Source organism: Collinsella sp. AM17-1, assembly GCF_003470665.1.
Lineage (GTDB): Bacteria > Actinomycetota > Coriobacteriia > Coriobacteriales > Coriobacteriaceae > Collinsella.
The window spans coordinates 1-50,000 of record NZ_QRJZ01000016.1; the positions used below are offsets into that span (position 1 = coordinate 1).

46 protein-coding genes, 1 other RNA gene and 1 riboswitch are annotated in these 50,000 nt (G+C 59.8%); of the genes, 10 read left to right on the forward strand and 37 right to left on the reverse strand.

Annotated features, from left to right (window positions below; all coding sequences use genetic code 11):
• Window positions 1–165: 165 nt before the first annotated feature.
• Window positions 166–527: RNase P RNA component class A (rnpB, locus tag DW195_RS07595), an RNA gene on the reverse strand.
• Between the two features lie 325 nt (window positions 528–852).
• Window positions 853–2,019: a 30S ribosomal protein S1 gene (rpsA, locus tag DW195_RS07600; RefSeq protein ID WP_022095232.1), complete on the reverse strand. Its 1,167-nt coding sequence runs from the start codon at window positions 2,017–2,019 to the stop codon at window positions 853–855.
• A 315-nt stretch (window positions 2,020–2,334) separates the two neighbouring features.
• On the opposite strand from rpsA, the gene DW195_RS07605 reads away from it, so the two are divergent.
• Window positions 2,335–3,093 (forward strand): HAD family hydrolase, encoded by a 759-nt coding sequence (locus tag DW195_RS07605; RefSeq protein ID WP_118206365.1) that lies wholly within the window; start codon window positions 2,335–2,337, stop codon window positions 3,091–3,093.
• Here the strand turns inward: DW195_RS07605 and DW195_RS07610 are convergent.
• Window positions 3,090–4,409 (reverse strand): serine dehydratase subunit alpha family protein, encoded by a 1,320-nt coding sequence (locus DW195_RS07610; protein WP_118206366.1) that lies wholly within the window; start codon window positions 4,407–4,409, stop codon window positions 3,090–3,092. The two genes, DW195_RS07605 and DW195_RS07610, sit on opposite strands and share 4 nt — an antisense overlap.
• A 269-nt stretch (window positions 4,410–4,678) precedes the next feature.
• Here DW195_RS07610 and rpiB point away from each other — a divergent pair, with 269 nt between their 5' ends.
• Complete coding sequence (rpiB, locus tag DW195_RS07615; protein ID WP_035138007.1) at window positions 4,679–5,146, forward strand: ribose 5-phosphate isomerase B; 468 nt, start codon at window positions 4,679–4,681, stop codon at window positions 5,144–5,146.
• Between the two features lie 180 nt (window positions 5,147–5,326).
• Here rpiB and ndk read toward each other — a convergent pair whose 3' ends face one another.
• From ndk to DW195_RS07630, 4 genes are all read right to left on the reverse strand, one after another.
• On the reverse strand, window positions 5,327–5,731 hold the full coding sequence (gene ndk / locus DW195_RS07620; protein ID WP_055251725.1) for a nucleoside-diphosphate kinase: 405 nt from the start codon (window positions 5,729–5,731) through the stop codon (window positions 5,327–5,329).
• Window positions 5,732–6,108: 377 nt separating this feature from the next.
• Window positions 6,109–7,539, reverse strand: coding sequence for an argininosuccinate lyase (gene argH / locus DW195_RS07625; RefSeq protein WP_117655127.1), 1,431 nt, complete (start codon window positions 7,537–7,539; stop codon window positions 6,109–6,111).
• Between the two features lie 118 nt (window positions 7,540–7,657).
• Window positions 7,658–7,828, reverse strand: a complete 171-nt coding sequence (locus DW195_RS10430; protein WP_158567923.1) for a hypothetical protein — start codon at window positions 7,826–7,828, stop codon at window positions 7,658–7,660.
• Window positions 7,829–8,061: 233 nt separating this feature from the next.
• Entirely contained in the window at window positions 8,062–9,288 is a 1,227-nt protein-coding gene (locus DW195_RS07630) for an argininosuccinate synthase (protein WP_118206367.1), read from the reverse strand.
• 553 nt (window positions 9,289–9,841) lie between these two features.
• Here DW195_RS07630 and DW195_RS07635 point away from each other — a divergent pair.
• Entirely contained in the window at window positions 9,842–10,669 is an 828-nt protein-coding gene (locus DW195_RS07635; protein ID WP_118206368.1) for a Cof-type HAD-IIB family hydrolase, read from the forward strand.
• Between the two features lie 343 nt (window positions 10,670–11,012).
• Here DW195_RS07635 and polA read toward each other — a convergent pair whose 3' ends face one another.
• Complete coding sequence (polA, locus tag DW195_RS07640; protein WP_118206369.1) at window positions 11,013–13,763, reverse strand: DNA polymerase I; 2,751 nt, start codon at window positions 13,761–13,763, stop codon at window positions 11,013–11,015.
• A gap of 166 nt (window positions 13,764–13,929) precedes the next feature.
• On the opposite strand from polA, the gene DW195_RS07645 reads away from it, so the two are divergent.
• Complete coding sequence (locus DW195_RS07645) at window positions 13,930–15,327, forward strand: aminopeptidase (RefSeq protein ID WP_118206370.1); 1,398 nt, start codon at window positions 13,930–13,932, stop codon at window positions 15,325–15,327.
• 105 nt (window positions 15,328–15,432) lie between these two features.
• Entirely contained in the window at window positions 15,433–16,242 is an 810-nt protein-coding gene (locus DW195_RS07650) for a YaaA family protein (protein ID WP_118206371.1), read from the forward strand.
• A 136-nt stretch (window positions 16,243–16,378) separates the two neighbouring features.
• On the opposite strand, the gene DW195_RS07655 is transcribed toward DW195_RS07650, so the two are convergent.
• Window positions 16,379–16,900 carry a hypothetical protein gene (locus DW195_RS07655; RefSeq protein WP_118206372.1) on the reverse strand — a complete coding sequence of 174 codons (522 nt, stop codon included), beginning with the start codon at window positions 16,898–16,900 and terminating at the stop codon, window positions 16,379–16,381.
• A 63-nt stretch (window positions 16,901–16,963) separates the two neighbouring features.
• Window positions 16,964–17,079, forward strand: a riboswitch (TPP riboswitch).
• Here DW195_RS07655 and thiC point away from each other — a divergent pair.
• Complete coding sequence (gene thiC / locus DW195_RS07660; protein WP_118206373.1) at window positions 17,072–18,406, forward strand: phosphomethylpyrimidine synthase ThiC; 1,335 nt, start codon at window positions 17,072–17,074, stop codon at window positions 18,404–18,406. (Overlaps the previous riboswitch by 8 nt.)
• A 179-nt stretch (window positions 18,407–18,585) precedes the next feature.
• Entirely contained in the window at window positions 18,586–19,416 is an 831-nt protein-coding gene (gene thiD, locus DW195_RS07665; RefSeq protein WP_118206374.1) for a bifunctional hydroxymethylpyrimidine kinase/phosphomethylpyrimidine kinase, read from the forward strand.
• Between the two features lie 64 nt (window positions 19,417–19,480).
• Here the strand turns inward: thiD and DW195_RS07670 are convergent, their stop codons facing one another.
• From DW195_RS07670 to DW195_RS07690, 5 genes are all read right to left on the reverse strand, one after another.
• Window positions 19,481–20,086 (reverse strand): pentapeptide repeat-containing protein, encoded by a 606-nt coding sequence (locus DW195_RS07670; RefSeq protein ID WP_233540840.1) that lies wholly within the window; start codon window positions 20,084–20,086, stop codon window positions 19,481–19,483.
• Window positions 20,087–20,171: 85 nt separating this feature from the next.
• Window positions 20,172–20,831 (reverse strand): SGNH/GDSL hydrolase family protein, encoded by a 660-nt coding sequence (locus tag DW195_RS07675; RefSeq protein WP_158567924.1) that lies wholly within the window; start codon window positions 20,829–20,831, stop codon window positions 20,172–20,174.
• Window positions 20,832–20,906: 75 nt separating this feature from the next.
• Window positions 20,907–22,037, reverse strand: coding sequence for a TIGR02452 family protein (locus DW195_RS07680; protein ID WP_118206377.1), 1,131 nt, complete (start codon window positions 22,035–22,037; stop codon window positions 20,907–20,909).
• 137 nt (window positions 22,038–22,174) lie between these two features.
• Complete coding sequence (locus tag DW195_RS07685; protein WP_118206378.1) at window positions 22,175–22,870, reverse strand: Bax inhibitor-1 family protein; 696 nt, start codon at window positions 22,868–22,870, stop codon at window positions 22,175–22,177.
• Between the two features lie 83 nt (window positions 22,871–22,953).
• Entirely contained in the window at window positions 22,954–23,292 is a 339-nt protein-coding gene (locus DW195_RS07690) for a hypothetical protein (protein ID WP_128620010.1), read from the reverse strand.
• A gap of 250 nt (window positions 23,293–23,542) precedes the next feature.
• Here DW195_RS07690 and DW195_RS07695 point away from each other — a divergent pair, with 250 nt between their 5' ends.
• The 3 genes from DW195_RS07695 (at window position 23,543) to DW195_RS07705 (ending at window position 26,090) form a co-directional block, all read left to right on the forward strand.
• Entirely contained in the window at window positions 23,543–24,592 is a 1,050-nt protein-coding gene (locus DW195_RS07695) for an inorganic phosphate transporter (protein WP_117655139.1), read from the forward strand.
• A gap of 67 nt (window positions 24,593–24,659) precedes the next feature.
• Complete coding sequence (locus tag DW195_RS07700) at window positions 24,660–25,283, forward strand: DUF47 domain-containing protein (RefSeq protein ID WP_118206380.1); 624 nt, start codon at window positions 24,660–24,662, stop codon at window positions 25,281–25,283.
• Window positions 25,284–25,559: 276 nt separating this feature from the next.
• Window positions 25,560–26,090 (forward strand): nitroreductase family protein, encoded by a 531-nt coding sequence (locus DW195_RS07705; RefSeq protein WP_118206381.1) that lies wholly within the window; start codon window positions 25,560–25,562, stop codon window positions 26,088–26,090.
• A gap of 165 nt (window positions 26,091–26,255) precedes the next feature.
• On the opposite strand, the gene DW195_RS07710 is transcribed toward DW195_RS07705, so the two are convergent.
• The 23 genes from DW195_RS07710 to DW195_RS07820 all read right to left on the reverse strand — a co-directional run bounded on the left by DW195_RS07710 (window position 26,256) and on the right by DW195_RS07820 (window position 49,872).
• Window positions 26,256–26,930: a DivIVA domain-containing protein gene (locus tag DW195_RS07710; RefSeq protein ID WP_006234242.1), complete on the reverse strand. Its 675-nt coding sequence runs from the start codon at window positions 26,928–26,930 to the stop codon at window positions 26,256–26,258.
• A 61-nt stretch (window positions 26,931–26,991) separates the two neighbouring features.
• The gene (locus DW195_RS07715; RefSeq protein WP_040358293.1) at window positions 26,992–27,279 is read right to left on the reverse strand and encodes a YggT family protein; all 288 of its coding nucleotides are present in this window, start codon (window positions 27,277–27,279) and stop codon (window positions 26,992–26,994) included.
• Window positions 27,280–27,294: 15 nt separating this feature from the next.
• Entirely contained in the window at window positions 27,295–28,017 is a 723-nt protein-coding gene (locus DW195_RS07720; RefSeq protein WP_006234245.1) for a cell division protein SepF, read from the reverse strand.
• 60 nt (window positions 28,018–28,077) lie between these two features.
• Entirely contained in the window at window positions 28,078–28,815 is a 738-nt protein-coding gene (locus tag DW195_RS07725) for a YggS family pyridoxal phosphate-dependent enzyme (RefSeq protein WP_118206382.1), read from the reverse strand.
• 119 nt (window positions 28,816–28,934) lie between these two features.
• The gene (locus tag DW195_RS07730) at window positions 28,935–29,792 is read right to left on the reverse strand and encodes a PhoU domain-containing protein (protein WP_118206383.1); all 858 of its coding nucleotides are present in this window, start codon (window positions 29,790–29,792) and stop codon (window positions 28,935–28,937) included.
• Between the two features lie 92 nt (window positions 29,793–29,884).
• Window positions 29,885–30,688 (reverse strand): phosphate ABC transporter ATP-binding protein PstB, encoded by an 804-nt coding sequence (gene pstB / locus DW195_RS07735; protein WP_089571588.1) that lies wholly within the window; start codon window positions 30,686–30,688, stop codon window positions 29,885–29,887.
• A gap of 12 nt (window positions 30,689–30,700) precedes the next feature.
• Window positions 30,701–31,606 (reverse strand): phosphate ABC transporter permease PstA, encoded by a 906-nt coding sequence (gene pstA / locus DW195_RS07740; protein ID WP_055251684.1) that lies wholly within the window; start codon window positions 31,604–31,606, stop codon window positions 30,701–30,703.
• A gap of 3 nt (window positions 31,607–31,609) precedes the next feature.
• On the reverse strand, window positions 31,610–32,536 hold the full coding sequence (gene pstC, locus DW195_RS07745; protein WP_117564650.1) for a phosphate ABC transporter permease subunit PstC: 927 nt from the start codon (window positions 32,534–32,536) through the stop codon (window positions 31,610–31,612).
• A 1-nt stretch (window position 32,537) separates the two neighbouring features.
• The gene (locus DW195_RS07750; RefSeq protein WP_117564651.1) at window positions 32,538–33,374 is read right to left on the reverse strand and encodes a phosphate ABC transporter substrate-binding protein; all 837 of its coding nucleotides are present in this window, start codon (window positions 33,372–33,374) and stop codon (window positions 32,538–32,540) included.
• A complete protein-coding gene (locus DW195_RS07755; RefSeq protein ID WP_118206384.1) occupies window positions 33,371–34,171 on the reverse strand; it encodes a polyphenol oxidase family protein in 801 nt (266 codons plus the stop codon). The genes DW195_RS07750 and DW195_RS07755 overlap by 4 nt, the downstream gene beginning before the upstream one ends.
• A gap of 210 nt (window positions 34,172–34,381) precedes the next feature.
• Window positions 34,382–35,536 carry a cell division protein FtsZ gene (ftsZ, locus tag DW195_RS07760; RefSeq protein WP_055251674.1) on the reverse strand — a complete coding sequence of 385 codons (1,155 nt, stop codon included), beginning with the start codon at window positions 35,534–35,536 and terminating at the stop codon, window positions 34,382–34,384.
• 199 nt (window positions 35,537–35,735) lie between these two features.
• On the reverse strand, window positions 35,736–36,731 hold the full coding sequence (locus DW195_RS07765; RefSeq protein ID WP_233540842.1) for a cell division protein FtsQ/DivIB: 996 nt from the start codon (window positions 36,729–36,731) through the stop codon (window positions 35,736–35,738).
• A gap of 217 nt (window positions 36,732–36,948) precedes the next feature.
• Window positions 36,949–37,860: a UDP-N-acetylmuramate dehydrogenase gene (murB, locus tag DW195_RS07770; RefSeq protein WP_006234257.1), complete on the reverse strand. Its 912-nt coding sequence runs from the start codon at window positions 37,858–37,860 to the stop codon at window positions 36,949–36,951.
• 5 nt (window positions 37,861–37,865) lie between these two features.
• Window positions 37,866–39,284 carry a UDP-N-acetylmuramate--L-alanine ligase gene (gene murC, locus DW195_RS07775; protein ID WP_118206386.1) on the reverse strand — a complete coding sequence of 473 codons (1,419 nt, stop codon included), beginning with the start codon at window positions 39,282–39,284 and terminating at the stop codon, window positions 37,866–37,868.
• Between the two features lie 97 nt (window positions 39,285–39,381).
• Window positions 39,382–40,497 (reverse strand): undecaprenyldiphospho-muramoylpentapeptide beta-N-acetylglucosaminyltransferase, encoded by a 1,116-nt coding sequence (gene murG / locus DW195_RS07780; protein ID WP_118206387.1) that lies wholly within the window; start codon window positions 40,495–40,497, stop codon window positions 39,382–39,384.
• Entirely contained in the window at window positions 40,487–42,007 is a 1,521-nt protein-coding gene (gene ftsW / locus DW195_RS07785; RefSeq protein WP_147356500.1) for a putative lipid II flippase FtsW, read from the reverse strand. The genes murG and ftsW overlap by 11 nt, the downstream gene beginning before the upstream one ends.
• 9 nt (window positions 42,008–42,016) lie before the next feature.
• Window positions 42,017–43,423: a UDP-N-acetylmuramoyl-L-alanine--D-glutamate ligase gene (gene murD / locus DW195_RS07790; protein ID WP_118206389.1), complete on the reverse strand. Its 1,407-nt coding sequence runs from the start codon at window positions 43,421–43,423 to the stop codon at window positions 42,017–42,019.
• A gap of 9 nt (window positions 43,424–43,432) precedes the next feature.
• On the reverse strand, window positions 43,433–44,452 hold the full coding sequence (gene mraY / locus DW195_RS07795; RefSeq protein ID WP_006234262.1) for a phospho-N-acetylmuramoyl-pentapeptide-transferase: 1,020 nt from the start codon (window positions 44,450–44,452) through the stop codon (window positions 43,433–43,435).
• A gap of 3 nt (window positions 44,453–44,455) precedes the next feature.
• Window positions 44,456–45,880, reverse strand: coding sequence for a UDP-N-acetylmuramoyl-tripeptide--D-alanyl-D-alanine ligase (murF, locus tag DW195_RS07800; RefSeq protein ID WP_118206390.1), 1,425 nt, complete (start codon window positions 45,878–45,880; stop codon window positions 44,456–44,458).
• Between the two features lie 127 nt (window positions 45,881–46,007).
• Window positions 46,008–47,708 (reverse strand): peptidoglycan D,D-transpeptidase FtsI family protein, encoded by a 1,701-nt coding sequence (locus tag DW195_RS07805; RefSeq protein ID WP_370215134.1) that lies wholly within the window; start codon window positions 47,706–47,708, stop codon window positions 46,008–46,010.
• 182 nt (window positions 47,709–47,890) lie between these two features.
• Window positions 47,891–48,361, reverse strand: coding sequence for a hypothetical protein (locus tag DW195_RS07810; protein ID WP_117584230.1), 471 nt, complete (start codon window positions 48,359–48,361; stop codon window positions 47,891–47,893).
• Window positions 48,362–48,451: 90 nt separating this feature from the next.
• On the reverse strand, window positions 48,452–49,417 hold the full coding sequence (gene rsmH / locus DW195_RS07815; RefSeq protein ID WP_117584231.1) for a 16S rRNA (cytosine(1402)-N(4))-methyltransferase RsmH: 966 nt from the start codon (window positions 49,415–49,417) through the stop codon (window positions 48,452–48,454).
• Window positions 49,418–49,437: 20 nt separating this feature from the next.
• A complete protein-coding gene (locus DW195_RS07820; RefSeq protein WP_006234269.1) occupies window positions 49,438–49,872 on the reverse strand; it encodes a division/cell wall cluster transcriptional repressor MraZ in 435 nt (144 codons plus the stop codon).
• Window positions 49,873–50,000: the final 128 nt, after the last annotated feature.

Genomic DNA, 50,000 nt, shown 5'->3' on the forward strand with positions numbered 1-50,000 from the left:
CGGTCGGCGGGGCCATTGTGGCCCTTGACAGTGGATTGGGTCATATGAGCGAGACGGCGCCAGCTGAGTCGATTTGGCCCGAAAGAGGAGGGAGCACGCCTTATGGCGGCGACCGACGAATGAGCGCCAAATCGGCCAGCTGACGCCGTCGCAGCGTCAACAAGAAAGCTGAGTGGGCCTATAAGCCGGGTTCTGTCGTGAACGGTCATTTATCTTGTCTGCACGTTACCGTGCAGCTCCACGCACGCTACCCGAACGCGGACCGGGCCGGCCCATAGCGTTCCTATTCGCGCTTGCTCCGGATGGGGCTTGCCAAGCCGCCGTGTTGCCACGACGCTGGTGGTCTCTTACACCACCGTTTCAGCTTTTCCCTTTACGCCTTGCGGCGCAGGTGGGAGTCTTCTTTTCTGCGGCGCTTTCCGTCGGATCACTCCGCCCGGCCGTTAGCCGGCATCCCGCCCTCTGGAGCCCGGACTTTCCTCACGCGTGCTGCAAGCAGCACATCGCGCGACCGTCTGGCCCACTCAGCAATGCAAGAGTGTAGCACACCGTTGCCGCAGGCAATGGCACAACACAAGCGTTCGACACGATAAACCAAGAACCACGCTATGCAGTACAATAGGGGCGTCGATGGGCAACGTCGTCAGTCGAGACGCGACCGCGCTCCGCACCCCTCCGTCTACTCGGTGCGTTCCCGCCTCCTCCCCGAGGCGGGATGTCGGCATATTTTATGCACCGACAACCAAATAGCAAACAGATAGCCCGGCATCATCGTGCACCACAGCTGCAAATGCAAAAAGGGACCCGTCCATTGCGGACGGATCCCTTAAAACAAGTGATCGTCAAACCGATTTACTCGGCGTCGGTCTCCTCGTCCTTCTTCTCGGAAGGCAGCGGGGTGACCTCAATCTCGACGCCCAGAGTCTCAGCAGCGGACTTCATGGACAGGGAGATACGACGACGGTCGAGGTCGATCTCCATGACCTTGACCTGAACCTTGTCGCCCACGTGGGTGACCTGAGAAGGCTGATCGACGTGCTTGTTGGCCATCTCGGAGATGTGCACCAGGCCCTCGATGCCCTCGCCCAGGTCGACGAAAGCGCCGAACGGGACAAGCTTGGTCACAGTGCCCTCGACGATAGCACCGACGGGGTACTTCTTGACCAGTGCGCGCCACGGATCCTCGGTGGTCTGCTTGAGACCCAGGGAGATACGCTCGCGGTTGAGATCGACGTCGAGAACCTCGACCTCGACCTCCTGGCCGACCTTGACAACCTCGGAAGGATGGTTGACGTGGTTCCAGGAGAGCTCGGAGATGTGGATGAGGCCGTCGATACCGCCGAGGTCGACGAAGGCGCCGAAGTCGACGATGGAGGAAACAGTGCCCTGGAGACGCATGCCAGACTTGAGCTTGGACAGGATCTCGGAGCGCTCGGCCTTACGGGACTCCTCGAGCACGACGCGACGGGAGAGGACGACGTTGTTGCGGTTGCGGTCCATCTCGATGACGCGGGCCTCGATGCGGGTACCCATGTAGGAGGTAAGGTCCTTGACGCGACGGAGGTCGACGAGGGAAGCGGGCAGGAAGCCACGCAGGCCGATGTCGAGGATCAGGCCGCCCTTGACAACCTCGATAACCTCGCCCTCGACGTTCTCGCCGGAGTTGAACTTCTCCTCGATGCGGTTCCAAGCACGCTCGTACTCGGCACGCTTCTTGGACAGGACCAGACGACCGTCCTTGTCCTCCTTCTGGAGAACGAGGGCCTCGATGGGATCACCGAGTGCAACGATGTCTGCAGGGTTAGCGTCCTTGCGGATGGACAGCTCGCGGACCGGGATAACGCCCTCGGACTTGAATCCGATGTCAACGAGCACCTCGTCATGCTCGATCTTAACGACAGTGCCGTTAACGAGATCGCCCTCATCAAAGTCGGTAATCGTACCGTCGATGAGGTTGTTCATCTCCTCCTCGTTGACATCGTCAAGAGAGAAAATGGACGAGTTCTGAATCTCACTCAAAGGTGGACCCCTTTCGAACTACGGGGCCCCGATTGCTAGGACCTACAGAAGGGTGCGACAAGCACACAACGTTTAGGAACACTCGGGAGCCGACAGATACTAATGTGACGCTTATGCAATCACGTTCGTATAGGTTACGGGGAAATCATTTCGATTTCAAGCGTGAACTGCGATTTTTTACTCGTATGGAGACTTTTTCGCAATCTTGTTGACGACCGTCTCCATAAGTTGACGATAGGCAGTTAGGCATACGGCTTTGGGGTAAAGTATTCGGAGCCAACGATTCTGGAACGATTTTTCGAGAAAGGTGCCCGCGTGCTCAAAGCAGTCGTTTTCGATATGGACGAAACGCTTCTTAGCATCAACCTCAACGCGTTCATCCTTCGATATTTTAAGGATGTCTCTTCGATGCTCGCGGATATCGGGCGCCGCAGCCGCGGTGGCACGATGGCACGCCTCGGCACCATCCTGGTCGACCTCAACGCCAATCGCCGCAGCAGCACGGACAATCGCACCAATCTTGAGTTTTACCAAGAAGAGGTCGAGCGCCGATGCGGCATTTGCCTCTCGGACCCACTTATCTACGAGGCGTTTACCTACTACGACCGCGAAGTTCTTCCGTACAAGAATGACGAACTCATCAACGCCCATGCTATGCCGGGCGCACACGCCGCACTTCAGGCCGTGCAGGACGCGGGGCTGCGCTGCGCGCTCTTTACCAACCCCAGCTTTCCGCAGGGGGCCATCGAATGCCGCATGGGTTGGGGCGACCTGGCCGACGCCCCCTTTGAGCTCGTGACGCACATGGGAAACGCCACCCGCTGCAAGCCCGATGCCACCTACTATCTAGAGCAACTTCAGGTGATGGGGCTCGAACCGCACGAGGTCCTTATGGTGGGCAACGATCCCAAACGCGACTTCCCTAGCCCCGCCTGCGGCATTCAGACTGCCTATGTAGGCCAGAGCAAGCCCAACCGAGTCACCTGGCGCGGAACCATGGAAGGCTTCGCCCGCGACTTTAACGCCGTAGTAGAAGCCTTCTACGAACACCAAGTAGCCGACGAACTGTCCTAGCACACTTGGGTTTTGCCGATCATGATGTTGAGGATCTCGACGTCGGTGTCCTTCATGCCCACGCGCCCCACATAGCCCATGCTGGCGATGGTCTCCTCGACGGTATCCTGAATCAGGCCCTCACCGGCGCGGAAACCGCGACCCTGCATGGCCATATCGTGACCCAGAATCGCCGCATCAACGGCAGCGGAAATCTTGGCGGCGCAGCTCGCCTTGGCGCCATCGCACACGATGCCGCCCACATTGCCGAGCGTATTGGAGACCGTCGCACCGATTTGCTCGCGCGTGCCACCGCACAGCCAGGTAATCGCAGCGCCGGCGCCGCACGCGGCACAAATAGCACCGCAAAACGCCGAGAGCGCACCAATATAGCTCTTGATATGCACAGCGATAAGATCGGACAGCATCACGGCGCGCACCAGGCGATCGTGGTCGCAGCGCAGATACTCGGCATACTCCATAACGGGCAGCGCGCAGGTAATGCCCTGATTGCCCGAGCCGCACACAATGGCGACCGGCAGCGCGCAGCCGTTCATGCGGGCGTCGGACCCGGCGGCTGCACGGGCGCGGGCACGGCAGGCGACGTCATCGGCACGTGCACCCAGCAGCGTACGGCCCACCTCGGCGCCCCAAGCGTGCGCCAGGCCCTCGGCACTGATTGCGCCATTCAGCTCAATCTGACGCTCAACGGCAGCGCGGGCGCCCTCAATGTCACCGTCCTCGATAAAGTCGATGATGGAATCAATGGACATGGGCGTATCGGCGTTATCTGCCGCACGCTCGGCCACCACGCGCTCGGCGCAGGCGGCGCACTCCCCCGCCGACTTGCCGCATACCGGAATACCATCGAGCGTATGGCACGTGACATTAGTGTGGTGATCGGTAATCTCGACGACCGCGGTATGGCCCCCGGCCGTCGCAGTCACCTTGATGTAGAGGTTGGGCACACCCTCGACAAGCGACACATCGCAGTAGCCGGCGTCGGCGAGGAGCTCGGCCACACGAGCGCGGTCTTCATCGTTAACGCTCTCGAGCACCTCGAGCGCGCTCTTAGCGTCGCCGCCCACGGCACCCAGCACGGCCGCGGCTTCAATACCGTGCATACCGCCCGAGTTGGGCACGGTCACGCTCTTAACGTTCTTGATAATGTTGCCCGAGCAGGCAACATCCATATGATCGGGTTCGCAACCGAGCGTCTGGCTCGCCAGCGCCGCTGCATAGGCAACGGCAATGGGCTCGGTGCAGCCGAGTGCACAGACAAGCTCGCGGTTCAAAACATCGCAAAATGCGGCATCACGGATGGAATCGGTAGGCATAGGTATCTCCTGCTTGCATAACGGGCTGGACTCTCAAAAAAGTTGGCTCCTTTATTTGATAACAATGCATCAAAAACCGCAACCACGGTTCCGGCGGACGGCGCTCAAGCACAAATTGGCGGCATTATTCATGAGAGGCCGGCCTTGTTGCCTGCTAAAGCGTTTGACCAAAAAACGCCCGAGTGTTTAGGCAAAAGTCGCGCTATCATGCAGTCGAACGCGGTAAAACCTTTAGCAATTCCGCCGCACGGACCAGAGAGGAACCACTCATGAAGATTGGTATCGGTAACGACCACGCCGCCGTCGAGCTCAAGAACATCATTTCCGAGCACCTGAAGGAGCGCGGATGCGAGGTCGTGAACTTTGGCACCGACACCTCCGAGAGCTTTGATTACCCCATCGCCGGCTACAAGGTGGGCAAGGCAGTTGCCAACGGCGACGTCGACCTGGGCATCCTGATCTGCGGCACCGGCGTCGGAATCAGCCTGGCCGCCAACAAGGTCGAGGGCGTTCGTGCCGTCGTGTGCTCCGAGCCCTTCAGCGCCAAGCTCTCGCGCATGCACAACAACACCAACGTGCTCGCCTTTGGCGCCCGCGTCGTGGGCTCCGAGCTCGCCAAGATGATCGTCGACGAGTGGCTCGACGCCGAGTTTGAGGGCGGCCGTCACGAGCGTCGCGTTAACCTCCTCAACGAGATCGACCACACGCGCGGCCTTAAGATCGTCGACGAGGCCTAAAGATTCACAAAGCCATACGACGCTAACGCCAGCCCCCGCCCGGAAGAAACATCCGGACGGGGGCTCTTTAGTAGATTTGTAGGGGTTTACCAAAAGTCTACTGGAATAAAAAGGGCGCCGCGGATGAAGTTCCGCGGCGCCCAAGCCACACGCTAACAGCTTTAAGGAGTCAAAGCTGGTTTAGCCAAAAAAGCGCTTGATCTCGATCTCGGCGTTCTCCAGGCAGTCGGAGCCGTGGATCACGTTGGCGTTGACATCGACAGCAAAGTCGCCTCGAATGGTGCCGGGGGCAGCATCAAGCGGGTTGGTGGCGCCCATAAGGGTGCGCATCTTGGAGACAGCGGAGAGGCCGGAAACGACCATCTTGACGACCGGACCGCTCGTCATAAAGTCGCAGAGACCGCCAAAGAAGGGCTTGTCGGCCAGATGGGCGTAGTGCTCCTCGACGGTAGCGCGCTCGAGCGTGGTCATCTCCATACGCTCGATAACAAGGCCGCTGCGCTCAATGCGAGCAACGATCTCGCCGATCTTGCGATCGCGCACGGCGTCGGGCTTAATCATGATGAAGGTCTTCTCGATAGCCATAAGGTAGCCTTTCAAGTAGGTTCGCGCGTGCCCAAGTCCCATTCCGGCACCCGCCTGGACTGCATCGTAACAGAGTTCTAGCTGCAGTTAAACAAAAAGCCGTTTATTGAAGCGTTAATATTTATTAAAGCGCTCCATATGTGTCACTTCTGTTTCGAAGCCCGACTAGAGTACCATCCGTCCCACTTTCAACTGCAACGAACAGAACGGGCGGTCGATTGTCGCCCGTGAACGCACCCCCTTCACAACCTGCGCAAATGTCCTACAGAAGTTCTCGACAAGCTCCTTCCTTCTCTATAACAAAACGGGTGCCCACCGTAGCGGGCACCCGTAAAGGCAAAATATGATGAACACACCAGACAGACGCATCCAATAAGCTAATTAGCTCCGTGGCCCATCTCGACGACCTTGGATAACGAGCCAAACACACCCTCATCGGCCGCGAGCTGCGCCTCGGCGCTTCCCAACTGCACGGCAACGGCAGCAGGGGCGGTACCACCCTCGGTCGTGCGCGCGGCGACAATCGACGGGATGTCGAGTGCCTCGGTAATGTCGCGCTCGAAGAGCGGACTTGCCTCCTGAAACACCTCAAACGGCAGGTCCTCAAGATTGCAGCCGCGCTTCTCACACATCAGGACAAGATGACCCACCACGGCATGTGCCTCGCGGAACGGCAGGCCGCGCTTTGCCAGGTAATCGGCAACATCAGTGGCTGCCAAGTGGCCCACACCACACTCGCGCGCCATGGCGTCCTCGTTGACAGTCCAGGTCGAGATCATGCCGGCCATAACCGACAGGCACTGCATGAGCGTATGGGCGGTATCGAGCGCACCCTCCTTGTCCTCCTGCAAGTCCTTGTTATAAGCAAGCGGCAGGCCCTTCATGGTCACGAGCAGCTGCACCAGGTTGCCGTACACGCGACCGCTCTTGCCGCGGATAAGCTCAGCAAAGTCGGGGTTCTTCTTCTGCGGCATGATAGACGAGCCGGTGGAATACGAGTCGGAAAGCGTGATAAAGCCGAATTCGGAGCTCGACCACAGCACGATCTCCTCGGAAAGACGCGACAGGTGCATGGCCATGACGGAGCCGGCGTAATGCAGATCGAGCAGGAAATCACGGTCGGAAACAGCGTCGAGCGAGTTGGGAATCACACCCGCAAAGCCAAGCTCGGCAGCCGTCATCTGACGATCGAGCGGATAGCTCGTACCGGCAAGCGCGGCGGCACCCAGCGGGCAGTTGTCAGCGGCATCAAAGGCGGCCTTCAGGCGTGTAAAGTCGCGCGCGAACATCCAGGAATACGCCAGCAGATGATGCGACAGCAGCACGGGCTGAGCATGCTGCATGTGCGTGTAGCCCGGCAGAATCACCTTGTCGTACTTCTTGGCCGCATCCACCAGCACATGGCGCAGCTCAAGATTGGCCTCCATGAGTTCCTTGGCCAGCGCCTTGACGCCCAGACGCGTATCGGTCGCCACCTGGTCGTTGCGCGAACGCCCGGTATGCAAGCGCTTACCGGCCTCGCCGATGCGGCGCGTCAGCTCGCTCTCGATGGACATATGAATGTCCTCATCGTTGATATCGAAGGTGAAGTTGCCGGCATCGATATCCTGTTCGATTCCGGTCAGGCCCTCGGCAATCGCCTGCTCGTCCTCGGCACTGATGATGCCCTGGGCCGCCAGCATCTTGGCATGCGCCTTAGAACCGGCGATATCCTGCTTATAGAGATGTTTGTCGACAGGCAGCGACGCGCCAAACTCCTGCGTGACCTCGGCCACTCCCGCCTCAAAACGACCGCCCCAAAGAGCCATGGAACCGTCCCCTTTCTCCAAATACCAAAACAAGCGCCCAAAGCAATGAGCCATGTCGCTAAAGCGATTTTTCAACCGCTAGTTTTACACATTCCCCACCGTGCACAGGGCCATGTAGCTAATATGCAAAGAAGTGACGCACGAGGCACTTGGTGCCCAACTTCTCCCTCCGGATGTTGCCTTGCGAACCATCGATCCAGGCCTTCAGGCTCATAGGAACATCCTCGACCTTTGCAGCATCGAACTCGGGCGCGAGGGCAAGCAAGGCATGCGCGATAGCGTTGAACATAATGGATACTCCTCATATATATAGGCACAGAGCCGCCAAATTGATAGAAGGAGCCCCGCCGGACAACCCCGGCGGGGCTCGGACTCAGCCGTAGACGCGGCATCATATATGCGGGCGGAACGTAGGGGCCACCGATGTTAAGAAGTGTCAGCAAGCATAACGAAAGGTAGGGACCCCGTGCGCCCGTTACGTATCACGCGGATGGGCCGCGCGGATACCAAGGAAGAGAAGCCTTAGGCCTGGGCTGCAGCAGAGCTGGGACCCTGGACCTTAGCCCACGTCTTGAGCGACAGCGTGTCAATCTCGATAAAGCCGGCGCTGGCCTTCTCGTCAAACGTGGTGTCACGGTCGTAGGTGGCCAGACCGTAGTCATAGAGGTTGAAGGGGCTCTTGCGGCCGACGACATGGCAGTTGCCCTTGAAGAACTTCAGGCGAACGGTACCGGTCACGAACTTCTGGGTGTCGGCCATAAAGGCGTCGAGCGCGTTTTTGAGCGGGCTGTACCACTGGCCGTTGTATACGGCGGTGGCCCAATCCTGCTCGAGTTTGATCTTGGTCTTGAGCAGGTCGCCCTCAACGCAAATATCCTCGAGCGCCTTGTGGGCGGTGATGAGCGTCAGGGCGCCAGGAACCTCGTAGCACTCGCGGCTCTTGAGGCCCACCAGACGATCCTCGACCAGATCGAGACGGCCAAAGCCGTTGTCACCAGAGATCTTGTTGAGGGCGATGACGATCTCGGAGAGCTTCATCTTCTTGCCGTCGACGGCGACGGGCTTGCCGGCCTCAAACTCAATCTCGGTATAGGTCGGGGTGTCCGGCGTGTCCTCGGGGTTCTTGGTCATAACCCAGGCGTCGTCAAGCGGCTCGTTCCAGGGATCCTCCAGATGGCCGCACTCAATGGCACGACCCCACAGGTTATCGTCGATGGAATAGGGGTTGTCATTGGCACCCTCGGGAACCGGCACGTTGTGGGCGTGAGCATAGGCGACCTCGTCGGGACGGCACTTCAGATCCCACTCGCGAACCGGGGCGATAACCTTAAGCTCGGGGTCGAGGGCCTTGACGGCAGCCTCAAAACGAACCTGGTCGTTACCCTTGCCGGTGCAGCCGTGGGCGACGTAGGTCGCGCCAAACTCGTGAGCGACCTCAACAAGCTTCTTGGCGAGCAGCGGACGAGACAGGGCGGAGAGCAGCGGGTACTTGTTCTCGTACATGGAGTTGGCGGCGATGGCCTTGATTAGGAACTCATCGGAAAACTCATCGCGCAGGTCGAGCACCTGGCAATCGAGAACGCCCAAGTCGAGCGCCTTCTGCTTCTTGGCATCCAGGCCGGTCTCCTCCTGGCCCACGTTGCCGCAGACACAAACGACATCGAGATTCTTCTCGTCCTGGAGCCACTTGACACATACAGATGTATCAAGGCCACCGGAATATGCGAGAACGACTTTTTCCTTGCTCATGGCTGTTTCCTTTCGCCCTTGGTAGCTAATTAGAGCATCGGTCAGTTGCAAGTCATTTCAAGGTCAAATACCGTGCAATATCAGGTTAAATAGTAAAAAACAGCACAGCATGCTCTAGAAACATGCGTTTATATCGTGCTAAAACCCAACGACCTCAAAATGACTCTGTTGGGGCATTACACCCCATACGAACAGAGACGATTGTTATCGTCGTCGGGAAATTGCGCGCTGGCGTCGGATGGCATTGTCTGCAGTGGTGATGATCTTTACGAACTGCATCTGCCTCTCCTTTCACCTATCGCCGGGCGCAATTCAAATATCGCAAACGGTACCTTTTCCTCGGTAAGCGGTTGTATTTCCGTCTCCGTTTTCGATGGTCGCTATATTACGCTAAAGTGCCCGCAGCACAAGCGACAAATTCAAATTTCTGAAAAGTTTTTTCATTACTTTATGAAGCGTGGTGCAAATACGCTCCGTTCCTGCGACAATACGCTCAGTTACTGGTTGATGGTTATAACGTCTGAAACAATTTCGAAACGAAAGGCGCGCTTTTATGCAAACTTACGAATCGGACACCAATATCGGAAGCATTAAGATTCTCGCCGTCGACATGGACAAGACGCTGCTCACCGACAAGCGCGTGTTGCCGCAGGGTCTTGATGAGCGCCTGGACAAGCTCGCCGACGCAGGCATTGTATTCTGCCCCGCCAGCGGACGCCCCGCCCCCAAACTCGAGGAAATGTTCGAGAGCATTAAGAACCGCCTTGCTTTTTGTCCCGACAACGGAGCCTGCGTCATCTATCGCGGCAGCTATATCTATAAGAGCAACATCGATGTGGCGCTGTATCAGCAGGTGCTCGCCCGTGCCTCGGAGGACCCGCGTGCCGTTCCCGTCTTGTGCTGCTACGACGAGTTCTATGTGCTCGCCCGCGACCATCAGTACCACGACGAGATCAGCGTGTACTACAACACGATCAACTACGTCGATAGCTTTGAGGGCCTTGATATCGAGTCCAACAAGATTTCGATCTTCTTCCCCGCCTACGATGCCGAGCCAGCGTTTCGCGAGGACTACAGCCCCGAGTTCTCGGACAAGCTCTACGTCACCAATGCCGGCCGCGAGTGGATCGACTTTATGAACCTGGGCGTCGACAAGGGTTCGGGCGTCGCGCACCTGTGCGAGCAGCTCGGCATCGATATCGCCGATGCCGCCGCCGTGGGCGATACCTACAACGATATCCCCATGCTTGAGCGCGTCGGTCACAGCTTTATCGTGGACAATGCCGAGGAGCATATGAACGCGCACGCCAAATGGCGCATTCCGAGCAACAACGACGGGGGCGTACTGACGCTCATCGACGCCATCCTGGCGGCTCGGTAGCCGTCCCATCGGGCCTGGCCGGGCGGCACGGGATAACTTTTCGCTCGGTCAGGTCCTGCGCAAGACGAAAGCCACATTAAGTGGCTTTCTTTGCGTGCGGAATCTACGAAAAGTTAACCCGTGCCGCCCGGCCAGGCCCTAGGTTTACTTTCCTGCCGCCAAGATGGCGTCTTGAGTGTCTAGATACTTAGCTGAAATGATTTGAGCAGAGGGGAGCTCCTTGTTGGGAGGGGCTCCCCTCTGTTTTGGTTACTGTGGGACAAATTAATCAGTAGTGTTTGTCCCAAATCTTAAGTATGTGGGGGCTTGCGTCTTGGGCGAGCCTGCCTTACCGAGTGCTTTCCTATTTCGCGTCGGCCCAGGTTATGCCGGTGCTGGCTTCGGCGATCAACGGTACGCGGAGGTCTACTACGTGTTCCATGACGTCGCGGACCATGGCGGTGAGGCGCTCGACTTCGTCGATGGGGCACTCAAAGTCCAGTTCGTCGTGTACCTGCAGGATCATGTGGGCGGCAAAGCCCTCTTCTTCCAGGCGGCGGCTTACGCGGGCCATGGCAATCTTGATGATGTCCGCCGCGGTACCCTGCATGGGATGGTTCATAGCCGTGCGCTCGCCAAAGCCTCGGAGTTGCGGATTTTTGGCCTTGAGCTCCGGAATATGGCGGCGGCGCCCGTACATGGTCTCGGCGTAGCCCGTCTGCTTGGCACGTGCCACCACGTTGTCGAGGAACGTGCGCACGCCCGGATAGGCCTCGTAGTAGCGGTCGATCATGTCGCGCGCCTCGGCCATCGAGATGTGCAACGACTGCGACAGACCGTAGGCCTGCTGACCGTACACGATGCCAAAGTTCACGGCCTTGGCGCGGCTGCGCAGGTCGGGTGTCACCTCGGACACCGGCACGCCAAACACGCGCGCGGCCGTCTCGGCGTGGAAGTCCTCGCCCTCGTTGAAGGCGCGCACCAGGTGCTCATCGCCCGAGAGATGCGCCAGCAGACGCAGCTCGATCTGCGAGTAGTCCACCGCCAAAAAGACGCTTCCCTCGCCTGCCGAAAACGCCGTCTTGACAGTACGGCCCAGCTCCGAGCGCGTCGGGATGTTCTGAAGGTTCGGGTCACTCGAGGACAGACGACCCGTCGCCGTGATGGTCTGGTTGTACGTGGTGTGCACGCGACCGTCACCACGACGCAACGGGCCCAGCGTGTCCAGATAGGTGGACTTGATCTTGGACTTCTCACGCCAGTCCAAGATCAGACGCACGATTTCGTGGTCACGGGCAAGGTCGCTCAGCACCTTGGCGTTGGTCGAATAGTAGCCGCGCTTGGTCTTCTTGAGGCCCTTGGTCGGAAGCCCCATAACGTCAAACAGCACATGCGAGAGCTGCATGGGACTGCCGATGTTAAAGGTCTCGTCGCCGGCCAGATCGCGAATGCTCCGCTCGACCTCGGCAATCTGGGTCGCCAGACCCTCGGACAGACTATGCAGGCGGTCGGGGTCCACGAGCATGCCCGCGCGCTCCATCTTGGCAAGCACCGGCACAAGCGGCATCTCGATGCCGTCGAACACGTTGGCGGCGTTCTCAAGGGCCATGCGATCGCGCAGCGGTGCGACCAGCGCCAGCGTCAAGGCCGCCGTGCGAGCGGCGGGCGCCGGAGCGTCCTCACCGGCACCCTCTGCACCGCGCGCCGCAGGCAGCGCCATCTGCAGATACGTATCGGCCAGATATGCCTCGTCAAACTCGGAGCGGTCGGAATCCAACAGGTAAGCGGCGACCACGGTGTCGAAGATGCACGTGGAATCGACTGCTAGCGGATCCATGAGCTCGGGCTCAGAAGAATCGATGGGCGAAAGCTCGTGCAGCAGCGCCTTCGTATCCGGGCTCGCCACGCGGCCCTCCATAAACAGGCGCGCAAGCACGCCGGCGATCACACCGTGAGCGAAGTTGAAACCATCGACTACGGCAGTGGAGGCGCCGTCGCCCTCCTCGAGCGCGAACAGGCCCTTGGACGTCGCCAACCACAGCGTGCGCGTCAGTCCAAAGAGCGCGCCCTCTTCCTTGTCGTCGTCCACCACGGCGGCGACCCACTCGCCGGCATCAATCGCGCGGGAGACCTCAGCCGCAACGGCACCAAGCGCGTCGGCATCGCCGGCGGCCGCGCGAACCATAGCAGGTATCTCAAACACACTAGAGGCAGCAGCAGCCCCGCCCTCGCCGCCGATCAGCGCCAAGAAACGGTTCTGCATGGCGGTGATACCAAGCGTACCCAGCGCCGCGGAAACCTCATCGGCGGAAAACGCCGGGAAGGACGTCGCCTCAAAGTCGAGCTCGACGGGCGCATCGGTGCGAATGGTTGCGACCTTGCGGCTCAGTAGTGCGTCGTCGATGTGTGCACGCAGGTTCTCGCCCATCTTGCCCTTGACCTCGTCGGCATGTGCGATGACTTCGTCCAAGCTGCCGTACTGTGCGATGAGCGCGCTCGCCTTTTTAGGGCCGATGCCCGGCACGCCGGGAATGTTGTCCGACGTGTCGCCCTTCAGACCGTAAAAATCGGGCACGAGCGCCGGCGTAATGCCGTGATACAGGTCGTCTACGCTCTCGGGCGTCATGATCGCCACGTCGGACAGGCCTTTGCGAGTCGAGACCACGTTGACGTGCTCGGTCACGAGCTGATACATGTCACGGTCGCCGGTCACCAGCAGCATGTCGCAGCCGGCCTCCTCACCCAGGCGCGCCATGGTTCCCAGGATATCGTCACCTTCCCAGCCCTCAGACTGCAGAATCGGCACGTTGAGCGCGGTGAGCAGCTCCTTGATCATTGGAAACTGTGCGTGCAGATCGGGGTCCATGGGCGGACGCTGTGCCTTATACTGCGGCAGCATCTCCATGCGCACGCGCGGCTTGCCCTTGTCAAACGCCACGACCACGCCGTCGGGGTTAAAGGCATCGATCATCTTAAGAAACATGTTCAGGAAGCCGAAGATCGCGTTGGTGGGGCGACCGTCCGGCGCGTTCATGGTCGGGGGCACGGCGTGAAAGGCACGGTGCATGAGCGAGTTGCCGTCGATGACGGCAAAGGTACGGCGCTTGTCAGACATATTGAATACCTCGCTTTGGGCTGGGCACGGTTTGCTCACACCAGTTTACACGCTCCCCGCCCCGCGGCCACCGCACATCAGGCTTCCCCGCCGCCGCGGGCCCGCGCGTGATACGATGGCTCACGGTACATCAACCAGCACGATCGACCCGAAAGGAGCCTGCGTCATGGAGCGTCCCTGCGCATGGAAAAAGTACACGCCACAGCAAATCGAGGAGCTCGAGGATCTTTGCCGCGGCTATAAGCAGTTTTTGAGCGAGAACAAGACCGAGCGCCTGTGCGTCAAGACCGGTATCAAGATGGCCGAGGAGGCGGGCTACGTCAATCTGGAGACCGTGATCGCCGAGGGCCGCGCGCTCAAGGCCGGCGACAAGGTGTATGCCGCCAATCACGGCAAGGACCTCATGCTCGTCAACCTGGGCACCGCCCCGCTCGAGCAGGGCTTTAACATCCTGGGCGCCCACGTGGACTCGCCGCGCCTGGACCTCAAGCAAAACCCCGCCTTCGAGGCCGGCGACATGGCCTACCTCGACACGCACTACTACGGCGGCGTCAAGAGCTACCACTGGGTGGCCTCCCCGCTTGCACTCGTGGGCGTCATCTGCAAAAAGGACGGCACCACCGTCGACATCAACATCGGCGACAAGGCCGACGATCCGGTCTTTACCATCTCCGACCTGCTGATCCACCTCTCGAGCGAGCAGATGGCCAAGCCCGCCAAGGACGCCGTCGACGCCGAGATCCTCGACGTGATCGTGGGCGGCCGCCCTGTCAAGTTTGACGAGGACGACAAGGACGCCCCCAAGGAGCCCGTCAAGCAGATGTTCTTGGACATCCTTGAGGAGCAGTACGACGTCGAGGAGGAGGACTTCCTCTCCGCCGAGATCGAGGTCGTGCCCGCTGGCCCGGCCCGCGACATGGGCCTCGACCGCTCCATGATTTTGGGCTATGGCCACGACGACCGTGTCTGCGCCTATCCGTCCATGCTCGCCCAGATCAACGTCACCAACGTGGAGCGCACGAGCATCACACTCATCGTCGACAAGGAGGAAATCGGTTCCGTGGGTGCCACCGGCATGACGAGCCGCTTCTTCGAGAACACCGTCGCCGAGATCATGACGCTCGCCGGCGAGGATAGCCCGCTGGCCCTGCGCCGTGCACTCGCCCACAGCCGCATGCTCTCCTCTGACGTGTCCGCCGGCTTCGACCCGGGCTACGCCGGCAAGTTCGAAACCAAGAACGCAGCCTACATGGGTCGCGGCCTGTGCTTTAACAAGTACACGGGCAGCCGCGGCAAGGGCGGTTCAAACGACGCCGACGCCGAGTACGTGGCCCTCGTCCGCGACATCATGGACGAGGCCGGCGTGGACTTCCAGACCTGCGAGCTCGGTCGCGTCAACGCGGGCGGCGGCGGCACCATCGCCTACATCATGGCCAAGTACGGCATGAACGTCATCGACTCCGGTGTTGCCGTCCTGTCCATGCACGCCCTGTGGGAGGTCGCTAACAAGGCCGATATCTACGAGGCCTATCGCGGCTACAAGGCCTTCATCGAGCGCGCCTAATCCACCCCACCCATAACTTGCGGTGGAATACGGATTGATTTGGTCTTTCAATAGCCCAAACAGACCGTATTCCACCGCAATTTCTTTTTTGGCAGAGGAGAGTCCATGCTGCAGGTCATCATTTCGCCCGCCAAGCAAATGCACGCGGCACAAGATGCTTTTGAAGTTCAGGGGATTCCGCCCTTTGCGCGCGAGACCGCCCAGCTGCACCATGCGCTCTTGGACATCGAACGAACCGAAGGCGACAGCGGCCTACAAGCTCTGTGGAACGTCAGCGACAAGCTGCTGGCCCTTTGTCTCGACATTTTGCATGAGTTCGAGCCCATCTTGGGAAACGGCAATCTTGCCGATTCCGGTATCGCGCGCCGCATCTCCCCTGCCATCATGTCCTATCACGGCATTCAGTACCAGAGCATGGCGCCCGAGGTGATGGATTCCGCGCAGCTCACATGGCTGCAAGACCATCTGTGGATCCTCTCCGGCCTCTACGGGTGCGTTCGTCCCTTCCATGCCGTCGAACCGTATCGGCTGGAGATGGGCGCGAAGCTCGCCGTTGACGATGCCCAAGACCTCTACGCGTTTTGGAGCGACAAGCTCGCGCGGGCTATCGCCCCGGCAGGCTCCAACGCTACGATCGTCAACCTCGCCAGCGCGGAATACGCCAAAGCCGTTCTGCCCCGCCTCACCACCGATGCCGCGGTCGTCACATGTCTCTTTGGCGAAGGCATCCGCAACGGCAAGCCCATCCAGCGCTCGACCGCCAGCAAAAAGGCGCGCGGCTCCATGGTGCGTTGGATGGCAGCAAACGGACTCGAGGACGCCGGCCGTCTCACCGAGTTCAACATCGGCTATCGCCACGCCCCCGAGATCTCATACCCAGGCACCCTCGTGTTCATCAACGAACAGATGCTCTAGACCCGCCACCCAAAACTGACCCGCTCAGCCTTCTCTATATAACTTGCGGTGGAATAGTTCCTATTTGAGCCTTTTATCGCACAATCAGGAACTATTCCACCGCAACTTTTATGAATTGGCTGGCTAGGCTCGACACCTATTCCGCCAAGCCGTCAGCCTTTGCAATCCCGTTTGTCGAACCGTCCTGATAGACAATCTTGACGTGCTCCACCTCGGACGCCGCAACACCCGACGGAGGCTCAAGACGCCATTCCGTCAGGGCGATGTCCATCGTCGTGGGCCCACCCCCTTGATCTTTGAGCTTCACCGTCAGCGTTTTGAGCGCCGCGTCAAACGTCACGCGTTCGATTTCTTCACCTGGAATGGACCCACCACTCAGCTGCAACTGCACAAACTCATCGCGCGGGTACCAATAATCGCCCGGAATGGCGAGCGTATTGGCATTACCGCCGGTACTCCTCACCGTCATGATCGGCAGGGCATCATCAGCCTCGAACTCCCATGCAGCGCCGCCGCGACCACCAAACGTCCAGATACAACAGGCAATCACCATCACGACAAGAATCGCAAAACCAATTGCGACCAGTCCATGATGGGCACGGCCCGCCTCGGCCGACACGTCCCACTGTGTCTCTCGATATAGATGCTTGTCTTCCATGTTCGCCTCCCCACGGGCATGCTCATCGCGTCAATCGTACCCATTCGAGCTATACTTGAGCCCACCACATAAACGGGGAGCTTGCAGGACAAGACGGCAGGCTGAGACTGGGCGCGCCCGCCCTGACCCGCAAACCTGATATGGGTAATGCCAACGAAGGGAGCCGTGCCAATGAGCACACAGACCGAGCCCAAGCTCGTCACGCAAATCGACTTCGCCCGCGCCGGGCAGATCACACCGCAGATGAAAGAGGTCGCCGAGCGCGAGCATCGCGACCCCGAGTACATCCGCGAGCGCGTGGCCGACGGCCGCATCGCCATTCCCGCCAACATCGTGCATATCAAAAAGGGCATGCGTGCCTTTGGCGTCGGCGAGGGCCTGTCCACCAAGGTCAACGTGAACCTGGGCATCTCGGGCGACAAGGCAGATGCCGCCGAGGAATGGAAGAAAGTCAAGATCGCCGAGGACTTTGGCGCCGACGCCATCATGGACCTCTCCAACTCGGGCAAGACGCGCCAGTTCCGCCAGCAGCTCATCGACGAGACGCCGCTCATGGTGGGCACCGTCCCCATGTACGACGCCATCGGCTACATGGAAAAGCCGCTGGTCAAGCTGACCAAGGACGATCTGCTCGAGGTCGTGCGCGCGCATGCCGAGGACGGCGTGGACTTTATGACCATCCACTGCGGCATCAACAAATCGGTCATCAAGACCTTTAAGGAGACCGGCCGCCTCATGAACATCGTCAGCCGCGGCGGCTCGCTGCTGTTTGGCTGGATGGAGGTCACCGGTAACGAGAACCCCTTCTACGAGTTCTACGACGAGGTGCTCGAGATCTGCCACGAATACGACGTAACGATCTCGCTCGGCGACTCCTGCCGCCCGGGTTGTCTCTACGACTCCAACGACGCAACCGAGACCGCCGAGATGATCGAGCTGGGCAAGCTGTGCAAGCGCGCCTGGGCCGCCGGCGTCCAGGTTATGGTCGAGGGCCCGGGTCACATGGCGCTCGACGAGATCGCAGCCAACATGAAGCTGCAGAAGCGCCTGTGCCACAACGCCCCGTTCTATGTGCTGGGGCCGCTGGTGACCGATATCGGCGTAGGCTACGACCACATCACCGCCGCCATTGGTGGCGCCATCTCCGCGAGCTCGGGTGCCGACTTTTTGTGCTACGTGACGCCGGCCGAGCACCTGTGCCTGCCCAACGCTCAGGATGTGCTCGATGGCCTCATGGCCACCAAGATTGCCGCACACGCCGCCGACATCGCCAAGAAGGTACCGCACGCCCGTGACATGGACGACAAGATGGGCCAGGCACGCCGCAAGCTCGACTGGGACGCCATGTGGAAGTGCGCCCTCGACCCGGTCACCGGCAAGAAGCGCTATGAGGAATCCCCCGCCGCCACCGAGGGCACCTGCACCATGTGCGGCAAGATGTGCGCCGTTCGCACCGTCAACAAGGTGTTCGAGGGCACGGCAATCGACCTCGGCATGGAGGACTAACTCGTCGCCACGATTGCTTTTGGAAACACCGCGACGTCAACCGTTGTTGACGTGTGAACATTTTCTTGCATTTGCGTAAAGATTGCACCGCCCGCCCGGGATCGGCATACAGCCGGCCCGGGCATCTTTATAATGCAGGCAGAAGAGCCATTTGAATCCGACCGAGCAAGGGAGCGAACATGGATCGCAGCAAGGTACCTGCCGTCCTGTCCATCGCAGGATCCGATTCCAGCGGTGGCGCCGGCATTCAGGCCGACATCAAGACCATCACGGCGCACCGCCTGTATGCCGAGACGGCCATCACCGCCATCACCGCACAGAACACCCTGGGCGTCACCGCCGTGCAGGAAATCTCGCCAGATATCGTAGCCGCGCAGATCGACGCCGTTTTTGACGATATCCGCCCGAGCGCCGTTAAGATCGGCATGGTTTCTTCTGTCGAGATTATCGAGGTTATCGCCGACCGCCTGAGCGCCTGGGACGCACAAAATATCGTCGTCGACCCCGTTATGGTCGCCACCTCGGGCGCTCGCCTGATCGCAGAGGACGCCGCCGAAGCGCTTACACGCCGCCTGTTCCCGCTGGCGACCGTCATCACGCCCAATATTCCCGAGGCCATGGCGCTACTCGATTACGAAGTCGACTCCGAGCGCACGCAGCAAAATGCCGCCATGCTTCTCACCCGCCGCTTTGGATGCGCGTCCCTCGTTAAGGGCGGGCATTTTGTCAATGAGGCCAACGATGTACTGGCCGAGCCTGCGCCGCTCGATGACGAGGGCAACCACCTGGGCGATCCGCTCACCACGTGGTTCCGCCACAAGCGCATCGAGACCGACAACACGCACGGCACCGGCTGCACGCTCTCATCTGCCATCGCCTGCGCACTGGCCCAAGGCATGGATCTTGCCGACGCCGTCAACGCCGGCAAGGCCTACCTGACAGGCGCTCTGGCCGCCGGCCTGAACATGGGCAAAGGCTCCGGCCCCGTCAACCACATGTGGCAGTATTGAGATTCGCAGCCCAAAACCACCACAAAGGGGACAGGCACCTTTGTGGTGGTTTTTCTTTTAACACTTAATCGTCTGCGAGTTGGATGCCAAGCAAGCCCGAAAGTGCGAGCGCTTGTTCGGCATTGACTGTCAGGCCTCGCAACTCACGGTAGTCGCCCGAAACAACGGGAGCCTCAAACGTGCAGCGCGATACATCAACACCACATAGCGGTGTCTTGAACACATCAACTCGCGTCAGGTCGCAGCTATCCAGGCGCAGCTGCCCCAGCTTGGCCCCCTGGAGCGCCGCCTCGGTCAGACGCACATCGCACGCCGTGATGGGGCCAATGCGTCCCTCCGAAAGGTTCGCGTAACTCAGGTCGCATGATGCAAACGAAACGCTCGACAGACGTGCCTTGACCAAGTTGAGCCCCGGCGCCGAGCAATCAACAAAGTCGCAGCGGTTGAGCCAGCAGCCTTCCATATTGCAGCGGATAAAGCGGCAACCGCGAAATACGACGTCGCGAAACGTCGAACCACTCCAGTCGACGCCATCGAATACGCAGGAGCGGAACACGACGCCTTCAAAGGTCGTACCGTTCGCCACGTCATAGGCGAGCTCCAACTCCTCAAAAGCGGTATTGGAGACAAGCTCATCCCCCTCGGCAAACAGGTCAATGAGCTCATCCATGCCCATGTGGCAGCCAAGCCGCTCGTTTACCCGGGCAAAGCCACCACAAAAGTGCCTGTCCCCTTTGTGGTGGTTTGGGGCTGCGCTACTCACCGAGCATCTCTTGGAGCTTGGCTGCCACGGCATGTCCCAAGCTCTCGTGGCTTTCGGGCATCATGTGCAGATAATCGATATCGCCCGGCTCGGCAAAGTCGGCGGCATTCAAAAAGTCGCAGCCAAACTGCTCAGCCACATGCGCGTAGTATTCAGCAAAATGCTCCGAGGCCTCGACGGAGCGCTCGTCAAAGTCGGTCATATACACATCGGCGATCTGCGGTTTGATCTTAATGGGAGCCATCAGCAGAATGCGCGGACAAGGCGCAGCGTCGGTCCACGGAAACGCGCGGACGGCGCGAATCAGCGCCATGGCGCCACGGGCAATATCGGAAGCCGTCACGTTAAAGACCGTCTTACAGTCGTTGGTGCCCAGCATGATCACAATGGCGTCCAGCGGCTTATGGGCCTCGAGCAGCATCGGAAGCGCGCGAATGCCGTTGAGGTTAGTGTCCAGGTGGCACATATCGTCGCGCACCGTCGTGCGGCCGTTGAGCCCCTCCTCAATCACATGCCAGCCCTCGCCCAGGTCACGCTGCGCCACGCCGCACCAGCGCACATCCTGCGCATAGCGCACCGCGGTGCCATCGCGCATACCAGCCGGATCGTAACCATAGGTGTTGCTGTCGCCAAAGCATAGAACGTTTTTCATCGTAAGCTCCCCACTCAATAAAAAGCCGACGGGAACAGCCCCCGTCGGCTCGGCATGTCGCATCACGCGCACCGTTTACAGGTACTTGCGCCAGTCGTCGTCATCCTCATCGTCCTCGGCAGCGGCCTGGGCCTGCTCGGCGGCACGGGCGGCCGCAGCGCGGGCGGCAACCTGGGCATAGGACTCCTCGTTGCGCTCGGGGAAGCTTGCCAACACATGCTCGAACTTGGCGAAGTCCTCATCCCAGCGCGTAGAAGGCACAGCAAAGAAGACCTGCTTGACCTTGAAGTCGCCCGATGCGAGCTCCTTGCGGAAAATCTCGGCCACGGCCTCGGCATCAAAACCGTTGTTGTCGCAGCCCCAAGCGCCCAGTACGAGCTTCTCGCGACCCAGCTCGTCGCAGATGGCGAGCACAAAGCGGATACGGTCGCGCAGCGCGTCCAGCAGCGCATCGTCGCTCACGCGGTACTCCTGGCGTGCGCGCTTGGCATTGGGCGCGGCGGCCACGATCACATCGGCATACGCATGCACGTGGTTGCGGTCAAAACGCACCGCAGGCACTACCAGCGCACGGTTGCGGTAGAGCTCGCAGTTGATGTTGCGGCGACGGTTCTCGCCATACCACTTGCGCTGCTTGTCGAGCACGTTGTACAGATACGAATCGGCGCAGAGCGTAGCCTCCTGGCCCAGATAGCCCTGGATGTAGCCGCCACCCGGGTTGGTGAACGAGGCAAAGGCGAGCACCGCCATATCGCAGAACTGCGCGTAGCCTCGGCCGTTGTCCAGAATGGCCTGCGTGGCAGAGGCGTCGAGCACGGTGACCTCGGGCAAGACCACAGCGGATTCCTCAGCAGGCTCGGGCTCGGCCTGCGCGGCCTCATCGGCAGACGCAGACTCGTCCGCAACCTCGGTCTCGACGGGTGCAACCTCGGCAGCCTCGACCTCAGCGGCCTCATGCTCCTCGGCAACCTGCTCTTCGGCAGCCGCTGCCGCTTGAGCCTTGGCCTTCATCGCCGCGACAAATCCGGCAGGCATACCGTCAAACTCGCGAACACCGGCAAGCGAACGCTCGATATCCCTGGCGCACGCTTCGGACACAGTTGCCACGTGACGCTCGGCGGCCTTGGCACGGGCCTCGCGCTTGGGATTGGGCTGCCCTGCGCGACCGGTCCTGCAGTTACGGTTCCTGTTGTCGACATCTGCCATGAGTGGTCACCTTTCCTGTCGCTGCCGCTTTCGGTTTTTCCCATCCATGATACCCCGCCGCGTACAAAAAAGACGGCCCCGAAGGACCGCCTTTCGCATTGATTTACGCGCGCGGCAAGCACCGCTGCAACTCGCCGCTAGTCGCGACGACCAAGGATATTCAGGATACGCAGGAACACGTTAATGATATCCACGAACAGGTTGGACGCCATGAGCACGGCGTTGGGCAGCGTGGGCGGCACCGTCGTGGCCACATAGGTGTCGTAGCCAATAAAACCGGCGAACACCACGATCACGATCAGGTCGGTAATAGACTGCGAAACACCCATAAACATCAGCACGATCTCGACCAGGATCGTGGCAAGCAGAACGCCAAAACCGATGCCGTACACACGCTGGAAGAACTTGGGGAAGGTCACACCCAGCGCGCCAAAGACAAAGGTGATGGCGGCGGTAGCGATAAAGGCAGTGTTAATGGTGGGCAGGTCGTAGTTGGCCAGGCCAAACGACGCGGTCAGGCCAAAAGTGCTCGCAAAGATCACGTAACCCGTGAGCGACAGACCCACAGACTGCTTGCCCGCGGCAGCCGACATCATGACAATGCCGACGATAGTCAAAATAAACGAGCCAAAGACCAGCGGCAAAGCGGCGCCGCTCATCATCATGTGGGCAAACGCCATGGTACTCGTAAAGTAGGCGCCGGCGCCCATGGCGCAAAAGCCCAAAAAGATCAGGGCAGACATGACAAGGTTGTACGCACGCGGCGACATCTCCTTGGCACGGCTTGCACTGGTCTCGATGGGGCCGTTCTGATAGCCCTGGATATCATTCATGCTTTCGTCCTTTCAGATAGCGCCGCGACAGCAGCGCCTTAAGCGACAAGATTTCTACCATTGTACCCGAACGCCGTGCGTCCCTACCTGCGGCGCTCACCCTCGAGCGTGCGGTCGAACGCCCACACCCACCAACGCATCAGATGGGCCTGCGAGCCGTCCGGCCGCTCGCGTGCCTGTTCTTCCAGATACAGTTCGGTCGCATGACCGCCAAAACGAACCTTATAGGTTGCCGTACGAATGCCGTGAACCGTCAGGCCAAAACCGGTGGACGAGATAATCTCGTCAATCGTAAAGCACCGACCGTCGACCCAGCAGACGGTGACCGGCACGACCTGTCCGCCCGCGAGGATGCGAGCCACGACGTCCACATACTGCTTGTGCACGCGCCGAGTTTTGCCATCTGTCTGTCGATATTCCATGCCTCCTATTATCGAACGCATGTTTGCATATTGTAAAGCGAACAGACTGTGGTTTTGGAGTGTCGTAGCAATCGCGCGTGTCCGCATGGCGTGATAGCAAAAAGAACACCCGCGGTCAACAGGGCTAATATTCAATTTTAGTGCCAAAAAATTCACTTCTCCCATCAGAACTCGGCAAAGAAACCCGCAGGAGGTGATACGATTTATCATGTTTTTGTAACGTGCCTGCAAACTTCGAGAAAGCCCATATATGGACGTAACGTTCTCAACCTTCCTCGGCCAAATTGTGTCGAACCCAGTCCTTGCCGTCACCGTGATCCTCGCGTTGGGCGCCATCTTCGTCAACGGGTGGACCGACGCGCCCAACGCCATCGCGACCTGCGTCACTACGCGTTGCATGCCCGCCCGCGCCGCCATTCTCATGAGCGCCGCATTCAACTTCCTCGGCGTGCTCATCATGACGCACTTTAACGCGAGCGTCGCCAATACCATCTCGCATATCGTTGACTTTGGCGGAAACAGCACCATGGCGCTCGCCTGCCTGTGCGCGGCCCTGTTCTCCATCGTCGTCTACGGCGCCACAGCATCGCGTTTCGGCATCCCCACCTCGCAAAGCCACAGCCTTATCGCCGGCCTGACCGGTGCCGCTATCGCCCTCGGCGGCGCGAGCAGCGTCAACGTCCACGAGTGGATGAAGGTCATCTACGGCCTGGCACTCTCCATCGGCCTGGGCTTTGTCATGGGCTGGGTCCTGTGCAAACTCGTCTCGATTCTTTTCGCCGCCGCCAACAGGCGACGTGCCAATGTCTTCTTTAAATACGCTCAGATCGCGAGCGCTGCGGCCATGAGCTTTATGCACGGCGCGCAGGATGGACAGAAGTTCATCGGCGTGCTCTTTTTAGGCGTAGCCTTCGCAAACGGCCAGACTAGCGTCGGCGATGCCGGCATCCCCATCTGGATTATGCTGCTGTGCTCGGCCACTATGGGTATCGGCACCAGCGTGGGCGGTGAGCGCATCATCAAGTCCGTCGGCCAGAGCATGGTTAAGCTCGAGAAGTATCAGGGCTTCTCCGCCGACCTCGCGGGCGCGGCGAACCTGCTGCTTGCCACCCTTACCGGCATCCCCGTGTCCTCCACCCACATCAAGACCTGCGCCATCATGGGCGTTGGTGCCGTCAAGCGCCTCTCGGCCATCAACTTCGGCGTCGTCAAGGACATGATGTTCACCTGGTTCTTCACCTTCCCCGCCTGCGGACTCATCAGCTTTGTCATGGCCAAGCTGTTCATGATGTTCCTCTAGTCAAACCGAACGTCCATCCGGACCGCAACACTTCGCCCACCCGTCTTCGCCTCGAAAGGACCCACTCATGGCAAAGAAACCCGATTCGTTCTACTTTGACAACTACGTCGCTTGCGCCGACCTCGCCGTCCAGGCCGCAGAGCTGCTCACCAAGATTTTTGAGAACTTTGACCCCGCGCAGATCCACGACATGCTCGATAAGATGCATGCGATTGAGCATGCGGCAGACAAGAAGCACCACGAGCTCGAAGACGCCTTGCTCACCGCCTTTATCACCCCGCTCGAGCGCGAGGATCTGGATCTGATGAGCTGCTCACTCGACACCGTGCTCGACCGCATCGAGGGTGTCGTGCAGCGCGTCTACTTCACCAACATTCAGAGCATCCATCCCGACGCCACCGTCATCGCCCACAAGGTAACCGATGCCTGTCGCGCCATGAAGGACCTGATGATCGAGCTGCCCAACTACCGCAAGTCCAAGACCCTGCGCGAGCTCGTCATCCAGATCAACACCATCGAGTCCGAGGCCGACGAGCTCTATATCAACGCCATGCGCAACCTGCACGTTAACGGTAAGGACCCGCTCGAGGTCATCGCTTGGCGTGACGTGTACGCCTTCCTGGAGTACTGCGCCGACTGCTGCGAGAATGTGGCCGATGTCGTGGATTCGATTGTCATGAAGAACAGTTAATTGGGGGGACGTGTCCCGGCGGCGAAGGGCCGGCCACGGTTTGCTTTCTCACTCCGGCTGCTTTGCAGAGTCGTTCGAAAGTAAACCGTGGCCGGCCCTTCGCCTTACGTACCACCATTGGAACTTCGGCTGATAGTTATAGCGCAATGGGGTTTGGCCGAGGGGGCCTTTAGTACCCAATTGAACATTTTGGCATTCGGTGGGCGTTTGGTTGAATGTTGCTTTGGGTACCCTTTGTTTTGCTTTGGATTGATTCGTTGACTTTGGAGGACTCGTATGGCGTATTTGGATCTGGCTCGTGGTCGGTATTCTTGTCGTTCTTTTGAGAATCGGGCTGTGGAGCAGGCTGTGGTGGATGCCATTGTTGAGGCTGGGCGCATTGCTCCTTCTGCTTGTAATAACCATCCAACCCGTGTGATGGTGTTGGATACGCCTGAGCTCCTGGAAAAGGCAGCTGCTTGTCAGCCTCGGTTTGCTCGTGATGGGTCTATCTTTGGGGCTCCGCTTGTCTTCCTTATTTGCAGCGTTACCGATGATGCTTGGGTGCGCCCGTATGACCAGATGAATTCCAGTGAAATCGATACGTCCATCGTGTGCGACCAGATGATGATGGAGGCCACCGAGCAGGGCCTGGGAACGTGCTGGGTATGCCATTTTAAGCCTGAGGTGGCACAGGAGCAGTTCAATCTGCCCAAGGGCGTCTATCCCTATCACATGCTCGTCTGTGGCTATCCCGCCGACCACATCGCCGATCCCGAGCATCGCGAGGCCCGCACTATTCCCCTCTCCAACTTCCTCCTCAAGTAGTTTTTAGACATACCTTAAAATCTACCTTTTACCACGCGCCCTTCGCCGAGTTCTGTCCTATCGCATGCAGAGCTCGGCGTTTTGTTTCCCAACCCGTATACAGCCACAAAAAAGGAGCCCGCAGGTGCGAGCTCCTCTTAAGGACACTAGATTGTAGCTCTGATGCTAGTCCAGGTCGTCGGCGGCAAAGTTGTCGATCGGGGCGAAGGGATCGGCCACGGGGACAACCGGGTCAGCGACGGGCAGCGGCTCGGCGGGAACAGTCACCGCAGGAGAAGCGGCAGAACCGACCGGCGTGGAGGCCATGAGGTCGGCCGGGAAGGAGTTCTGGGCATCGTCCATGAAGTGCTGGATGAGCTTGAGGTACTCGGCCTTGAACTCCTCGCGGGAAGCCTTGAGACGATCGATTTCCTCGAGCTCGGCCTGCTTCTCGGTCAGAGCCTGGCGGATAACCTCGCGTGCCTTAGCGTCAGCCTCGTTGCGGATACGCTCAGCGTTCTCGTTGGCATCGTTGACGATGGTCTCAGCGGTCTGCTGGGCAGCGATCAGAGCAGCGGAAATCTGGCGCTCCTGAGCGGAGAAGTCAGGGGCGGGAGCAGCCACGGGGGCGGCAGGAACGGCCTGGGCGGTGGCATCCTGAGCCTGGGCAAGCTGAGCCTGCGCATCGGCAAGCTGCTGCTCGGTAGCAGTCAGACGACCCTTAAGGTCGACGATCTTAGCGAGCATAGCGTCAACCTCGGAAGACAGTGTCTCCAAGAAGACGTCGACCTCGGCAGGATCGTAGCCACGCTTGGCCTCAGAGAAAGTCTGAGCCTGGATGTCTGCGGGGGTAATAGCCATAACAAGTCTCCTTTTTCATCGCCTCGGCGCTACACGCCCGACGTAAGTTACTAAGTCAGTTCTATACGAGTATACCTATAAGAAGCTGCAGAACCAGCCTCTGCACCAACTGCAACGCAATAATCGCAACGACCGGCGAAAAATCGATACCGCCCATCGGCGGGATGAAACGACGGAACAGGTTGAGCCACGGACCGCACACGCTATCGAGCACCGCGGCAATATCCTGAAGCAAACCACCCTGCTTCATGGGAATCCACGTCATAAAGCAGTAGACGACAATAAGCGTGGAATAGAAGTTGAACAGCGTGTTGACCAGCTGGACGATAGTGTAGATGTTGATGGGAATCTCCTCGTCTTGTCTTTACTTAAGGTAGCCGTCCGCACGAAGCTTCTTGAGATCGGAATCTTTGACCTCGCAGCCGGCGGGCAGCACCATGAACACGCGGTCGCCCACCTCCTTGACCGTGGCGCCCAGACCACAGGCAAAGCCGTAAGAGAAGTCCAAGACGCGCTTGGCAACTTCGGTGCGTACGCCCACAAAAATCAGTGCGACAGGCTGCTTGGTGCGAACGCGGCGAACCACGGTCTCCACGTCGTCATAGCTCTCGGGGCGCAGGACATAGGCCGGCAGCTGCGGCGTGGCGTTGATGATATTGCTCGCATAGGCCGAGGCATCGCTCGGTGCAGGTGCGGGCGCAGCGGCGGCACGGGCGCGGGTGTTCTCGGCGTAGCTAGACGGCGTGTCATAGGCACCAGGACGATAACCGCTCGCAACACTGTCCTGCGAGCGCGAAGGCGGGTTATACGTCGTGGCATGGCGGGAGTCATCGCCGACCAGCTGACCGGAGCGCGTGTACACCGCGACCGACTCGGCCTCACCGCGACGCGTCTGACCAAGCAGGCCGTTGCTCGGCTCGTCTTGAGTGTAGAAGCCCTCGCCCGAAGCACCGCTGTAGCCGTTGTTCTGATAGCCATCGTCGTAGCCGTCATCGTAGCCGTAGTCGTCGTCTTGGCCATAACCCTGGTCGTAACCCTGCTGGCCGCCCAGGTGCATCTTATTTTTAATCTCGTCAAGGAAGCCCATGGTTGTGTCCTCTCGCGGTTTAGTGCAGGCGCCCCGATAATCAGTGCGCACTTCAGAGCCTTATTTTACTGCAAACTCCGGGCTAAATACTACCCTGCCCAGGCGAACGAGCGTAGAGCCCTCCTCAAGGGCAGGCTCAAAGTCCTCGCTCATGCCGCAGGAAAGCTCAGGCAGGTTCAAATCGGGATGCGCCGCCTCCAGCTCATCCCTCAGCTCACGAAGCCCCGCAAAGGTGCGGCGTGCCACATCCTTATTCCCCCGGGGCGCCATAGTCATAAGCCCCTGAGCGCAAATTCCCTCAAGTTCCGCAAGCTCACCCGCGGCGGCGCGAATCTCATCGGGCGAAAAGCCTCCCTTCGACTCCTCACCACTCACATTGACCTCAATGAGCACACGCTGGGGGCCGGCGAGCTCGCCTGCCTCAATCTTGCGGACAGCACGGCTCGAGATCGCCTGCGCCAGATGCAGCGAACCCACCGAGTGAATCAGCTCGGCTGAGCCCAGCACCGCATTGATCTTATTGGTCTGCAGGTTGCCGATCATATCGAAGCGCACCTCGGGCAGCTCCGGATGCTCCGCCAGACCCGTGAGCTTGCGAACCAGCTCCTGCGGGCGGTTCTCGGCAAAATGGCGATACCCCGCCTGGATGGCGGCAACGGTCTCATCGACACCAACGGTCTTGGACACGGCAATGAGGCTCGCGGCGTCGTGGGGACGGCCTGCGCGATCGAGCGCCGCATAAAAACGTTCCAGAATCTGCTCGCGGCGAGCGCGCATCAAGTCCAAATAGTTATCCATTGCCAATCGCCTCCGCTGACAGCCAAACAAGTAGTCCCATGCTAACGCAAGAGCGCGGCCCCGCATGTGCAAGGCCGCGCTCACTTAGGTATTTACAATCTTTCGACGAACGGGGTCACTTACTCCTCGTCGTCCTCGCCATCGTCCTCGTCCTCAAGATGATCGAGCAGGTAGCGAAGTCCCTCGCTGACCTCGTTAGCGGGCACCTTGGCAACGTAGCGCGCATCGACGGCGGGCCTCATGATGACGCCCTCGCCCGAAGGCACGCGCATGCTCTCGAGCTCGTCCTCGTCCGTGCGGGCGATATCGCCGGCAGTCATGCGCTGGCCGGTCAAAAGGAACGTCAGACGGCAGGCAGCATCGATGGAAATCGAGGCGATGCGATCGAGGTAGCGCGAAACCATGATGGCGCGGCGCAGGTCGTCATAGTTGCTATCGTCATCCATAAACTCGCCCGCGTCCATGCGGTTGAAGGTACGGAAGAACTTCTCGTACGCCGCATGCACCGGCTCGTCCTCGACGGCCAGGTTGCAGATGATGGACATGTCGTTGGTGACGAGCGCAGAAAGCGACGAGCCCAGCACCTGGTAGACGGCTTCGGCCTCGGCCTCGACCGTGCCGACAAGCTCCTTGGGCAGCGAGATGTCGGCCTTGATCATATGACGCGTGGCACGGCAGATCTGACGGACCTTATCGGTCATGCGTTGCAGGTTAAAGTCGACGTAGATAATCGTCTGCAGCAAGCGGAAGTCGGAGGCGACCGGCGACTGCGTGGCGATCAGGTTGTAGCACACGGCCTCCAAGTTGGCGCAGCGCGCGTCAATCGAAAGCGTGCGCTTCTTGGTCTTGGTGGCGAGCTTGCGGTCGTCGGTCACATAGGCCTTAACGGCATCGTGGAGGGCCAGATCGACGGCCTCGTAGATGCTCAGCATCTCGTGGCGGGCCTCGATGAGCTGACGGGAAAACAGTTTACGCATGGTTCACTCCAATCAGTTGGGTGCGGTCATGCCGCCCGCACAGTGAATACGCACCGGACCAGGTCCGATCGGCTTGGGACTAGTCGCACCGATCAGCCAAAGCGGCCGGTGATATAGTCTTCCGTCCGCGAGTCCACCGGGCTGGTGAAGATCGCGTCGGTTTGACCATACTCGATGAGCGTGGCAGGCTCACCGGCAACTTCCTGCAAGAAGAATGCGGTGTAGTCGCTGATACGAGCTGCCTGCTGCATTGAATGCGTGACGATGATGATCGTCATCTCGGGCGCCAGCTCGGCCATCAAATCCTCGACCTTGGAGACGGACGTGGGGTCGATGGCGGAGCAGGGCTCGTCCATCAGGAGGACATCGGGTTGCACCGCAAGCACGCGCGCGATGCACAGACGCTGCTGCTGACCGCCCGAGAGCGCCAAACCATCCTTGTTGAGCTGATTGGATACCTCTTTCCAGAGGTTGGCGCGCTTGAGCGATTCTTCCACGATGTCATCGAGGTCGCTTTTGCTAGTCACGCCCTGCAGACGAGGGCCAAAGGCGACATTCTCGTAGATGGATTTGGGAAACGGGTTGGGCTGCTGAAAAATCATGCCCACGCGGCGACGGAGGTCGACCGGGTCGACGCCCTCGGCATAGATATCGTTGCCGTCGAGCGTCATGGTGCCCTCGACGCGCGTACCCTCGATCAGGTCATTCATGCGGTTGATGCAGCGCAAAAACGTCGACTTACCGCAGCCCGAAGGGCCAATGAAGGAGGTAATGGCGTTTTTGGCGATGTTGAGGTCGAGCCCCGTCAGCGCATGAAAGTCACCGTACCAAAAGTTGAAATCCTTGGCCGTAATGGCCGCTTGCTCCAGCGTGGGAGCGGACTGATAAACGGACATGGGACTCCTTAACTAGCGACGCTTGCGCGACAGGAAGCGCGCAAACAGGTTGAAGGCCAGAATGATCACCATCAGCAAGAGCGCGGTGCCGTAGGCTGCGTTCATGTTGATGCCGTCGTTGGCAAGCAGGTACAGGTGAACGGTCATGGGGCGGCCGGAATCGAGCGGCGAGATAGGTAGATTGATGGCCTGACCCATGGTGTAGAGCACCACGGCGGTCTCGCCAATGGCACGGCCGATGGCAAGGACAATGCCCGTGGCAATACGGCCAAAGGCAGAAGGAAGCACGATCTTGGAGACAACCTGCCACTTGGTGGCGCCCAGGCCATACGCGCCCCAACGGATATAGCGCGGAACGGCCCGAATGGCCTCTTCGGTGGTGCGCATGACGATGGGAAGCATCAAGAGCGCAAGCGCCAGAGCGGCCGAGACCATCGAAAGGCCCAGACCCATAGCCTCGACAAACAAGGCGTAGCCAAACAGGCCCATAACGATGGAGGGCACCGAGGCCAAAGCGTCAGCAGCGTAGCGAATGAGCTCAACGATCTTGCCCTGCTTGGCGTACTCGGCCAGATAGACGGCTGCCAGCACAGCGATCGGCGTGCAGATAAGCATGGCGAGCGCCGTCACATAGACGGTCGAGACGATCGTGGGCCAAATACCGCCCTCGGCGTTGACGCCCTGGGGCCAACCAAAGATAAAGTCGAGCGAGATGTGTGGCAGGCCGTTGATGACCACGTAGGCGATGATAGCGACCAGCACCAGCGTGGTGATGTATGCCGCGGCACGGAACACGCCAAGCATGATCTTGTTGGACAGGTCCTTGTTGATGCGGCCCTTCTTGCCGTGGGAAAGGGCACGCTTGATGCGCTCGCGCGACGAGGTCGTATCGACCGTCGTGTCAACGGAATCGGACATAGCCTACCCCCTCTTCTTCTTGGAAACCAGGCGGACGATGCCCACCAGCGTGGCGGAAATGATAAACAGGACCACGCCCATGCCGAACAGCGCCGAGCGATGCAGACCCGAGGAATAGCTCATGTCGAGCGCAATCTGGCTCGTGAGCGTCGAGATGGGGCTCGCAATGCTGTCGGGAATAACCGGGGCGTTACCCACGACCATGAGCACGGCCATGGTCTCGCCGATGGCACGGCCCATACCCAGCACGATGGCATCCACGATACCCAGCTTGGCGGCAGGTAACACGACCTTATAGATAGTCTGCCACTTGGTGGCGCCCATGGCATACGATGCCTCGCGAATGCCCATGGGAATGGAATTGAGAGCATCGATGGTAAGCGTCGTGATGGTGGGCACGATCATAATGGCGAGCACGAACCACGCCGTCAGCGCGCCAAAACCAAGACCGCCGGTCAGTTGTGCGATAAACGGGCGGATGATGATCATGCCAAAGAAGCCATAGATGATAGAAGGGATGCCGGCCAACAGGTCAACGGCAGGGCTGATGAGCTTGCGCACGCGCTTGCTGGCGATCTCGACCAGATACACGGCCGTGCCCACGCCTAGGGGCACACCCATGGCGAGCGCGCCGACGGTCACCAGACCCGAGCCGGCAAGCAGCGACACGATGCCGTAGTGACCCTCAGAGGGCGCCCACGTAAAGCTAAAGAAGTCCGCCAGACCGATGTCGGTAAAGACGGGCAGCGCCGAGTACGTGGTAAAGACAAAAATCAGGATGACGGTAACAACCGCCAAGAACGCGCAGGCAAAGAAGATCCACTGCAGCGCCTTCTCCTTGATATAGGTGCTGCGCGATACGAGCGCCAGCTCGCGCTTCTTGGGCGCCTGACCATTCTGCTCAGTCTGGGAGTTTTCCTGTGCTTCCATGCTACTCACTCCCCTTCTCGTCGTTGGTGACGGGGATAAAGCCCGCCTCGCGAATCTGCTTGTCCATCTTTTCGGACGTCACATAGTCGATGTAATCCTGCGCCTGCTGCGAAGGCGCACCCTTCACAAAGAAGTAAAGGTCGCGTGAGATGGGATAGCCGCCGCTCGCGACCGTCTTCTCGGACGCCTCAACATGATTGACCGAGACGGCCTTGACCGAGGTCTTGGCGTTGAGGCTATCGACGAAGCCCAGCGAAATGTAGCCAATGGCACCGTGCGAACGAGATACCACGTCGCGCACCTGGCCCGTGCCCGAAAGAACGGCCGAGCGGCGATCGAACGGGGTGCCGTCCATCACGATGGTGCGGAATGCTTCACGCGTGCCGGATGCCTCGTCTCGGTTGATGACCTGAATCTTCAGGTCCTCGCCACCGACCTCTTTCCAATTAGTAATCTTGCCGGCATAGATATCGCGGAGCTGCTCGGTCGAGAGGTTATCGACCGGGTTATCGTCGTTCACGATGACCGCGATACCGTCGTGGGCAATGACGATGGGAGTCAGGCCCAGATCCTGTTCGTCGGCATTGAGTCCACGGGAGGAGCTGGCGATATCGGCCGTGCCAGCGCTGACGGCTTCGATGCCAGCGGAAGAGCCCAAACCGGAAACGAGCACGTCGATGCCGGTCTCCTCCTTAAAGCCCTCTGCCGCAATTTCGGCGATAGGAAGGCAGGTCGTGGAGCCGGCCACGGTAATGGAAGAGGTAGAAGATCCCGAAGAACAGGCGCACAGCGTAAGCGTAAGCACAGCGGCGCTCAGGACCGATACGATCTTTCTCATAGCATCACGCCGATCGCAGCATGGCGCCCACAGGTGCCGTCCTCGTTACGGTAGGAATAAAAGCGGTCGTTCTGGCGCACAGTCGAAAGCTGGGTATCCACGATATTATCCGCGTCCACACCGGCATCTACCAGCGCCTCACAAATGGCAGCGGAAAGATCGAGCATGCGAGAGGCACTCGCATCGATGCAAGAGAACTCGACGGCAAAGCGATCCATGAGTTCCTGGGATACCTCATATTCGTCAGCCAAGATATGGGGGCCGATATAGGCGGAAACGTCGCTCGCATCGCAGCCGGCAGCATCGCAAAGCGCCTGGCACGCCTTGGCAGAAATACGTGCAATCGTGCCCTTCCAACCGGAGTGCACCACGGCAAATCCGCCAGGGGCCACCAGCACCACGGGAACGCAGTCGGCAAAGCAGAGCAGCACGGGCACGTCATGGGCCATACAGACGATGGCATCGCAGCCCTCGGCAATCTGCTCGCGAACAGCCTCAAGATCGTCGGCACCGTTCGAAGTCACCGTAACGATATGGTCACCATGTACCTGATTGGGCACGAGCAGATTATGCTCGCACTCAGTGGCGCCCATAGCTTCGAGCGCTCGACGACGATTTTCTTGAACAGCAAAGGGGTCATCGCCTACATGCGAGCCCAGGTTGAGCGAGGAGTACGCATCTTCAGAAACGCCACCGGTGCGCTCGGTAAAGGCAAAGCGGACATCGGATGTCGCGCCCTCCACCAACGTAACTCCATCATGGTCGACACGCGAAACGTTGTCCGCACGTGCTGCCATACTAAAGCCTCCTAATAACACAAGTACCGCGGCGTCGCCGCGCAGTCCGCGTTTATACGGCTGTCATACTTCCTTAAAAGGATACCCGCAGCGGTAGGGACCAAACGTAAAGGGAACGTAAGGAGATTGGAGGCTTTCGTTTACAAACGAGAAACAAAACGGGGTGCATCCAAATGGACACACCCCGTGCAGGTCGTTGAGAAAAACGAACTAGAAGCTACCGCGCTTCAGGAAGTCGGGAAGCTCGAACTGGTCGTTGCCAAAGTTGGGCAGCTCGGTACCACCGACGTTGCGGGTCGGAGCGGCCTGAGCCGGGCTGGCAGCCGGGGCGGTGCGCTGCGGCTCAGCGGAGGCAGCGGCCTTGCTCTGAGACTGCTGAGCAGCAAAGAGCTCATCCTGACGGTTGACGTTGGAGTCGGAGAAGCCCGTAGCGATGACGGTGATACGCACCTGATCGCCCAGGGACTCGTCGACAACGGTACCGAAGATGATGTTGGCCTCGGGGTCGACGGCGTTGGCGACAACGTCGGCGGCGTCGCTGATCTCCTGGATGCCCAGGTCCTTGGAACCGGCGATGGAGAGCAGCACGCGCGTGGCACCATCGATGGAGCTCTCGAGCAGCGGGCTGGAGATGGCCTGCTGGGCAGCGTCGACGGCACGAGTATCCCCAGAAGAGGTACCGATACCCATCATGGCGGTACCGGCCTGCTTCATGATGGTCTTAACATCGGCGAAGTCCAGGTTGATGATACCGGGGACGGTGATGAGGTCGGTGATGCCCTGGGTGCCCTGGGAAAGGACGCCATCGGCAATCGCGAAGGCCTCGAGCATGGTGGTCTTCTTCTCGGCGATGTCGAGCAGCTTATCGTTAGGGATGACGATCATGGTATCGACGCAATCGGAGAGGGTCTTAATGCCCTCCTCGGCGCTCTTCTTGCGCTTGCGGCCCTCGAAGGTGAAGGGCTTGGTCACGACGGCGACGGTCAGTGCGCCGACCTCGTTCATCGCGATATCGGCAACGATGGGAGCAGCGCCGGTACCGGTGCCACCGCCCTCGCCGCAGGTGATGAACACCATGTCGGCGCCAGCGAGCGCCTCGGCAATGTCGTCGCGGGACTCATCGGCAGCCTTGCGGCCAACCTCGGGGTTGGCGCCGGCGCCCAGGCCGCGGGTAAGGTCGGTGCCGATGTGCACCTTGATATCGGCATCAGAGATCGCGAGTGCCTGAGCATCGGTGTTGATGGCAACAAACTCGACGCCGCGGATGCCCTCTTCGATCATTCGATTGACCGCGTTGGTACCGCCGCCGCCGACGCCGACCACCTTAATGACGGCAAGGTAGTTGTTGATCTCTGTCTCGTGCATGTCGGTCCTCCGAACAAAGGTTATAGCCATAGCATGGGTCGACCCCTGCGCACATTAACCTTCAGGTTGAAAGTAAATGCAAAGGTAAACCGTATTATGTTTGCACATTATGAACGTATCAGTCAAATAATTGACCGTGAAAACCAAACAAACCAGATAAACGGCGTGGTATGGCCCCTCAACAAAGCATCAACCAGCGCTACGAGGTCGGAGCATTCCTAAATGTGTAGTTGCCCGGAGAGCGCACATTGATATACGTTACGCCCTCTACCTGCGAAAGCAACTTGGTGACTACGCGTTCCTTCTTGGCGATATCGTCCGAATCGCCCAGCGACACCTCAATGCCGTTATTGAGGTTTGCCGAGATGGCTTCGACCGAAGGCGTGGAAATATCCTTGACTTGTCCCAAGAACTCGCTCGAAAAACCACGCACATATTCCAAGCCGGCCTTAACGGCCTTGGAGCTCACCGCCTGGCCGGAAACTGGAGCGACATCCGCCGAGACATCAGTCAACAGCACCGCGCCATAGTGCTTAGCGAGCGCCAGTGCGGCATCAATGCCGTTCAGGGTATTTGAGCCCTGCCCCGTCGTGATGACGTTGCCCTGGTCGTCCACTTCGACCGACGTCGACAGCGGGGCGATCCAGGTGTCATCATCCCCGATGGCCCAGGCAAGGTCATCGGAGCTGATATAGGCAATTGCGATGACCTTGCGCTCCATCGGCGTAATGATGAGCGTATGCGGGAACTGACGCTGGACATCCACGCCCGAGACCCACGGGTTCTGCTTGAGGTCCTCGGTAATCTGGTCGGGATCGACGTTAAAAAGCGACGTTCCCTCGGGCAAATCGATCAGCTGGATAGCGTCGTGCTTCGTCACATGCTCGCTGCCTTGAATCTGAATATCGGTGGCGGTAAACAATCCAGAGTTGATCACCACGACGGCAACGACGACGAGCACGGCCAAGACGGCCAGAACGCCGCCCACTATTTTGCCTTTGCCTGTAACGACAGAAGCGGCGTCTGATGTTTTATTTGCCATCGCCCCAAGTGAAGACAACGGGTTGACGCCTTTTTTACCCGAAGGCTTCTTGGCGGTAGCCGGCACCGATGTCAGCGAGCGCGGTTTCGATGCGCCCAGCGTGCGACCCGGACGCGGCGCCTTAGTTCCCGTCGAGGACTTAGGAGTTGCCATGGGACGGGCAGGCTTGGCGCCCATAACAGGCTTTGACGATACCGAGGGACGCAAGGACTTTTTTGCGGCCGGACGATTACCGAGCTGCGAGCCGACGACCGGACGACTGGCCTGTCGAGCATGCCCGACAGACTTAGAGTGCGCGACGGTATTGCGTTGAGGTTTGGCAGGCGCGCCGGAACGCCCTCCGGCGCGGCGGAAGGTGGGTTTCGATGCTCTAGAAGCCGAGGAATTTAACTTCCGGTCTGAGCTCGATGCCATACGCCTCCCTCACCTTTCCGTGCACATGTCTGATAACCGCGGCAACGTCATCGGCCGAGGCAGTTCCGTTATTAACGATAAAATTAGCGTGAACGGGCGAAACTTCCGCGCCGCCAATTGAAAAACCCTTTAATCCACAATCCTCGATAAGCTTGCCCACGCTCGCATCGGGCGGGTTGCGAAAGACCGACCCGCAGGATGCGCGACCCATGGGCTGCGTACGCTTGCGCCTCGTCAGGTACCGTTCCATGCGCTCGCGAATGTCGGCCTTGGGCGCCGGTTTAAGCTTGAGCACGCACTCGAGGATGATCTCATTGCGGGGAAGGCTACATTCGCGGTAGCCCCAAGTGATCTCGGACCCCGCATAATGCTTGATACCGGATGCCGGGTCAAACGTTACGACATCCTCAACCAGCGAGCCAATCCACTCGGTCCGTGTGCCGGCATTCATAGATATCGCACCGCCGACCGAGCCAGGGATGCCAACGGCAAACTCAAGACCCGAGAGGCTACGCGACAGGGCATCGTTGACCAGGCGCGCAAACATCACGCCCGCACCGACCGTCAGCGTACAACCGTCATCGGCAACAACCGTGCGCTGAAACTCACGTCCGAGCGAAATGACGGCGCCGCGATAACCGCCATCGGCAACCAGCAGATTGGAACCCTTGCCGATGATGACCCACGGCACCTGCTCGCGATCGAGCACCGCCACGGCGCGGCGAAGGGCATGATAGCTATGGCACGTCACAAAGAGGTCGGCCTTGCCGCCGATACGATAGCTCGTATGACGCGCAAGGCGCTCGTCCTCGATCACATCCGTGTCGATCATGCCCGAGAGCGCCATGACGGCGTTAAACAGACCCATTAGACTTAAGCGTCTTTCTTGGCAGTCAGATACTCAATGAACTCGGGGCCGACGGTCGTAACGTCACCGGCACCCATAGTGAGCAGCAGGTCGCCCTCGCCCACCATCTGCTCGAGCTCCTGATTGAGCTCAAGACGGCTGGAGCAGTACACGACCTCCTTGCCAGGATGCTTGGCGCGCACGGTATCGGCGAGCATCTTAGAGGTGACGCCCGGAATGGGCATCTCGCCAGCCGAGAACACATCGATCAGCAGCAGTTTATCGGCATTGGCAAATGCATCGGCAAAGTCGTCGCACAGGGCCTGCAGGCGCGAATAGCGGTGCGGCTGGAACACGACGTCGACGTGCTTGTAGCCCAGCGACGAAGCGGCAGCAAGCGTCGCCTTGATCTCGGTGGGGTGATGGCCGTAATCATCGACCACGGTGATGCCATCGATATCGCCCACGTGGGTAAAGCGACGGCGGACGCCCTCAAAGCTCGAGAGTGCCTTGGCGGCGACGTCGATGTCAAGGCCCAGGACATGGGCGACGGTGAGCACCGCCGTGGCGTTGAGCATGTTGTGGCGACCGGGATTGCTCTTGATCTCCACAGCATGCTCAGTGCCGTCCTCAAAGCGAACGATAAAGTCACTCTGGATGCCCTTGACATCCGGGTGCACGCAGACGATGTCGTTGCTCTCGGCAAAGCCGTAGGAAAGCACGTGACGGCCCGTCGACTTGGCGAGCTCGACCAGATGCGGATCCTCACCGCAGACGATGACGGTGCCGTCCTCGCCCACCAGGCTCATGAATTTGGCGAAAGTTGCCTCGATCTCTTCGATACCCGAGTAGTGATCGAGGTGGTCGGCCTCGACGTTGGTCACAATGACCACGTTGGGGTTCAGGAACAGGAAGGAGCTGTCGGACTCGTCGGCCTCGGCGACAAAGTAGTCGCCCGAGCCGTTCTTGCCGTTCGTGTCATAGCCCTCGACGATGCCGCCGATCAAGAAGCTCGGATCCAGGCCCATGCGGTCGAGCATGGTGGCGCACATCGAAGACGTGGTGGTCTTGCCATGTGTGCCGGCAACAGCGACGGTGGTGTAGCCGTGGCCCAAAGCAGAGAGCATCTTGGCACGGGGCCACACGGGAATACCAAGCTCGCGAGCGCGCACGAGTTCAGGGTTGGACTCCGGAATAGCGGTGGAGACAACAACCACGTCGGGCTTGACCTCGTCGATCGTGGCGGCCTCATGGCCCACATGCACCTTCACACCAGCGCGGGTAAGCTGGCGGATATAACGTGACGTCTTAAGGTCGGAGCCGGTAACGGCATAACCGCGCTCGTGCAGAACGAGGGCGATGCCGCTCATGCCGGCGCCGCCGATACCGATAAAGTGGGCGCTCTTAAACTCGGGCGCGGAGGTTGCAGTCTGGGAATCAGCCATGTGCTCGTGTACTCCTTGCGTAAACACTGCCTGTAACCCGTTAACTGTACCGCACCTACCGCATCAGCGCGAGGACGACCGACGATATCCCGTCTAACTAACGCAAACCCTCTACCGCATCGGCCAGAAGAGCGGCGGCCCTATCCTGAGCCAGACCACGCGCCGCCTGACGCATGGCCTCGCGCGCCGCCGCATCATCGACCAGGTGCAGCAGCTCATCGGCAAAGGCAGAACCGTCGATATCGGCATCGGCGCAGAGCACGCCGGCCCCGGCGTCGACCAGATAACGGGCATTGGTGGTTTGGTGGTCGGCCGTCGCATGCGGATACGGCACGAGCACCGAGGGCACGGCGAGCGCAGCGATCTCAGCCACGCTCGATGCGCCCGAACGCGAGAGCACCAAATCGGCAGCAGCCAACATATCGCCCATGTTGTCGATGTAAGGCTGGACGCGGTAACGCTTCGCCTCCTCGGGCGTCAGCGCCAAAGCGCGCTCGGTCTCCTCAAAGCCGTCGGCACCCGTCGAATGCAACACATAGAGGTTCTTGCGCGAAAGCAGCTCGTTTTTGAGCGAAACCACGCGCTCGTTGAGGTGCTGGGCGCCAAGTGAACCGCCAAAGACGAGCAGCAGCGTAGCGTCCTCGGGAACGCCAAGTGCCTTGCGGCCGCGAGCGCGATCGCCTTCGATTACCGAGCGACGTACGGGGTTGCCGGTCATGAGCACGTGGTCAGGGTCACCTTCGCGCTCAAAGACCGAACGCGCTGCCGGCACCGAGATGCACACGCGGGCGGCGTGGGAGTTCATCATCTTGTTGGCCAGGCCCGGAACAGAGTTCTGCTCATGCAGCAGATACGGAACGCCTGCGCCCTTGCACCACCCCAGCAGCGGAACCTCGACATAGGCACCAAAACCGACGGCAGCATCGGGCTTGCCGACCTTTGAGAAATGACTGGCGAGAGCACGCTTGGCCTTGTTGACACGCCACAGCGAGGTCAGCGCCGTCCAAGGACGGGAGCGGTCGAAGCCCGTGACCGTAATGGGCACAAAATCAAACCCAGCCTCGGGGACCAGACGACCCTCGAGCTTGCGCGACTGGCCCACGAACACAACATGGTGGCCACGGTCACGCAGCTCTTCGGCCAAGGCGAGCGCGGGGTTGATGTGTCCAGCCGTGCCGCCGGCTGCAATAGCAACGGTCATTTTATCGGTCATGGTAGTCCCTTCGTACACGCGGTCCCTGGTCGTCGGTGCGCAGACGCGCCGACGGGTCCGAGTTCAAATCGATCCGATTATATCCGCCGCCCGCATTGCGAGGAGTGGGGCGCTGAGGACGACCTTGCGGCGCCGTTCGCTGACGCGGGCGGGCTGCCGGCTCGGTCGCAGAGCCATCCAGGACGGTAAAACCGTTACGCGAAGATCGCTCGCCGCGCACGTGGGGCACGCCGGCGGTACTCTCATCCATAATGGCAAAGCTCTCGCGGCGACGGTCGTACTCATCGCGACGGGCGCTCTCGTACGAAACGCGCAGGATCAACCCGGCAAGCATAAGTGACACAATAATCGACGAACCGCCGTAGCTAATAAACGGCAACGGTTTGCCCGTCATGGGAAACACGTTGAGGATGCCCAACGCGTTAATCAAAAACTGCACCGCGAGAATGACCGCGGAGCCAGACGCCATGAGTGCGCCCCGACGATCGGTCGCCTGCTCGGCAATGCGAAACGCCGAGTAGATCAACATCGCAAACACCAAGAAGAACAGCACGGTTCCGACAAAACCGACCTCCTCGCCAATGATGGCAAGGATGTAGTCGTTGTGCGCCTCGGGCAGATACGAGTACTTCATGGTTGAGTTGCCGATGCCACGGCCGAACAGACCGCCCGAGGCAAAGGCCATGATGGCAAGCGTGGCCTGATAGCCGTCACCATACTCGTCGGCCCAAGGGTTCAAGGCAACCTGAATACGCACCATACGGTACGGCTCTGCAACAAGCGCAATCACGATCACGAGAATGCCGAAGATTAGCACGCCGATGATAAATCTGGGGTCGAGACCCGCAAACAACGCCATGCACATGAGGGTCAACAGGATGATCAGGACAGTACCGAAATCGGGCTGGATAAAGATCAGAAAGAGCGAAATGCCCAAGTAGATGCCCATCTTGCGAAGGAATTCGTTGATGTTGCCACCGGGCGAAAAGAAACGATCAAGCATGATGGCCGAATACGCAATGGCAAATGGCTTTAAAAACTCGGAAGGCTGGAACTGAATACCGGCGATGTTGAGCCAGCGCGTGGCGCCACGGCTGCCGCTGCCCACCAAGAACACCAGAAGCAGTAGCCCCATCATGCCGATGAGGAAGATCCTGAGCACATCCTCCCCAAACCAGCTGTCCGGCAAGATGCGCACGATGGCAATCAGCGCCAGAACACCGACCACGGCAAACGCGGCCTGTCGACCCAGAAAAAACGTCGCCGAGCCATTCTCGTGCAGCGCCTCGACCGAAGACGCCGAGTACACCATCAGCAGGCCAAAGCACACCAAGGTAAACAGGCAGGCCATGAATATCAAACGGGGGCGCATGATACGGGCGGGAACGCCGGCAATATAGCGTTCGCTAAACGTCTGCCCGCCGCGACCGGAACGCGGTGTGCTGCGCCGCGAGGAAGCACGGTCCGAGTCGGGCCTCCTCATACCTTGTCGGGGGCTCTCCTCTCTCACCGGCAACCCCTATTCCATTTGCGATTTCGCCGCAGCGGCAAGCTGGGCCACATAGTCCTTAAACACGCGGCCGCGCTCCTCATAGCCCGAGAACTCATCGAACGAAGAGCAGGCAGGAGAAAGTAAGATCACATCGCCACGGCTCGACAGCGAACGGGCGACGTCCACGGCATCGCGCAGGTCATCCGCCTGGGCGATATCCACATCGCCATCGACATCGGCCTCGTCCATAGCGGCGGTGAAGCGCTCGCGCGCATCGCCAAAGCAGACGACCGAGCGTACGTTATCCATAACAACGCGCGCGAAGTCCGTGAGAGGCGTGCCCTTATCGTGGCCGCCGAGCAGCAAGATCACGTCGTCATCGGGAAATGCCGTCAGTGCCTTCTCGACCGCATCGGTGTTGGTCGCCTTGGAATCGTTGACGTAGCGCACGCCGTCAATCTCGCCACACGGCTCCACGCGGTGCTCGAGTGGCTGGAACGAGGCCAGACCGCGGCAGATACCATCGACATCGGCACAGACTGCCAAGGCAGCCGTGGCAGCGCACAGGGCATTGATAACATTGTGATGGCCCGAGATCTTGAGCTCGGATGTAGCGATGAGCGGGGTCTCGACGCCCTTCAAGCGCACGATCATCTTGCCATCGCGCACAAAGGCGGCATCCTCGCCCTCAGGCTCGTCAAAGGCAACCTTGCAGATGCGACGACCCGGCGTGTAAATGTACTCATCGAACTCGTGAATGCCGGCGTCTTCGACGTCGACAACCGCCAGATCGTCATCGACCATATTGTCAAACAGTTTGATCTTGGCAAGCGCATAGTTCTTATGGCTCTTATGCCAGCCCAAGTGGTCGGGAGTGATGTTGAGCAGCACCGCCACGCGAGGGTGGAGCTCGGCGGTCGTAGCAATCTGGTAGCTCGAGAGCTCGGCCACAAACCACTCATTATGAGCTCGGCCGTCAATCTCGTTGACCGGCGGCTCGCCGATGTTGCCGACAGCTACGCTGGCCTCACCGGCAGCCTTGAGCAGATAATCAGTCAGCGACGTGGTAGTCGTCTTGCCGTTGGTACCCGTAATGGCAATCCAGTTATCGGGCGACAGGCGATAGGCAAACTCGGGCTCACCCATAATCTGGGCGGCATGCTCGCGCCCGGCCTTAAAGAAGCCCGAGAACTCCGAGATGCCCGGGCACGTCACGCATACGTCATAGGCGCCCTCGACCTGTTCGGTCCCATAGACAAACGACGCACCAGCAGCCTCGAGCGCACGCGTGGCGTCATTGGGCTCAGAGGTGCCGCCGCCATACACGGTAACGGCACTTACGCGCTCGGGATGTGCCAGCGCCCAGCGGGCGACATCGAGACCGGATTTGCCCTGACCCAAAACGAGCAGGCTAAAGACATCAGCAAGAGGCATGAAAGACCACTATCCCAACTGGAAGAACAAAGCAAGGCCAACGGCACCAAAGGCCGCAGCGATAATCCAAAAACGGATGACGACCTTGGTCTCGGCCCAGCCCTTCTTTTCGAAATGATGATGGATGGGCGCCATAAGGAAGACGCGCTTGTGCGTAAAGTGGAAGTAGACAACCTGAATCATGACCGACAGGGTCTCAACGATAAACAGGCCGCCGATGATGAGGGAGACGACCTCGGTGTTGGTCATGATGGACGTGCAGGCAAACGCTGCGCCCAGGGCAAGCGAGCCAGTATCGCCCATAAAGATGCTCGCCGGATAGCAATTGAACCACAGAAAGCCCAAGCAGGCACCGGCACACGCGGTGCAGAAGATGGACAGGTTCACGTCTCCGTGCAAAAACGCCATGGCAGCCATGGCGAGCATGGCGATCATGGAGGTGCCGCCAGCAAGACCGTCAAGGCCATCGGTCAGGTTCACGGCATTAGAAAGACCGGCGATCATCAGCCAGCAAAAGACAATGTAGAGCCACGGGAACGAAAGGCCGCAGATGGTGGTCGAAAGAACACCGAGGTCAATCGTCAGGCCGCCGGGAAAACGAATCTCGGGGGCGACGCCGCACCAGTTGACGGCAAGTACCGTAAAGGTGACACAGATAATGGTTAGGCCGATCATCTTGGCATGAGGCGTCAGACCGAGCGAGCGCCCATGCGTAACGGAGGTCAGGTCGTCGATCAGGCCCAGCACGCCGGTCGCCAGCGTGGCGAGCAGCACGAGCACGAGCTCGGTGGTGAGCTTGCCCATCAGCAGGCAGGTCAGCGAGATCGCGACGAGGATGACAACGCCACCCATGGTGGGCGTTCCCTGCTTAACCAAATGACGCTTGGGGCCGTCGGCACGAACCTGCTGGCCGATACCCTCGACCTTGAGCAGCTTGATCCACCACGGCATGAGCAGCAGCGCAATGGCAGCGGCGATGCCAAGCCCCAAAAAAGCCTGATACGTTGGATACGAGGGATTGCCGAACATGGGCTAGCACACACCTTCCACAAAGCGGTCGAGCTCAACAAAACGGGAACCCTTGACCAGTACAACATCATGTTTTTCAAGCGCGCCGCCCATGCGGTCGAGCACCTGCTGATAATCGGAGAACACCTGGATGCGGTCCTCGTCCATGCCCATCATACGCGCGGCATCGGCCATAAGCTGGGCCAGCTCACCACCCACGCACGCCAGCATGTCGAGCTTCTTGGCGGCGGCATAAGCGCCCACGAGCTCATGCATGCGAGGAGCCTCATCGCCCATCTCGCCCATCTCGCCCAGGATCGCCATGCGAGACCCCATGCACGAAAGCGAGCACAGCAGATCGAGGCCAGCAGCCATGGATTCGGCACTGGCGTTATAGGAATCGTCGATGACGCGGGCACCGCTCTTGGCGCGCTTGATCTCTTGGCGGTGACCGGTAATCGTGAGGCCCCTAAAGGCAGCATCGATCTGCTCGGGCGTCACGCCCAGGCGATAGGCAACCGCGGCGGCCTTAACGGCATTAGGAACGGACTGCACGCCGGGGATGGCAAGCATGGTATCGATTGTCTCGCCCTGACCAAAATCGAGCGTAAAGACCGGACGGCCCTCGTCATCAACACGAATGTCGCGGGCACGGACCTCATCATCGTCCGAGACGCCGGCCAGCATCACGTCGATACCAGCAGGCTGGGCGAACGTATCGCGAATGAACGGCGTAAAGTCGTCCTCGCCGCCCAAAACCAGCAGCGGCAAGAAGTCGCCGGCGGCGCACATGCCCTGGACAATCTCGGCCTTAGCGCGGGCGATGTTCTCGCGGCTACCCAAAATGCCGATATGAGAGGTACCAATCTTGCTCACGATGGCAAGGTTGGGATTGGCGGACTGGGACAGGCGCTCGATCTCGTGGAAATGGTTCATGCCCATCTCGAGCACCAGGACCTCGGTATCGGCCGGAGCGGAAAGCACCGTGAGCGGCATGCCGATCAGGTTATTGAAATTGCCCTTGGTGGCCCAGACACGATAGCGCTTGGCGAGCACAGCGGCGAGCACGTCCTTGGTCGTCGTCTTGCCGATGGAACCGGTAATACCAACGACCAGGCAGCCAAGCTCCAGACGGTACGCGTGCGCCAAACGCAGCAGAAACTCCTCGGGATCATCGGTCAGCAAGATGGCACAGCCCTTGTCCTGCGCCAGCGAGACCAGCTCGGCCTCGGGCTCACGCGTCATTACGACGGCGCCGGCACCCGACTGGACGGCACGGGAAGCAAAATCATTGCCGTCGACGTTTTCACCGGGAAAGGCGACGAAAATCGTCCCTTCCTCGACCTGGCGCGAGTCGATAACGCACCCGCGGCATACCCGATCGGCTTCTCCCGTCACGGTTCGGGCCCCTGTTGCGGCCGCGAGGTTGTTGACGGCGATCTCTATCATTGCAGCTCCCCTGTAAACCTAATAATGCTATCGGCGTATTGTATCCCAGCGCCGCGCATGCGTGGTGCAGGGCATGTGAACACCCCTCATATGGGACAACAAACCACGCCCCAAAGATTGTAACCCCCTACCTCGTGTGCGGGATACCCAACACGTCGAGCGCGTTGGCCATAATGGACTGGAACGGCACCGCAGCGGCATCTGAGTCGCTCGGCGTTCCGTCGAGCGTGATATAGCACAGCACCTTGGGCGATTGTGCCGGCGCAAAGCCCATAAAGGACGACATGTAGTTCTCCTTAAGGTAGCCGCCGTTCTCGTCGGCTCGTTCGGCCGTACCGGTCTTGCCCGCCACGTCATAGCCGTCAACTGCGCCGCCAACGCCCGTGCCTTCGGACACGACCGTCTGCATGCACGATGTCACCTGGGATGCGGCGTCCTCCGAAATCGCACGCTCGCCTTCGCCCCAGTCCTTCTCGTCGCCTTTGCTGGACTTATAGAAGTGCGGGGTCATCATCACGCCGCCGTTGGCGATGCCGCCCACGGCACGTGCGATCTCAATCGGCGAGACAGACAGCGCCTGTCCAAAGCTCATCGAGCCCAGCGTGGCGCCGTCATACTGGTCACGCTCCTTGACGATGCCCAGGCTCTCGCCCGGAAAATCGACACCCGAGCTGTGACCGATGCCCCACTTGTCCACATAGGCGGCAAAGTCATCGGCACCGATCTTGCGCCCCACCAGGACAAAGCCCACGTTGGACGAACGGCGCATCATCTCGCGCACATCCATGGTCATGGCATAGTCGCGCTTGTCGGCATCGGTGACGGTATCGTCGCCCACCTTGATGCTCGCCGGCACCTCAAACGACGTGCTCGATCGCACGACGCCCAAGTCGAAGCCGGCGCCCGCCACGAGTGTCTTAAAGACCGAGCCGGGCTCGTAGGCGTCGGTGACCAGGCGCAGGTTCATATCCTCGGTCTTGGCGTTTTCCAGATCGGTCTGGTCGTAGGTCGGATACGAGCAGGCGGCGAGAATTTCACCGGTCGTGGGGTCGGTGACCAAAGCCGAGCCGTTCTTGGCCTTTGTCTTCTCGACAGCCTCTGCTAGGGCATCCTCGGCCGCACGCTGGATATTGACATCGAGCGTCGTCACGATATCAACGCCGTCGACCGCAGCCACCTTTTTATAGGCACCGCCCGCAATATAGCTGCCGTCCCTCGCGCGCTCGCGCACAAGAGAACCGTCCGTGCCGGTCAGAAGCTTGTTGTATTGCTTTTCGAGACCCGTCAAGCCGTCGTTGTCTACATTCACTACGCCCAGCACCTGCGATGCCAGATTGCCGTATGGATATACGCGCTTCATAGCCTGCTCAAAAAGCACGCCGGGCAGGTTCTTCTTCTCCAGCGCCGCAGCATCGTCTTCGTCCACCTGGCGCTTGATATACACCCAGGTTCCATCGGACTCAACGAGCTTACGGCAGGTCTTTTTATCGATTCCAGTTGCCTTGACCAGCGCCGACACCGTCTTGTCAACGTCCTCGACAAGCTGCGGGTTCACGGCGATGTTGCGACATTCGACCGACGACGCCAGCACGTTACCGTTGCGGTCGTAGATGGTGCCACGTTTGGCATAGAGGGTCTGCGCAAGCAGGCGACGCGCATCGGCACGCTCGCGCAGTTTATCGGCTTCGACAATTTGATAGTCGGCAAGGCGAAAGACGCCCAAGCCCAAGCCAAGCCCGATGAATCCCATGACGGCTTTGCGGCGAGGCAGCGGCGTGCCCGTGAGCCATTCGGTCGACGAACTCTTGCGCGACCTGGTGTTATGCACTTGAGGGCCACCCGAGCCGCGAAGTCGCGACGCCGGGTCGTTGCCACGGGACCGCCCGGCGTTGTAAGATTGCCGACCCGTTCCTTGATAACCAGAACGTCCCCGCGACGAGGGACGTCCAGAACCGCGGCCCCCATCGGAACCGCGGCGATAGTCATTTGTCATACTCAGCTACCGTCTTGCTACTGAGCGGTCGCGGTCGCGTTGGCGCCCGCGGCTGCATCCTGCGAAAAGTCAAGTGTAACGCTCTCGCTGGGCTCCACCATGCCATAAGCGCCCGCAAGGTCGCGAATGCGCGTGTCGGCGCCATAGACCGAATGCATGACCTCCAGGTCGGAGCTCTCATCGGTCGCCTTTTCGAGCGTGTTGGTAAGCTCGGCGTTGCTGTTGAGCACCTGGGCCGTAACGCCGGCGAGCGCCACGCGGGCGACGCCGATCGTCATGAAGATAGCCGCAATGATGCAAAACGTTTTAAGAACGCTCATGAAAACCGGGCTTACCGCCTGGTTTGCCTGACGGCCCGCGCCCGTGTAGACATCAAAGCGCGGCGTGCGCTGCTCACGGGGAGCAACGGGGGCCTGCGGCGTCTCACGATAGGCGGGCATGGCGTTCATATCATAGGCGAGTGCTGCGTTTGAAGTGTTGTAGCCCATGATATGCCGCCTCCCATCCCGAGTACGTTGGTAGTGTGTTTAAGCTTCGTTTATGGTGCGAGCGGGAGGTCCAATATCGCGCGGTCGCGCCTATAGACGCTGCGCCACGCGGATTTTGGCTGATCTCGCCCGAGGGTTGCGCTCAACCTCATCAGGCTGGGCAACCAGGGGTTTGCGGGTGATGACCTTGAGTATCGGCACGTTGCCGCACACGCACACCGGAATCTCCGGCGGACACGTGCACCCCTGGCTCATCTCCTTAAAGTGGTTCTTTACGATACGGTCCTCGAGCGAGTGATACGAAATGACGCAGATACGTCCGCCCGGGTTGAGCCACCTGGTGGCGGCATCAAGCCCTCGTTCGAGCACATCGAGCTCGTGATTGACCTCGATGCGAATGGCCTGGAAACTTTTCTTGGCCGGGTGTCCACCATGCCGACGAGCGGCAGCCGGGATACCCGCCTTGATGATCTCGACAAATTGGCCGGTGGTTTCGATCGGTTCTTGCTCGCGGCGGCGCACGATCTCGCGCGCGATCTGCGAGGCGAACTTCTCTTCGCCGTAGACGCGTAGAATCCGGGCGAGGTCGTGTTCGTTATAGGTGTTGATGACCTCAGCTGCGTTTAAGGTGTTATTGCCCGGATCCATCCGCATGTCCAATGGGGCGTCCTCGTTATACGAAAAGCCCCTGCCAGGGATATCGAGTTGCGGTGACGAAACGCCCAAATCGAACAGGAAGCCATCGACCCCGGGCACCTCGGCCGAGCAAAGCAGCTCGTCCAAGTCGCCGAAGTTGCCCTTCAGCAGCTGGTGCGGAACGCCGGGAACCTCGCGGTCCAGACGGGCGCCAGCGGCCTCGAGGGCCATGTCGTCCTGATCGACGCCGAGCAAAAGGCCCGTCTCCCCCACCTGTGCGGCCATCTTTACCGAATGGCCGGCACCGCCAAGGGTGCAATCGCAGACAACGGAGCCGCTCTTTAGCTGCAGCGACTCAAGCACTTCGCCGAGCATGACAGGTTCATGCCGATATTCTTGTGTCAAGATCCCACGCTCCATCCGTTACCCGTGCCTTGCCCTTACGAGAAGAAGAGGTCCAGCAGGGCCTCATCGTCATCGTCCTCATCGGCCGCGGCGCGATCCCAAACCTCAAGGTGGTCGTAGTTGCCCACAACCGTGACCTCGCGGTCGAGGTTCGCCTGCTTGCGGAGAGACTCGGAAAGACCGATACGACCGGCGCTGTCCACATCCATCGACGTGGTGCGCTTGTTGATCGCCCTCATGAGCTTCTGGTCGTTAATGTCACGCGGGTTAAAACCCTCGTGGCCCTCACGACCCGCGAAGAGTCCTTCGACCCACTTATCGAAGGCCTCGGCAGAGAACACGTACAGAGCATCGACATCCAGGGCTTTGAACACGCGAACGTGCTCTCCAAGCTCCTCGCGAAGGGGTGCAGGCAGGGACAGACGACCTTTTGCATCGAGATTGCGCTCGTATGCACCAGTCATTCCCATGTGCGCCCTCCCCTCGGTTACTCAGATGGCACGTACGCGGGGAACCACCCCGCCTGTCGACGTCATCAATAATATGGGGAACCGCCCCATTTTTCAACACCTTTCCCCACCCCTTCCCCCACCCCTCC

What these genes read in the sequence shown, in the direction of transcription:
- DW195_RS07610 (WP_118206366.1), bottom strand. Translation starts at nt 4,409, where the DNA reads ATGCCTACCGATTCCATCCGTGATGCCGCATTTTGCGATGTTTTGAAC.
- rpiB (WP_035138007.1), top strand. Translation starts at nt 4,679, where the DNA reads ATGAAGATTGGTATCGGTAACGACCACGCCGCCGTCGAGCTCAAGAAC.
- ndk (WP_055251725.1), bottom strand. Translation starts at nt 5,731, where the DNA reads ATGGCTATCGAGAAGACCTTCATCATGATTAAGCCCGACGCCGTGCGC.
- argH (WP_117655127.1), bottom strand. Translation starts at nt 7,539, where the DNA reads ATGGCTCTTTGGGGCGGTCGTTTTGAGGCGGGAGTGGCCGAGGTCACG.
- DW195_RS10430 (WP_158567923.1), bottom strand. Translation starts at nt 7,828, where the DNA reads ATGTTCAACGCTATCGCGCATGCCTTGCTTGCCCTCGCGCCCGAGTTC.
- DW195_RS07630 (WP_118206367.1), bottom strand. Translation starts at nt 9,288, where the DNA reads ATGAGCAAGGAAAAAGTCGTTCTCGCATATTCCGGTGGCCTTGATACA.
- DW195_RS07635 (WP_118206368.1), top strand. Translation starts at nt 9,842, where the DNA reads ATGCAAACTTACGAATCGGACACCAATATCGGAAGCATTAAGATTCTC.
- polA (WP_118206369.1), bottom strand. Translation starts at nt 13,763, where the DNA reads ATGTCTGACAAGCGCCGTACCTTTGCCGTCATCGACGGCAACTCGCTC.
- DW195_RS07645 (WP_118206370.1), top strand. Translation starts at nt 13,930, where the DNA reads ATGGAGCGTCCCTGCGCATGGAAAAAGTACACGCCACAGCAAATCGAG.
- DW195_RS07650 (WP_118206371.1), top strand. Translation starts at nt 15,433, where the DNA reads ATGCTGCAGGTCATCATTTCGCCCGCCAAGCAAATGCACGCGGCACAA.
- DW195_RS07655 (WP_118206372.1), bottom strand. Translation starts at nt 16,900, where the DNA reads ATGGAAGACAAGCATCTATATCGAGAGACACAGTGGGACGTGTCGGCC.
- thiC (WP_118206373.1), top strand. Translation starts at nt 17,072, where the DNA reads ATGAGCACACAGACCGAGCCCAAGCTCGTCACGCAAATCGACTTCGCC.
- thiD (WP_118206374.1), top strand. Translation starts at nt 18,586, where the DNA reads ATGGATCGCAGCAAGGTACCTGCCGTCCTGTCCATCGCAGGATCCGAT.
- DW195_RS07670 (WP_233540840.1), bottom strand. Translation starts at nt 20,086, where the DNA reads ATGGATGAGCTCATTGACCTGTTTGCCGAGGGGGATGAGCTTGTCTCC.
- DW195_RS07675 (WP_158567924.1), bottom strand. Translation starts at nt 20,831, where the DNA reads ATGAAAAACGTTCTATGCTTTGGCGACAGCAACACCTATGGTTACGAT.
- DW195_RS07680 (WP_118206377.1), bottom strand. Translation starts at nt 22,037, where the DNA reads ATGGCAGATGTCGACAACAGGAACCGTAACTGCAGGACCGGTCGCGCA.
- DW195_RS07685 (WP_118206378.1), bottom strand. Translation starts at nt 22,870, where the DNA reads ATGAATGATATCCAGGGCTATCAGAACGGCCCCATCGAGACCAGTGCA.
- DW195_RS07690 (WP_128620010.1), bottom strand. Translation starts at nt 23,292, where the DNA reads ATGGAATATCGACAGACAGATGGCAAAACTCGGCGCGTGCACAAGCAG.
- DW195_RS07695 (WP_117655139.1), top strand. Translation starts at nt 23,543, where the DNA reads ATGGACGTAACGTTCTCAACCTTCCTCGGCCAAATTGTGTCGAACCCA.
- DW195_RS07700 (WP_118206380.1), top strand. Translation starts at nt 24,660, where the DNA reads ATGGCAAAGAAACCCGATTCGTTCTACTTTGACAACTACGTCGCTTGC.
- DW195_RS07705 (WP_118206381.1), top strand. Translation starts at nt 25,560, where the DNA reads ATGGCGTATTTGGATCTGGCTCGTGGTCGGTATTCTTGTCGTTCTTTT.
- DW195_RS07710 (WP_006234242.1), bottom strand. Translation starts at nt 26,930, where the DNA reads ATGGCTATTACCCCCGCAGACATCCAGGCTCAGACTTTCTCTGAGGCC.
- DW195_RS07720 (WP_006234245.1), bottom strand. Translation starts at nt 28,017, where the DNA reads ATGGGCTTCCTTGACGAGATTAAAAATAAGATGCACCTGGGCGGCCAG.
- DW195_RS07725 (WP_118206382.1), bottom strand. Translation starts at nt 28,815, where the DNA reads ATGGATAACTATTTGGACTTGATGCGCGCTCGCCGCGAGCAGATTCTG.
- DW195_RS07730 (WP_118206383.1), bottom strand. Translation starts at nt 29,792, where the DNA reads ATGCGTAAACTGTTTTCCCGTCAGCTCATCGAGGCCCGCCACGAGATG.
- pstB (WP_089571588.1), bottom strand. Translation starts at nt 30,688, where the DNA reads ATGTCCGTTTATCAGTCCGCTCCCACGCTGGAGCAAGCGGCCATTACG.
- pstA (WP_055251684.1), bottom strand. Translation starts at nt 31,606, where the DNA reads ATGTCCGATTCCGTTGACACGACGGTCGATACGACCTCGTCGCGCGAG.
- pstC (WP_117564650.1), bottom strand. Translation starts at nt 32,536, where the DNA reads ATGGAAGCACAGGAAAACTCCCAGACTGAGCAGAATGGTCAGGCGCCC.
- DW195_RS07750 (WP_117564651.1), bottom strand. Translation starts at nt 33,374, where the DNA reads ATGAGAAAGATCGTATCGGTCCTGAGCGCCGCTGTGCTTACGCTTACG.
- DW195_RS07755 (WP_118206384.1), bottom strand. Translation starts at nt 34,171, where the DNA reads ATGGCAGCACGTGCGGACAACGTTTCGCGTGTCGACCATGATGGAGTT.
- ftsZ (WP_055251674.1), bottom strand. Translation starts at nt 35,536, where the DNA reads ATGCACGAGACAGAGATCAACAACTACCTTGCCGTCATTAAGGTGGTC.
- DW195_RS07765 (WP_233540842.1), bottom strand. Translation starts at nt 36,731, where the DNA reads ATGGCAACTCCTAAGTCCTCGACGGGAACTAAGGCGCCGCGTCCGGGT.
- murB (WP_006234257.1), bottom strand. Translation starts at nt 37,860, where the DNA reads ATGGGTCTGTTTAACGCCGTCATGGCGCTCTCGGGCATGATCGACACG.
- murC (WP_118206386.1), bottom strand. Translation starts at nt 39,284, where the DNA reads ATGGCTGATTCCCAGACTGCAACCTCCGCGCCCGAGTTTAAGAGCGCC.
- murG (WP_118206387.1), bottom strand. Translation starts at nt 40,497, where the DNA reads ATGACCGATAAAATGACCGTTGCTATTGCAGCCGGCGGCACGGCTGGA.
- murD (WP_118206389.1), bottom strand. Translation starts at nt 43,423, where the DNA reads ATGCCTCTTGCTGATGTCTTTAGCCTGCTCGTTTTGGGTCAGGGCAAA.
- mraY (WP_006234262.1), bottom strand. Translation starts at nt 44,452, where the DNA reads ATGTTCGGCAATCCCTCGTATCCAACGTATCAGGCTTTTTTGGGGCTT.
- murF (WP_118206390.1), bottom strand. Translation starts at nt 45,880, where the DNA reads ATGATAGAGATCGCCGTCAACAACCTCGCGGCCGCAACAGGGGCCCGA.
- DW195_RS07810 (WP_117584230.1), bottom strand. Translation starts at nt 48,361, where the DNA reads ATGGGCTACAACACTTCAAACGCAGCACTCGCCTATGATATGAACGCC.
- rsmH (WP_117584231.1), bottom strand. Translation starts at nt 49,417, where the DNA reads ATGGAGCGTGGGATCTTGACACAAGAATATCGGCATGAACCTGTCATG.
- DW195_RS07820 (WP_006234269.1), bottom strand. Translation starts at nt 49,872, where the DNA reads ATGGGAATGACTGGTGCATACGAGCGCAATCTCGATGCAAAAGGTCGT.